Origin of the sequence: Pseudoalteromonas sp. SG44-17, assembly GCF_014164235.1 — a bacterium.
Lineage (GTDB): Bacteria > Pseudomonadota > Gammaproteobacteria > Enterobacterales > Alteromonadaceae > Pseudoalteromonas > Pseudoalteromonas rhizosphaerae.
Window position 1 is genome coordinate 1 of record NZ_JACJEV010000012.1, and the last position, 57671, is coordinate 57671.

General features: G+C 40.1%; 58 protein-coding genes, 2 rRNA genes and 1 riboswitch (1 of these 61 running past the window's edge). Of the genes, 38 read left to right on the plus strand and 22 right to left on the minus strand.

Going from position 1 to position 57671, the window contains the following annotated elements; genetic code table 11:
- Window positions 1-2 precede the first annotated feature (2 nt).
- The 13 genes from rrf (H5182_RS10435) to ung all read left to right on the plus strand — a co-directional run bounded on the left by rrf (H5182_RS10435) (window position 3) and on the right by ung (window position 9857).
- A 5S ribosomal RNA gene (gene rrf / locus H5182_RS10435) occupies window positions 3-117 on the plus strand.
- A gap of 69 nt (window positions 118-186) precedes the next feature.
- A 5S ribosomal RNA gene (rrf, locus tag H5182_RS10440) occupies window positions 187-301 on the plus strand.
- Window positions 302-704: 403 nt separating this feature from the next.
- Window positions 705-1133: an FKBP-type peptidyl-prolyl cis-trans isomerase gene (locus H5182_RS10445; protein ID WP_182759989.1), complete on the plus strand. Its 429-nt coding sequence runs from the start codon at window positions 705-707 to the stop codon at window positions 1131-1133.
- A gap of 48 nt (window positions 1134-1181) precedes the next feature.
- Window positions 1182-1796: a histidine phosphatase family protein gene (locus tag H5182_RS10450; protein ID WP_182759990.1), complete on the plus strand. Its 615-nt coding sequence runs from the start codon at window positions 1182-1184 to the stop codon at window positions 1794-1796.
- Window positions 1797-1836: 40 nt separating this feature from the next.
- A riboswitch (cobalamin riboswitch) is annotated at window positions 1837-1962 on the plus strand.
- 85 nt (window positions 1963-2047) lie between these two features.
- A complete protein-coding gene (locus tag H5182_RS10455) occupies window positions 2048-2884 on the plus strand; it encodes an ABC transporter ATP-binding protein (RefSeq protein WP_220493596.1) in 837 nt (278 codons plus the stop codon).
- Complete coding sequence (locus H5182_RS10460) at window positions 2871-3866, plus strand: iron ABC transporter permease (RefSeq protein ID WP_182735817.1); 996 nt, start codon at window positions 2871-2873, stop codon at window positions 3864-3866. Before H5182_RS10455 ends, H5182_RS10460 begins: the two co-directional genes overlap by 14 nt.
- 4 nt (window positions 3867-3870) lie before the next feature.
- Complete coding sequence (cobT, locus tag H5182_RS10465) at window positions 3871-4935, plus strand: nicotinate-nucleotide--dimethylbenzimidazole phosphoribosyltransferase (protein WP_182735816.1); 1065 nt, start codon at window positions 3871-3873, stop codon at window positions 4933-4935.
- On the plus strand, window positions 4935-5732 hold the full coding sequence (locus H5182_RS10470; protein ID WP_182759991.1) for an adenosylcobinamide-GDP ribazoletransferase: 798 nt from the start codon (window positions 4935-4937) through the stop codon (window positions 5730-5732). The genes cobT and H5182_RS10470 overlap by 1 nt, the downstream gene beginning before the upstream one ends.
- Window positions 5729-6256 (plus strand): bifunctional adenosylcobinamide kinase/adenosylcobinamide-phosphate guanylyltransferase, encoded by a 528-nt coding sequence (gene cobU / locus H5182_RS10475; RefSeq protein WP_182759992.1) that lies wholly within the window; start codon window positions 5729-5731, stop codon window positions 6254-6256. The genes H5182_RS10470 and cobU overlap by 4 nt, the downstream gene beginning before the upstream one ends.
- Window positions 6256-7758 (plus strand): cobyric acid synthase, encoded by a 1503-nt coding sequence (locus tag H5182_RS10480; RefSeq protein ID WP_182731883.1) that lies wholly within the window; start codon window positions 6256-6258, stop codon window positions 7756-7758. Before cobU ends, H5182_RS10480 begins: the two co-directional genes overlap by 1 nt.
- Window positions 7742-8341 (plus strand): cob(I)yrinic acid a,c-diamide adenosyltransferase, encoded by a 600-nt coding sequence (cobO, locus tag H5182_RS10485; RefSeq protein ID WP_145242905.1) that lies wholly within the window; start codon window positions 7742-7744, stop codon window positions 8339-8341. Before H5182_RS10480 ends, cobO begins: the two co-directional genes overlap by 17 nt.
- Window positions 8341-9198, plus strand: a complete 858-nt coding sequence (locus H5182_RS10490; RefSeq protein WP_145242907.1) for a cobalamin-binding protein — start codon at window positions 8341-8343, stop codon at window positions 9196-9198. Before cobO ends, H5182_RS10490 begins: the two co-directional genes overlap by 1 nt.
- Window positions 9195-9857 carry a uracil-DNA glycosylase gene (gene ung / locus H5182_RS10495; protein WP_145242908.1) on the plus strand — a complete coding sequence of 221 codons (663 nt, stop codon included), beginning with the start codon at window positions 9195-9197 and terminating at the stop codon, window positions 9855-9857. The genes H5182_RS10490 and ung overlap by 4 nt, the downstream gene beginning before the upstream one ends.
- A gap of 109 nt (window positions 9858-9966) precedes the next feature.
- On the opposite strand, the gene H5182_RS10500 is transcribed toward ung, so the two are convergent.
- Complete coding sequence (locus H5182_RS10500) at window positions 9967-10155, minus strand: DUF3545 family protein (RefSeq protein ID WP_145242910.1); 189 nt, start codon at window positions 10153-10155, stop codon at window positions 9967-9969.
- A 177-nt stretch (window positions 10156-10332) separates the two neighbouring features.
- The gene (gene tal / locus H5182_RS10505) at window positions 10333-11283 is read right to left on the minus strand and encodes a transaldolase (RefSeq protein ID WP_182759993.1); all 951 of its coding nucleotides are present in this window, start codon (window positions 11281-11283) and stop codon (window positions 10333-10335) included.
- Between the two features lie 250 nt (window positions 11284-11533).
- Here tal and yaaA point away from each other — a divergent pair, with 250 nt between their 5' ends.
- From yaaA to H5182_RS10540, 7 genes are all read left to right on the plus strand, one after another.
- Window positions 11534-12313 (plus strand): peroxide stress protein YaaA, encoded by a 780-nt coding sequence (yaaA, locus tag H5182_RS10510; protein ID WP_149983400.1) that lies wholly within the window; start codon window positions 11534-11536, stop codon window positions 12311-12313.
- Window positions 12314-12413: 100 nt separating this feature from the next.
- The gene (locus tag H5182_RS10515) at window positions 12414-13328 is read left to right on the plus strand and encodes a mechanosensitive ion channel family protein (protein ID WP_145242916.1); all 915 of its coding nucleotides are present in this window, start codon (window positions 12414-12416) and stop codon (window positions 13326-13328) included.
- Between the two features lie 189 nt (window positions 13329-13517).
- The gene (locus H5182_RS10520) at window positions 13518-13997 is read left to right on the plus strand and encodes a DUF2059 domain-containing protein (protein WP_182759994.1); all 480 of its coding nucleotides are present in this window, start codon (window positions 13518-13520) and stop codon (window positions 13995-13997) included.
- 109 nt (window positions 13998-14106) lie between these two features.
- A complete protein-coding gene (locus H5182_RS10525) occupies window positions 14107-14301 on the plus strand; it encodes a DUF1289 domain-containing protein (protein ID WP_145242920.1) in 195 nt (64 codons plus the stop codon).
- Window positions 14302-14599: 298 nt separating this feature from the next.
- Window positions 14600-16609 carry an alpha-amylase family protein gene (locus H5182_RS10530; protein ID WP_182759995.1) on the plus strand — a complete coding sequence of 670 codons (2010 nt, stop codon included), beginning with the start codon at window positions 14600-14602 and terminating at the stop codon, window positions 16607-16609.
- A gap of 423 nt (window positions 16610-17032) precedes the next feature.
- Window positions 17033-17425, plus strand: a complete 393-nt coding sequence (locus tag H5182_RS10535; protein ID WP_182731847.1) for a hypothetical protein — start codon at window positions 17033-17035, stop codon at window positions 17423-17425.
- Window positions 17426-17526: 101 nt separating this feature from the next.
- Complete coding sequence (locus H5182_RS10540; RefSeq protein ID WP_145237732.1) at window positions 17527-17718, plus strand: hypothetical protein; 192 nt, start codon at window positions 17527-17529, stop codon at window positions 17716-17718.
- A 241-nt stretch (window positions 17719-17959) separates the two neighbouring features.
- Here H5182_RS10540 and H5182_RS10545 read toward each other — a convergent pair whose 3' ends face one another.
- Complete coding sequence (locus H5182_RS10545) at window positions 17960-18283, minus strand: BON domain-containing protein (RefSeq protein WP_182759996.1); 324 nt, start codon at window positions 18281-18283, stop codon at window positions 17960-17962.
- Window positions 18284-18753: 470 nt separating this feature from the next.
- Here H5182_RS10545 and H5182_RS10550 point away from each other — a divergent pair, with 470 nt between their 5' ends.
- Window positions 18754-20832 carry a S8 family serine peptidase gene (locus H5182_RS10550; RefSeq protein ID WP_182759997.1) on the plus strand — a complete coding sequence of 693 codons (2079 nt, stop codon included), beginning with the start codon at window positions 18754-18756 and terminating at the stop codon, window positions 20830-20832.
- A gap of 89 nt (window positions 20833-20921) precedes the next feature.
- Here H5182_RS10550 and srmB read toward each other — a convergent pair whose 3' ends face one another.
- Entirely contained in the window at window positions 20922-22154 is a 1233-nt protein-coding gene (gene srmB / locus H5182_RS10555; RefSeq protein WP_145237725.1) for an ATP-dependent RNA helicase SrmB, read from the minus strand.
- Between the two features lie 76 nt (window positions 22155-22230).
- Between srmB and H5182_RS10560 the strand changes: the two genes are divergently transcribed.
- Both H5182_RS10560 and H5182_RS10565 read left to right on the plus strand, forming a co-directional pair.
- A complete protein-coding gene (locus H5182_RS10560; protein WP_182740690.1) occupies window positions 22231-22929 on the plus strand; it encodes a tRNA1(Val) (adenine(37)-N6)-methyltransferase in 699 nt (232 codons plus the stop codon).
- Between the two features lie 58 nt (window positions 22930-22987).
- A complete protein-coding gene (locus H5182_RS10565) occupies window positions 22988-24724 on the plus strand; it encodes a DUF4153 domain-containing protein (protein WP_182759998.1) in 1737 nt (578 codons plus the stop codon).
- A 192-nt stretch (window positions 24725-24916) separates the two neighbouring features.
- On the opposite strand, the gene H5182_RS10570 is transcribed toward H5182_RS10565, so the two are convergent.
- Window positions 24917-25528 carry an SDR family oxidoreductase gene (locus H5182_RS10570; protein ID WP_182719510.1) on the minus strand — a complete coding sequence of 204 codons (612 nt, stop codon included), beginning with the start codon at window positions 25526-25528 and terminating at the stop codon, window positions 24917-24919.
- Between the two features lie 190 nt (window positions 25529-25718).
- On the opposite strand from H5182_RS10570, the gene H5182_RS10575 reads away from it, so the two are divergent.
- The 3 genes from H5182_RS10575 (at window position 25719) to tyrS (ending at window position 28741) form a co-directional block, all read left to right on the plus strand.
- On the plus strand, window positions 25719-26192 hold the full coding sequence (locus tag H5182_RS10575) for a VOC family protein (RefSeq protein ID WP_145237712.1): 474 nt from the start codon (window positions 25719-25721) through the stop codon (window positions 26190-26192).
- A 407-nt stretch (window positions 26193-26599) separates the two neighbouring features.
- Complete coding sequence (locus H5182_RS10580; protein ID WP_182759999.1) at window positions 26600-27400, plus strand: LuxR C-terminal-related transcriptional regulator; 801 nt, start codon at window positions 26600-26602, stop codon at window positions 27398-27400.
- A gap of 90 nt (window positions 27401-27490) precedes the next feature.
- Window positions 27491-28741 carry a tyrosine--tRNA ligase gene (gene tyrS / locus H5182_RS10585; protein ID WP_182760000.1) on the plus strand — a complete coding sequence of 417 codons (1251 nt, stop codon included), beginning with the start codon at window positions 27491-27493 and terminating at the stop codon, window positions 28739-28741.
- Between the two features lie 285 nt (window positions 28742-29026).
- On the opposite strand, the gene H5182_RS10590 is transcribed toward tyrS, so the two are convergent.
- Window positions 29027-29872 (minus strand): alpha/beta fold hydrolase, encoded by an 846-nt coding sequence (locus H5182_RS10590; RefSeq protein WP_182760001.1) that lies wholly within the window; start codon window positions 29870-29872, stop codon window positions 29027-29029.
- A gap of 101 nt (window positions 29873-29973) precedes the next feature.
- Here H5182_RS10590 and H5182_RS10595 point away from each other — a divergent pair, with 101 nt between their 5' ends.
- Entirely contained in the window at window positions 29974-30876 is a 903-nt protein-coding gene (locus tag H5182_RS10595; RefSeq protein ID WP_220493597.1) for a LysR family transcriptional regulator, read from the plus strand.
- Between the two features lie 455 nt (window positions 30877-31331).
- On the opposite strand, the gene H5182_RS10600 is transcribed toward H5182_RS10595, so the two are convergent.
- The 7 genes from H5182_RS10600 to H5182_RS10630 all read right to left on the minus strand — a co-directional run bounded on the left by H5182_RS10600 (window position 31332) and on the right by H5182_RS10630 (window position 38179).
- Window positions 31332-33002 (minus strand): GGDEF domain-containing protein, encoded by a 1671-nt coding sequence (locus tag H5182_RS10600; RefSeq protein WP_182731858.1) that lies wholly within the window; start codon window positions 33000-33002, stop codon window positions 31332-31334.
- A gap of 622 nt (window positions 33003-33624) precedes the next feature.
- On the minus strand, window positions 33625-34191 hold the full coding sequence (locus H5182_RS10605; protein WP_145237681.1) for a DUF2799 domain-containing protein: 567 nt from the start codon (window positions 34189-34191) through the stop codon (window positions 33625-33627).
- A gap of 160 nt (window positions 34192-34351) precedes the next feature.
- Window positions 34352-35986, minus strand: coding sequence for a hypothetical protein (locus H5182_RS10610; RefSeq protein WP_182760003.1), 1635 nt, complete (start codon window positions 35984-35986; stop codon window positions 34352-34354).
- Window positions 35987-36122: 136 nt separating this feature from the next.
- Window positions 36123-36503, minus strand: coding sequence for a hypothetical protein (locus H5182_RS10615; RefSeq protein WP_182731860.1), 381 nt, complete (start codon window positions 36501-36503; stop codon window positions 36123-36125).
- Entirely contained in the window at window positions 36500-36868 is a 369-nt protein-coding gene (locus H5182_RS10620; RefSeq protein WP_179959150.1) for a hypothetical protein, read from the minus strand. The genes H5182_RS10615 and H5182_RS10620 overlap by 4 nt, the downstream gene beginning before the upstream one ends.
- Before the next feature lie 117 nt (window positions 36869-36985).
- Window positions 36986-37876, minus strand: coding sequence for a dienelactone hydrolase family protein (locus tag H5182_RS10625; protein ID WP_182760004.1), 891 nt, complete (start codon window positions 37874-37876; stop codon window positions 36986-36988).
- Window positions 37877-37960: 84 nt separating this feature from the next.
- A complete protein-coding gene (locus H5182_RS10630) occupies window positions 37961-38179 on the minus strand; it encodes a hypothetical protein (RefSeq protein WP_145237669.1) in 219 nt (72 codons plus the stop codon).
- Between the two features lie 211 nt (window positions 38180-38390).
- On the opposite strand from H5182_RS10630, the gene H5182_RS10635 reads away from it, so the two are divergent.
- The 4 genes from H5182_RS10635 to H5182_RS10650 all read left to right on the plus strand — a co-directional run bounded on the left by H5182_RS10635 (window position 38391) and on the right by H5182_RS10650 (window position 41542).
- Complete coding sequence (locus H5182_RS10635; RefSeq protein WP_145237666.1) at window positions 38391-39254, plus strand: PA4780 family RIO1-like protein kinase; 864 nt, start codon at window positions 38391-38393, stop codon at window positions 39252-39254.
- Between the two features lie 118 nt (window positions 39255-39372).
- Complete coding sequence (locus H5182_RS10640) at window positions 39373-39705, plus strand: PBPRA1643 family SWIM/SEC-C metal-binding motif protein (protein WP_145237663.1); 333 nt, start codon at window positions 39373-39375, stop codon at window positions 39703-39705.
- A gap of 159 nt (window positions 39706-39864) precedes the next feature.
- Window positions 39865-40758 (plus strand): GGDEF domain-containing protein, encoded by an 894-nt coding sequence (locus H5182_RS22350; protein ID WP_259398275.1) that lies wholly within the window; start codon window positions 39865-39867, stop codon window positions 40756-40758.
- 199 nt (window positions 40759-40957) lie between these two features.
- Complete coding sequence (locus H5182_RS10650; RefSeq protein WP_145237660.1) at window positions 40958-41542, plus strand: YqaA family protein; 585 nt, start codon at window positions 40958-40960, stop codon at window positions 41540-41542.
- A gap of 29 nt (window positions 41543-41571) precedes the next feature.
- Here the strand turns inward: H5182_RS10650 and H5182_RS10655 are convergent, their stop codons facing one another.
- The 6 genes from H5182_RS10655 to H5182_RS10680 all read right to left on the minus strand — a co-directional run bounded on the left by H5182_RS10655 (window position 41572) and on the right by H5182_RS10680 (window position 47819).
- Complete coding sequence (locus tag H5182_RS10655; protein ID WP_182760005.1) at window positions 41572-43548, minus strand: phytase; 1977 nt, start codon at window positions 43546-43548, stop codon at window positions 41572-41574.
- 240 nt (window positions 43549-43788) lie between these two features.
- Window positions 43789-44955: a hypothetical protein gene (locus H5182_RS10660; protein ID WP_145237652.1), complete on the minus strand. Its 1167-nt coding sequence runs from the start codon at window positions 44953-44955 to the stop codon at window positions 43789-43791.
- 16 nt (window positions 44956-44971) lie between these two features.
- Window positions 44972-45808, minus strand: a complete 837-nt coding sequence (locus tag H5182_RS10665) for a mechanosensitive ion channel family protein (protein ID WP_182734488.1) — start codon at window positions 45806-45808, stop codon at window positions 44972-44974.
- A 35-nt stretch (window positions 45809-45843) separates the two neighbouring features.
- The gene (locus tag H5182_RS10670; protein WP_145237644.1) at window positions 45844-46551 is read right to left on the minus strand and encodes an LrgB family protein; all 708 of its coding nucleotides are present in this window, start codon (window positions 46549-46551) and stop codon (window positions 45844-45846) included.
- Window positions 46544-46930, minus strand: coding sequence for a CidA/LrgA family protein (locus H5182_RS10675; RefSeq protein WP_145237642.1), 387 nt, complete (start codon window positions 46928-46930; stop codon window positions 46544-46546). Before H5182_RS10675 ends, H5182_RS10670 begins: the two co-directional genes overlap by 8 nt.
- Window positions 46931-47027: 97 nt before the next feature.
- The gene (locus H5182_RS10680; protein ID WP_182716997.1) at window positions 47028-47819 is read right to left on the minus strand and encodes a crotonase/enoyl-CoA hydratase family protein; all 792 of its coding nucleotides are present in this window, start codon (window positions 47817-47819) and stop codon (window positions 47028-47030) included.
- Window positions 47820-48117: 298 nt separating this feature from the next.
- On the opposite strand from H5182_RS10680, the gene H5182_RS10685 reads away from it, so the two are divergent.
- The 5 genes from H5182_RS10685 to H5182_RS10705 all read left to right on the plus strand — a co-directional run bounded on the left by H5182_RS10685 (window position 48118) and on the right by H5182_RS10705 (window position 54186).
- Window positions 48118-49284, plus strand: coding sequence for an efflux RND transporter periplasmic adaptor subunit (locus tag H5182_RS10685; protein WP_182731872.1), 1167 nt, complete (start codon window positions 48118-48120; stop codon window positions 49282-49284).
- Window positions 49285-49295: 11 nt separating this feature from the next.
- Complete coding sequence (locus H5182_RS10690) at window positions 49296-52406, plus strand: efflux RND transporter permease subunit (protein WP_182760006.1); 3111 nt, start codon at window positions 49296-49298, stop codon at window positions 52404-52406.
- Between the two features lie 113 nt (window positions 52407-52519).
- The gene (locus H5182_RS10695; RefSeq protein ID WP_145237630.1) at window positions 52520-52840 is read left to right on the plus strand and encodes an HI1450 family dsDNA-mimic protein; all 321 of its coding nucleotides are present in this window, start codon (window positions 52520-52522) and stop codon (window positions 52838-52840) included.
- A 61-nt stretch (window positions 52841-52901) separates the two neighbouring features.
- Complete coding sequence (locus H5182_RS10700) at window positions 52902-53717, plus strand: DUF481 domain-containing protein (protein WP_182731873.1); 816 nt, start codon at window positions 52902-52904, stop codon at window positions 53715-53717.
- Window positions 53718-53733: 16 nt separating this feature from the next.
- Window positions 53734-54186 carry a hypothetical protein gene (locus tag H5182_RS10705; RefSeq protein WP_145237622.1) on the plus strand — a complete coding sequence of 151 codons (453 nt, stop codon included), beginning with the start codon at window positions 53734-53736 and terminating at the stop codon, window positions 54184-54186.
- Window positions 54187-54247: 61 nt separating this feature from the next.
- On the opposite strand, the gene H5182_RS10710 is transcribed toward H5182_RS10705, so the two are convergent.
- Both H5182_RS10710 and ygfZ read right to left on the minus strand, forming a co-directional pair.
- Window positions 54248-54733, minus strand: a complete 486-nt coding sequence (locus H5182_RS10710) for a peptidylprolyl isomerase (protein WP_145237619.1) — start codon at window positions 54731-54733, stop codon at window positions 54248-54250.
- Between the two features lie 12 nt (window positions 54734-54745).
- Window positions 54746-55657 (minus strand): tRNA-modifying protein YgfZ, encoded by a 912-nt coding sequence (gene ygfZ / locus H5182_RS10715; protein WP_182760007.1) that lies wholly within the window; start codon window positions 55655-55657, stop codon window positions 54746-54748.
- Between the two features lie 130 nt (window positions 55658-55787).
- Here ygfZ and H5182_RS10720 point away from each other — a divergent pair, with 130 nt between their 5' ends.
- Window positions 55788-56039, plus strand: coding sequence for a succinate dehydrogenase assembly factor 2 (locus tag H5182_RS10720; RefSeq protein ID WP_054205400.1), 252 nt, complete (start codon window positions 55788-55790; stop codon window positions 56037-56039).
- A gap of 40 nt (window positions 56040-56079) precedes the next feature.
- Window positions 56080-56451, plus strand: coding sequence for a hypothetical protein (locus H5182_RS10725; protein WP_246175499.1), 372 nt, complete (start codon window positions 56080-56082; stop codon window positions 56449-56451).
- Here H5182_RS10725 and nadB read toward each other — a convergent pair.
- On the minus strand, window positions 56411-57671 hold the 3' portion of the coding sequence (nadB, locus tag H5182_RS10730; RefSeq protein WP_145237612.1) for an L-aspartate oxidase. Its footprint extends 365 nt past the window's final position; only the last 1261 of its 1626 coding nucleotides appear in the window; its start codon lies off the right edge, out of view; the stop codon is at window positions 56411-56413. The genes H5182_RS10725 and nadB overlap by 41 nt on opposite strands.

The following is a 57671-nucleotide window of genomic DNA, read 5'->3' on the forward strand; positions in this document are numbered from 1 at the left end:
TGCTTGGTAACAATAGCGTTTTGGACCCACCTGACCCCATGCCGAACTCAGTAGTGAAACGAAACAGCGCCGATGATAGTGTAGCATTTGCTATGTGAAAGTAGGACATTGCCAGGCTCCAAATTTAGTCGAAGGACTTAAAACTTAAAACTTAATAATTAAAATAAGAAAATTGAAAAGAATTTTCTTGGTAACAATAGCGTTTTGGACCCACCTGACCCCATGCCGAACTCAGTAGTGAAACGAAACAGCGCCGATGATAGTGTAGCATTTGCTATGTGAAAGTAGGACATTGCCAGGATCTAATTAAAGAAAGCCCGACTAGCAATAGTCGGGCTTTTTTACGTTTGCAGGAAAGTGATTTAGCAGTGAGTTAGCAAGGATTATGTTGGCGGGAAAAGGCAGCGGCAATCATTGACTCTTATACGTATAATACCAATCGACTTAAATATTTAACCATTCTAGCGAGCTAAATAAAGCGCTAACTGCGTTATAAATTTTTCATGTAGAACAACTACATGTCAAAATTTATGCCTTGTTATCACTGCATTTATCTGTCGCTATAAATGGTCAGTAACTTAACACGATTGGTATAAGATCATTTTATTGTTTTGAAAAACTCGCAAACTCACTATAAAACTTGCGTTTAGGCCTCTACCTATGCGATAAGATTATTATATTTATCATACAAATAGTGGGGCTTCATGGCACGTAAAAAAACAACTAAATCAAAAGGTTCATCAGGACTCAATCGTAAAAACAGTGAAAGCTTCATAGTTAAATTTAGTAATCATGCTGATACTCAACTGTGTGCTTCTGGTTTGATGTATAAAGTAATAGATGAGGTCTCTGGTGAGCTAGTAACTGACACTGATACCGTGGTCATAAATCAGCGTATTATGCTTGCTGATGGCAGCGTAATAGCTGATAGTTATAAAGCTGGAATGCCTGAAGTATTTACCTTAGATGAGGCAATCGAAGGATTACGAGAAGGTATTTTATTGATGTCGGTTGGTTCTCGCTATGAATTTGTAATTCCTGCAGAGCTGGCGTGGGGGCGCAAGGGGAATGGTGGGAAAATAGGAGCTAATGCCGTTCTACATTTTGATGTGCGCTTAATCCGTTTAGGATGACCATTATGCTATTGTTAAAAGTACTTTTCTTTAATGTAAGAGGGTTTTATGCCGCCATTTTCTAGTCGCGTTTATTTATTACGCCATGGCGAATTGATTGAGCAAGGAGTCTTGGCCGGACAGACAGATTTTTTACTCAGTGAACTTGGCCGTGCGCAATTACATCAAGCGTGCAATGAGCTAACTAATATTGAGCTTGTACAAAGTTCGACTTTGAAACGTTGTAGCGAATTTGCCAGATCTTTTAGCCATGCCCAGCAAATACCACTTTTTCTGACTGATCAGCTCCGAGAGTTTAATTTTGGTGATTGGGATGGCTGTAAATATGATGATTTGTGGCAACAGACGGATTCTCCTAGTCTTGGCGATTTTTGGCAAAGCCCTTGGCAAGTAACTCCCCCTCATGGCGAAAGTATGAGGGATTTTTATCAGCGAATAGCAACGTGGTGGCAAACGTTACTAATTGATATTGCAAGTAATCGTACTCAAGCACAATTAGTTTTAACGCATGCCGGAGTGATCAAGCAACTATTAGGTATTATTTGTCGGTTACCAAAAGAGTCGAATCAGCAAAACATATTTTCAATCGGTTATGGGAAGCTCATTTGTATTGATATTTACATAGATGATAGCGATAAAGCATGGCCAAGAATTGTGTTTTAAAAGACTATTTTTAGCCGTCTAGAAAGATATTAATTGAAATATTTACTCACCCGCCCATAATAGAGCCTTATGTATTTTGGAATGGGGTGTAACTCCTCAACTGTTCCCGCAACTGTAAGTCGCAAGCGCGATAAGTCAGATACAAAATACGTTAATTTATTACCTATTGAGCGGGCTAACTCTTCTATTATCACCATGATCATAATGGTTTGTAGTGTATTGGGTTTAGCTATTGCTAGAGAGATAACACATTGCAAATACCAGCAGTAATTGATCCCCCTTTACTTGAAGTAACTAATTTATCGTGGTCGGTGGCAAATACCGCTATTTTGCACGATATTAATTTTGCAATAAAACCAGGCCAGTTTATCGGTTTGTTAGGGCCTAATGGCGCAGGTAAATCAAGTTTATTGCGTTGTTTATACCGTTACACTAAACCAGTGTGCGGTGAGGTTATATTTGCAGGGAAAAATATTTGGCAGCTAAGTGCGGATGAATATGCCAAGCAGGTTGCTGTGGTGCTGCAAGAAACACCTTCGCAATTTAATCTATCGCTTTATGATGTAGTGAGTCTTGGCCTTACGCCGCATAAAAGCTTATTTAGTTCGACAACTAAAAATGATCAACAAATTATTTTTCAGGCGATTGAGCAAGTTGGCTTGAGCCATCATTTACAGCAATCGTTTGATTCCCTTTCCGGTGGCGAGAAGCAACGCGCATTGATAGCACGTTCAATTGTACAAAGCCCTCAATTATTAATTATGGACGAGCCTACCAGCCACTTAGATATTAAATATCAAATTCAATTAATGGAGTTGACTAAATCGCTAAATGTAACGGTATTAGCGTCGTTCCATGATCTTAATCTTGCAGCAAGTATGTGTGATGAACTACTGGTGATAAAGCAAGGTAAGTTAGTTGCAACGGGTAGCCCAGAATATGTCATCACGGAAGAAATGCTTAGCGAAGTATTTGGTGTCTGTGCCGAAGTCTCGGCGCATCCACAGAGTAAACAATTAAATAAGGTCATTCCGCGTATTACCTATTTTTACGGTTATCAAGGTGGTGGCGTTGATGCAAAAAAATAATTATTTTGCAGTCAGCGTGGCGTTATTCTTTGCCTTGTCGAGCATTTTTATAGCACTTAGCTTTGGTGCTGCGGCCAGTAAATTTATTGATGTATACCACAGTATTATAGGTCAGGGAGATGACTCCTTTATAGCGCGGATCATATGGCAACTGCGAATGCCACGAACATTGTTGGCGTTTTTAGCTGGCTCTGGTCTAGCTATTGCTGGTTTAATTTTACAAACCGTAACCCGTAACCCGTTAGCCGATCCTTACTTATTTGGTATTTCATCGGGAGCCTCATTTGGTGTGGTATGTTTTATGACACTAACAGGAGTCAGCGCGGGAATAACAATGTCGGCCGCGGCATTTGTTGGTAGTTTATTGACTATGTTATTACTGGTTTTTATTGCCGGACGAGCAGGTCGCGGACAAGTTGAAAGCATGCTCTTGGCTGGGGTCGCTTTATCCTTTTTATTCAGTGCCTTTACCAGCTTACTTTTGTATTTTAGTGATCCACAGGCGATCACGGCTATTTTATTTTGGACGCTAGGCAGCTTTGCTCGCGCACAATGGTCAACGTTATGGTTACCCGCTTTAGTTATTATTAGTTGCACAGTGCTGATGATGGGTTTTCGTCGGCAACTAAATGCAATGTTACTAGGTGATGAAAGTGCTGCAACTTTAGGAATACCGGTACAGCGGTTTCGGTTATTAATGTTGGTATTGAGCTCATTGATCACTGCAGTGTTAGTGGCGATGTGTGGTGGTATTGGTTTTGTTGGTTTGATGATCCCGCATATAGTACGGTTTTTTGTGTCGCAAGGCACTATTACTGGTTTGATCATGACGGCTTTAGTTGGCGGTATATTTATGGTGTGGGTTGATGTGCTATCGCGTGTTTTACTTGCAAATCAAGAATTGCCAATCGGTGTTATTACTTCTGCAATAGGCAGTATTTTCTTTTTATCGTTACTTTATTTTCGCAAGCGAGAGAGTTAGTCAGATGTTTAATATACCCACAGTAACTAATCAATTTGGTCACCTCATCATTGATAAGATTAACCAAAAAACTAAACCGCTTGGTGCACTTGGACAGTTAGAACAATGTGCAATACAACTGGTTACTTTGTTTAGCCAAAAAGTGGCAAGCGAAGATGCTTTTAAAACCTTTGCACCTGCAATCAATAAGCCTACTTTGCTGGTATTTGCAGGAGATCATGGTGTTGCTGCACAAGGGGTATCGATAGCGCCCAGTGATGTCACCTCACAAATGGTAGCTAATTTTGTCAGCGGTGGTGCCGCTATTAATGTCTTTTGCCAACAGTTAGGTTGGCAATTAGAAGTGATTGATTGTGGTATTTTGCATCCAGTCACAGCGCCAAGTGTCCATAATTGCCGTCTAGGAAGTATAACAAAGCCATTTAATACAGACATGGCAATGAATACCGCGCAGGTACAGCAAGGCTTTAATAATGCTAAACAGCTGGTGCAGCAGCTCAGTCATAGTGGTTGTAATACAATTGCCTTTGGCGAAATGGGCATAGGTAATACCACCAGTGCAGCAGCGATTATGGCAGCTATGCTGAATTTACCTGCACAGCAGTGTGTTGGCAAAGGCACGGGTGTTAGTGATGATATTGTTACGCGTAAAATAACAGTTGTAGAGCAAGCGCTGGTATTGCATCAGTTACATTTAGCAGATCCTATTTCACTACTTGCAGCGTTAGGTGGCTTTGAAATTGTGCATATTACGGGAGCTATGTTGGCTGCGGCTGAGCAAGGCATGGCTGTAGTAGTTGATGGCTTTATTTGTAGTGCTGCGGCAATGGCCGCAATTAATATTAACCCAGCAGTGAAAGATTATTTAATTTTTGCACATTGCTCAAATGAGCAAGGCCATCGACTGATGTTAAACGCACTCGATGTTAAGCCACTGCTGCAACTTGATTTACGCTTGGGTGAAGGCACTGGCGCTGCGTTAAGTTTACCATTATTGCAAGCCGCACTTGGTTTTTATAATCAGATGGCTAGTTTTGCTGATGCTGGTGTTAAGCAGGTTGTCAGTTAATGCCTAACCCAGAGGCAAATAAAGTAACGCAATGGCAGTTACTGTTATTAGCAATTAGCTTTTTAACCCGGCTACCGGTGCAGTTGCGCTTTAATGTAACCGGTGCTCATTTAAATCAAGCAAGTCGCTATTTTGCTTTAGTGGGTTTACTGCTTGGTGGATTATTAGCACTCAGCTACGGCGTTTTTCAATTACTGTTACCAGCATCAATAAGTGTATTACTAATGATGGCGGTCGGGTTGTTATTAACAGGCGCATTTCATGAAGATGGCTGGGCCGATGTATGGGATGGTTTTGGCGGTGGTTGGCAGGTGTCGCAAAAGCTTGCCATTATGAAAGATAGTCGTCTTGGTACTTATGGTGCAGCGGCATTATTTATTATGCTGCTGGTTAAATTTCAAAGCCTACTCTTTCTTAGTGAGTCATTGATTACTGTATTGAGTGCAATTGTTATCGGGCAATGTGTAAGCCGAGTAGTGGCAACCAGTTTAATTATGGGGATGGAGTATGTAAGTGAAGATGCGACTTCAAAAGTAAAGCCGCTTGCTATGCACCTATCGGTCACTAGTTTAGTTACGTTACTTGTAACCGCCGCTACTTTACTGGTTAGCTTGATTGCTGTTGGTGTATTGTTATGGCAAACCGTATTCATTCTTGTAGCAGTATTACTGATCCTAAGAGTCATTTTGATCCGCTGGTTTAAACAGCAGTTAGGTGGTTACACTGGCGATTGTTTAGGTGCGGCGCAGCAGCTAAGTGAAATTGCCATTTACTTAACTTTCGTGAGTATATTATGAACGCTAACCACACATTTATTTTAGGCGGCGCACGCAGTGGAAAAAGCCGCTTTGCTGAACAGCTTGCACAGCAAAGCAATAAAAGCGTTATTTACCTCGCAACGGCGCAAGCCCACGATACTGAAATGCAAGATCGTATAGTCCATCATCAAAAACAGCGCCCTGTCGATTGGCCGTTAGTTGAGGAGCCAATTGCATTGGCTGAAGCGTTACAAACACACAGCAGCAAAGATAACTGTATTTTAGTTGATTGCTTAACCTTATGGTTAAGTAACTGTTTATGTCACGCCACAAGTGATTGTTGGGATGAACAGAAATCAGCACTACTAAATACCCTTGAAAATTTACCGGGGCAAGTGATTTTTGTCAGTAACGAAGTTGGCCACGGTATTGTGCCTCTGGGCGAGCTAAGCCGCCGGTTTGTAGATGAATCAGGCTGGTTACATCAAGCCATTGCCGCAAAAGCTGCGCGAGTTGAATTTATAATGGCAGGTCTTGCCTTAACACTGAAAGGGCAGTCATGATGAAAACATTAATGGTACAAGGTACGACTTCTGATGCAGGGAAAAGTACTTTAGTTGCAGCATTGTGCCGGGTATTTGTTGAACGCGGGATCAAAGTTGCTCCATTCAAACCACAAAATATGGCCTTAAACAGCGCTGTAACAGAAGATGGCGGCGAAATAGGTCGTGCGCAAGCACTACAGGCGATTGCAGCTAAAGTGGCGCCACGGGTTGATTTTAACCCCATTTTACTCAAGCCCAATAGTGATACTGGCGCTCAAGTGATAATTCACGGTAAAGCCATTAGTAATATGGAAGCAGGTGCTTATCATGATTATAAAAAAGTCGCGATGGATGCGGTACTGGCTTCGCAACAGCGTTTAAGCGAAGAGTTTGAGCTACTGGTAGTTGAAGGGGCGGGCAGCCCGGCTGAAATTAATCTACGTGCGGGTGATATTGCTAATATGGGTTACGCCGAAGCGGTTGATTGCCCCGTGATCATTATTGCAGATATAGATAAAGGCGGTGTGTTTGCGCATTTGGTCGGTACTCTTGCGCTATTAAGCGAGTCAGAACAAGCACGAGTAAAAGGCTTTGTGATCAACCGTTTTCGTGGCGATATAGGCTTATTGCAAGGTGGCCTTGATTGGCTTGAAGAGTACACAGGTAAACCAGTGTTAGGGGTGTTGCCGTATTTACATGATCTCGCCCTCGATGCTGAAGACGCGGTAGCGATAGATAATCAAGTAAGCCAAGCAAAAATAAAAATCGCAGTATTGCTACTTCCTCATATTAGTAACCACACTGATTTTGATGCGCTGCGTTTAAACCCGCAAATTGACATTAATTACATTCGCCATACTCAAGCAATTCCACACGTTGATCTGATCATCATTCCTGGCAGTAAAAATGTTATTAATGATTTAGCCTTTTTAAACAATGAAGGCTGGGGCGAGCAGATTCAGCGTCACTTGCGTTATGGCGGTAAGTTATTAGGTATTTGCGGAGGTTTGCAAATGCTCGGCACAGATATTTATGACCCTGAGGGTGTGGAATCAAGTAAAACACACTGTAAAGCTTTAGGGCTTGCTGATTTTGCCACTCACTTAGGGCAGCATAAAGTACTAACTCAAGCTGCTGGTGTGATCCATCTTGGCGGTCAACAAGCAAAAGTCGCAGGCTATGAAATACACGCTGGTTGCAGCGCTGGCCCAGCATTTAAAAAGCCTTTTTTACAATTTACTCAGCATCCACAGCATGTTAGGCAAGATGGCTTTATATCAGATGATGATTGTATAGCAGGTACTTACTTACATGGCTTATTTGATAGCAGTGCAGCTACGCAACTAATACTGGATTGGGTATTGCCAAATAGTGGTATTACCCAATTAATAGATATAGACACACATCGCGAGCAGCAATTAACGCGCTTAGCCACGATGTGTAAAGAACATTTAGATTTAGACAAAATAACGCAAATTTACCAAAACTGGGAAGGAGTTAATCATGAGCGACACACATAACGACAAGCACCAACAACGCCAACAAAAAGTAAAAGATAAAGTTGATGAGCGTATAGCCGCAGCACAAACTGAGAAAGGTGTTTTTCAGGTGATCACCGGTAACGGTAAAGGTAAATCAACCTCAGGGTTTGGCACGGTAACACGTTGTGTAGGCCATGGCATGAAAGCTGCTGTGTGCCAGTTTATTAAAGGTACTTGGCCGTGTGGTGAGCGTAATGTATTGCAAGGCGCAGGGGTTGAATTTGCCATTATGAACACAGGTTTTACCTGGGAGACGCAAAATAAAGAATCAGATACCGCAGCGGCGCAAGCGACTTGGCAAGAAGCAAAACGTATGTTGGCTGACGAATCAATTAATTTAGTATTACTTGATGAAATTACTTATATGATCACCTACGGCTACATTGATTTAGACGAAGCACTCGAAGTGATCGCTAATCGTCCGCCAATGCAATCTTTAATTATTACTGGCCGTGGTGCGCACCGCAAGTTAACTGACTTAGCTGATACTGTTAGTGAAGTGCGCAATGTTAAGCATGCATTTGATGCTGGTGTTAAAGCGCAAATAGGATTTGATTATTAATGGCTACGCTTAGGCTTGTACTCGTTTTATCGCTGGCTCTGTGCTGCTTTAAGCTCGTGGCTGATCCTAACAAGCAGCAATTAAGAATTATCGCCTTGGCCCCGCATATTGTTGAAAACCTGTATACCATCGGCGCTGGTGAGCAAATCGTGGGAACCGTGGAATATGCTGATTTCCCTGCTGCGGCCAATGATATCCCACGTATCGGTGGTCACCAAGGTATTCAAATAGAAAAGCTACTGGCCCTCAAACCTGATTTAGTTTTAGCATGGAAAACGGGTAGCAAAGCTGAGGATTTAGCACGTATTAAAAGTTTTGGTATTGATATAATTTACAGTGACGCCAGTGAAGTAGATAAAGTACCCAATGAACTGCGCCGTTTAGGTGAGCTTACTGGACGTGAGCAATCAGCCGAGCAAGCCGCACTTGAATTTGAGCAAAAAATTGCTGTAATCAAAGCCAAGCAGCAAGGTAAAAGTAAGGTCGCGGTATTTTACCAGCTATGGGCAGAACCGATGATGACGGTGGGTAAAAATACCTGGATCAATCAGTTAATCGAAATTTGCCAAGGTCGTAATGTATTTGCTAGCAGCCGAACTGATTACCCTCTGATAAGTATTGAAAATGTGATCGTGGCAAAACCAGAGATCATTATATTGCCTAATGAAAAGTCACAAGCGCAGCAAACGGTGATTGATTGGACACAATGGCCCGAAGTACCCGCGGTAAAGCACCATCAGTTTATTAGCGTCAATGCTGATTTACTACACCGTTTTACCACGCGTATGTTGGATGGTCTTGCTGATATGTGTACTAAAATAGATGATTCACGCGTTGCAATTAAGGAGGCACAATGAGTGATTGGCAAGACTTTTTAAAAACCGAATGTGCAAAAACTTATATGCAGCAGACGTTGGATACAGTTGCTCAAAAGCGCAGCGAAGGTATTGCTGTATATCCGCCAGAGCAGTATGTATTTAGTGCATTTGATGCAACACCGTTAAGTAATATAAAAGTGGTTATTTTAGGACAAGATCCTTACCACGGCGAAGGACAAGCACATGGTTTGTGTTTTTCGGTATTACCAGAGGTAGGTAAACTTCCACCCTCATTAAAAAATATCTATAAAGAGCTGGCTACAGATATCGATGGTTTTCGCGTGCCTACGCACGGTTATTTACAACGCTGGGCAGAGCAAGGGGTGTTTTTACTTAATACCGTACTGACTGTTGAGCAAGGCCAAGCCCATTCCCATAAACACTTAGGTTGGGAGCAGTTTACCGATAAGGTTATTGCCCATATTAATCAACACTGTGAAGGTGTGGTATTTATTTTATGGGGTGCTCACGCACAAAAGAAAGGTAAAGGCATTGATAGTACGCGTCACCATATTTTAAATGGCCCGCACCCATCGCCGTTGTCTGCGCATCGTGGCTTCTTTGGTTGCCAGCATTTTTCCGCAACCAATCAGTTATTAACACAGCAAGGGCAAACAGCGATCGATTGGCAAGTTTAGGAATTGTAGATGCTAGGTTATCCTGCGCAGAATATACGTTAACTGATATAAACAAAGGCCCTTACTTTATCGGTAAGGGCCTTTTAGTTGGTTAGTAGCTATTGCGAAATTAAAAATCTAATTCATCAATCGCAATATTGTCTGTAAAAAAGTCTAGTTCCTGTAGTTCTTTACGTAAACGTTGCTTGTCTTTTAAAGCTTCGATTTCGCGCCATTTTCTCTTTTTATTTTTCTGAGAGGTCTTTCTTGTTGTATCAGGACCTTCTAATATCTCTAAAATATCGTCTAGGCTATCCATGAACTTCTCCTATTGAATTTTTTGAACCTCGAAAATACCTATACCACAGGCCACACTAAAATAGAATAAAAAAGTGACATTTATGTTACAGGTAAGTGATAAATTAATGAATAGAGATTATTTTCAGGCATAAAAAAACGCCGCAAATGCGACGTTTAATTTAAACGATAAAAGCGATTACATTGCTTTAAAACGCGCTTCTAGTTGCTCTTGTGCATCAGCAAAAGAACGAATACCTTCAGCTAGTTTTTCTGTCGCCATGGCATCTTGATTATGTAACCAACGGAACTGAGCTTCAGTTAGTGGTGCAGGTTTAGGCTCTTTAGTAATATCACTGTCAAGTAAATACTCTTGTGCACCTTCAAGGTTGCCTAGCTCTTCTAAAAGGTTAGGACTGATGGTTAGTTTATCGCAACCAGTTAGTGCGATGATTTCACCGGTGTTACGGAAACTTGCGCCCATAACAACCGTTTTATAATCATGACGCTTATAAAATTCAAAAATACTGCGTACTGATTGCACGCCTGGATCTTGTAATGGATCGGTTGGTTTTTCTAAGCCGTTAGCAACGTGCCAATCTAAAATACGGCCAACAAATGGTGAAATCAAAAATACGTTAGCATCTGCACAAGCACGGGCTTGAGCATCACTAAATAGCAGCGTTAAGTTACACTTAGTACCTTCTTTTTCAAGTTGCTCTGCGGCTTTAATACCTTCCCACGTTGAGGCAACTTTGATTAAGATTTTATCTTTGCTCACACCTTCTTTTTCATAAAGGCTTAGTAATGTGTGTGCTTTAGCAATTGTTGCTTTAGTATCAAATGATAAACGTGCATCAACTTCGGTTGAAATATAACCCGGCACAATGTCACTGATCTCTTTACCTAGTAATACAGCAAAGTAGTCACAGGCTAGTTCTAATTGTTTAGCAGCGTCTTGCTCGGTTTCTTTAGCATAACTCCACGCTTTATCTAAATACGGCTTATAGGCTTCAATTTCACTGGCTTTTAATAGCAATGAAGGGTTAGTTGTTGCATCTTCCGGTTGGTGTTTTTTAATCGCTTCAATATCACCAGTGTCGGCCACGATAGATGAATGTTGTTTGAGCCTTTGTAGAGCTGAAGTCATTTGCTTTCCTCATTCCAAGCAAGTTAAAAGAAAATCTACTGTAACTACCTTATACTGCAGCACTGTGACAGCGCTTAATAGGTCTTATGTCCGTATCAGTGAAGAACGAAGGTGCATAGCATAATTTGCTGTGCTAATAAGGTAGGTATCATACCAATCAATTCTAACTAATTGATATAAACAAAACGTGCTTTTCGTTTCATTTAATGTTGAAATTGACATTAAATAATTTCCAAGTCAATAGCTAACTATGATCACTGTTATTTCACCTGCAAAAAATTTAGATTTCGAGAGCCAAGCAAGCACTGATAAATTCACGCAACCTGAGTTACTTGAGCACAGCGAAGAGTTGATGACGGTGTGCCGCGAATTAACGCCGGCACAAATTGGCAGTTTAATGAAAATTAGCGATAAGCTTGCAGGCCTTAATGCTGCGCGCTTTAGTGAATGGTCGCAACCGTTTACTACCGACAACGCTAAACAAGCCGTGATGGCTTTTAATGGCGATGTATATGGTGGTTTAGATGCAAACAGCTTAACTGCCGGGCAACTTGATTACGCGCAAAGTCATCTACGTATTTTGTCAGGCCTTTACGGGTTATTAAAACCACTTGATTTAATGCAAGCGTATCGCTTAGAAATGGGCACTAAGCTTGATAACAGCCGTGGTAAAAACCTCTATGAATTTTGGGGCAGTATTATTGCTGATAAACTAAATAGCGTACTCGCTGAGCAAGATAGCCAATATCTAGTAAATTTAGCATCAAACGAGTATTTTAAAGCGGTTGATAAAAAAGCCTTAAACGCGCAAATCATTACTCCACACTTTAAAGACTGTAAAAACGGCCAATATAAAATTATCAGCTTTTATGCTAAAAAAGCTCGCGGCTTGATGGCTCGCTACATTATTGAGAATAAAGTTACCCAGTTAAGCGATTTAAAAAAGTTTACTGTTGATGGTTACTACTACAGTAGCGAAGCGACCCAAAAAGAGCTGGAGCCAGTATTTCTAAGAGATGAACAAAACTAGTTATTAATCTGTTTAAAAGCCATGCAATGCATGGCTTTTTAGTTTTGGCGCTTATTTTGCAATAACCTGACACTATTTATAAAATAATCAAGGTTAAGCAATGCTAAAAATACCTTCTATCAGCGATGCCGAAAAACTTATTGAAGAAAAACTCGGTGGCTGGTTTGATGTCGTAATAAGTCATATACCTAATTTTATAGTGGCGGTGATCATCGCCATTGTTTTCTCAATTCTCGCGCGTTTTTTAGGTTCGATGATGCGCAATGTTTTACGCCGCTCGTTAGACTCCCAACAAATTGCAGACTTAATGGCATCGATATTCAAGATGATAGTACTGTGTGTTGGGTTATTTGTTGCCCTCGATTTTATAGGGCTAAAAGGCACTGTAACGTCATTACTGGCTGGTGCTGGGATTGTTGGTCTAGCAATTGGTTTTGCCTTTCAAGATATGACAGAGAACCTAATCGCTGGTATTGCTATGGGTATTCGCAAACCGTTTAAAACAGGCGATGTTATAAAAACCGATGATGTGTTTGGCAATGTGCGCTCAATAAATTTGCGCAACACGCTCATCGAAAACTTTTATGGGCAATTGATTTTAGTGCCTAACAAAATACTTTTTCGTAATGTATTACGTAATTACAGTACCTTAGGTGTACGCCGCATTGAAGTGCCGGTGGGCATTTCATATGGTGATGACCCAGAGCTGGCAGCTGAGGTGATAGTTAAAAAAATCAATGAATTTGATTTTGTAATTAAACAAGACGAAACCGCTGTTTATGCTGAAGGGTTTGGCGACAGTAGTGTCAACTTACTGGTGTGGTTTTGGATAAAATACCCCGGCGAGGCAGACTTTATGACCGTACGCCATAAAGCAATTGTGGCAGTCAAACAAGCGCTAAGTGACGCTGATATTAGTATTCCATTCCCAATTCGCACCCTTGATTTTGGTATTAAAGGCGGTGAAAAACTCGATGCGATGATCACTGAAAAGCGCCAGCACTCAGAACAATAAATGGTTCTAGGCTTATTATATCAACAGGTAATATTTACCTGTTGATAGTGCTAATTTACACAAATTTACAGCTGGTAATACAGTTGTTGATTTGCGCATATTTACCAGTATTAAGTTTTCTACTGATAGACAGCAACAATAAGAGTAAGATAAGTGCATGTTTATTTATCCCTGTATAAGGAAATTACAATGAAAAAACTCCTATCAATATGTGCGTTTTCACTATTAATATTAACCAACCTCAGTTATGCAGAAGAGCAAGCAACCAGCCCAGTTGAAAGAATGTTCTCAGTAATGGACATGGATAAGCAGATGACCGGTGGTTTTGAAGCTATGTTGCCGGTTATTGAGCAAATGGCGGCACAGTTAAAATTGGATGCAGCGGCGAAAGAAGAGCTGAAAAATATTTACCGAGATTGGTTTAAATATGATTTTGATCAGCAAGTAATTTTAGCTGAATTGGTTGAAGTCTACTCAGAGAATTTCACTGACAAAGAAATCAATGAGTTAACCGCCTTTTATGAAACACCCACAGGGCAAAAGTTTCTAGCTAAATCACCAGAATTGATGCAAATAGGTGCGCAGTTAGGTATGCAAGAAGGGCAGTTAAAACAAGGCCTACTGCTTGAAAGACTGCAACCATTTATGGCGAAGCATCAAAACAAGTAAAAGGCAGTGGTCATAGTTTAGTTATCGCTAGCCGATTATCTACTGCACTTATTAGACACGAGCTAAAACTAAGGCTAGTGTCTAATAAGTAAAGTCGAAGGTAAAATTAATGAATAACATTAAAGTGAGCAATGAAGAACCAAGTAGCCCATGTATTCGGCATTGTTGTTTGGATAAAAACGATACCTGTATCGGTTGCTTTAGAACCCTTGATGAAATTCTCGCGTGGCACAGTGCAAGTCCTGCACAAAAGCTGCAGGTTCTTAATGAATGCCAAAATCGCAAAAACGCGCAACATAAATAATCACTTTGTAGAGCAAACTGCAGTCTGAAAAAGCTAACCCCAAATTTCAAGATTAGTATAAAAACCGTATACTAGTTTTTACTGCTCTGTACTGCCCGTTAATAAACACTCCAACACACACAAAGAATAAGTTAGCGATATACTCGTACCACTGCATTTGGCTAAGCATCCATAATCGATGGTGTTTTTGAATTTTTGATTGCATACGTATTCAATTTTCATTTTGTGAGAACCTCTCTATTGTTAATTATTTGTAAATATAGAATGCCTATTACTTGACAATACAACGGAACACACAATGAAAATTAAAAAAATAGTAACCACTATTGGGCTAAGCATTGCCCTAAGTGCTACGTCGATTGCAAATGCAACACCAACAACATTCGTCCATCTATTTGAATGGAACTGGCAAGATGTAGCCCTCGAATGTGAACAATACCTAGGACCTAAAGGCTATGCAGCGGTACAGATATCGCCACCTAATGAACATATACAAGGCAGCCAATGGTGGACGCGTTATCAACCTGTCAGTTACCTATTGCAAAGCCGAGGCGGTAACCGCGAGCAGTTTATTGATATGGTTAATCGCTGTAATGCCGCTGGCGTTGATATTTATGTAGATACTTTAATCAATCATATGGCTGCAGGCAGTGGTACAGGTACCGCTGGTAATACCTATGGTAATAAACAATACCCAATTTATAGCCCACAAGACTTTCACACCAGTTGCACCATTAATGGCTCTGACTACGGCAACGATCGTTACCGAGTACAAAACTGTGAGTTAGTTGGACTAGCAGATTTAGATACCGCTGCAACGTATGTCCAAAACACATTAGCGGCTTACATTAATGAATTACAAGCCATTGGTGTTAAGGGGTTTCGGTTTGATGCCTCTAAACATGTTGCAGCCAGTGATATTCAAAGTTTAATGGCGAAAGTGAATGGCTCGCCAGTGGTCTTTCAAGAAGTAATTGATCAAGGTGGCGAGGCTGTTGGTGCCTCTGAGTATTTAGCGTCAGGTTTAGTTACGGAGTTTAAATACAGCACTGAACTTGGCAATACCTTTAGAAATGGCTCGCTCGCATGGTTAAGTAATTTTGGTGAAGGGTGGGGGTTTATGCCAAGTGCATCAGCTGTAGTATTTGTAGATAATCATGATAATCAACGCGGTCATGGTGGTGCCGGTAATGTAATTACCTTTGAAGATGGCCGCTTGTACGACTTAGCAAACGTATTTATGTTGGCTTACCCGTATGGTTATCCAAAAGTAATGTCTAGTTACGACTATCATGGTGACACAGATGCTGGTGGTCCAAGCGTACCTGTGCATAACAACGGTAATTTAGAATGCTTTGCGAGTAATTGGCAATGTGAGCATCGTTGGGCATACATTGCAGGTGGCGTAGATTTTAGAAATAATACGGCTGATAACTGGGCAACAACCAATTGGTGGGATAATACTAACAATCAAATAGCCTTTGGTAGAGGAAGTTCAGGGCATGTTGCCATTAATAAAGAAGGCTCAACACTCAATACTACCGTGCAAACAGATATGGCTCCAGGGCAATACTGTAACGTGCTAAAAGGAGCGCTGACTAATGATGCAACAAGTTGTACTGGTGAAGTTATTACTGTTAATGCAAATGGCACTATAAACTTAAATGTAGCCGCGTGGGATGCAATGGCTATTCATAAAAATGCCAAGTTAACCACTAACTCAACCCCTGATCCTCAGAGTGATTGGCAGCGAACTGTGATATTTATTAACGCACAAACGCAAACTGGCCAAGATATGTTTATTCGCGGCGGGATTGACCATGTTTATGCAAACACAAACCTTGGGCGTAACTGCCAAACAAGCAACTTTGAATGTGCTATGCCAATTCGCCATAATAATTTGCAAAGTGCCACTACCAGTCCTTGGAAAGCAAACGATAATTACCTAGATTGGTATGGTATTGAAACGGGCCAAAGTATTGAGGCGCAAGGGACCGCAACCGATTGGACAACTAATATTTGGCCAGCAACTTGGGGAGCAGAAAAAACCGTTGCTAATGATGGATTTGGTGTTACACCACTGAATATTTGGGGTGAACATTATTGGCTGCTTGATGTTGATATGGATTGCAGCAAAGCGGTTAATGGATGGTTTGAGGTAAAAGCGTTTATTAAAAATGGTCAGGGCTGGGAGGGCAATATCGCGCAAGCAAACCCCCCTTATGCTAGTACTAATCATGTTGCTCAATGCGGCAAAATTAATAAATTTGAGTTTAATAATTCAACGGTAGAAATACGCAATTTCTAATTTTATTACAGATAAATCCCAGCTAAACCATAAGTATGCGTTTAGCTGGGATTTGTAAGTCGCTATTATTGCCAAAATGAATTTTGAGCTTTATGGTCATTAGTAACTTTGCGTATCTGCAAATTAGATAAACAGTTATCTAATTACGATTTACTATTAATGCTTGATTAAGTGATTGAATGTAAATAAAGTTAGTTCTTTTTTGATGTTTGAATAGAAAGAGTAATTCTAAATACTCGTTAGCTTTTAAATAATGTATAAGTGCTATAAGTTGAGTGGTTTAATATAACTTACTTAGGCATTATTAAATTGTATACAATGAGTTAGTTAGCTATGTCATTTGGGCTAGACAATCACTCCTCTGCGTAGATTTGTTCGCTGTTGCGCGCGGCAATATATTTTAAAGGGAATTAAGGTATCTGGATGAAAGAAATCATGGTTTATGGAACAGTTATCCTTTGTTTCTTTTGTTATGGTCTTTGGCCTTTTATCGCATCAGCTTTACTGGTGTTTATTTCTGATGACCCAACTTTAGGTATTATCAGTTTAGTTATTTGGTCAATTGCTGTTACGATCCAAATAATTGCTATGTGGCAAATATTTAAAAGAAATTCAAAAGGATTACATTTGTTTTTCTCTGTAGTTTTTCTTTACGTATTTTTATATGCGGGTGATTCACTTATCGTTTCATTAGAAAGTAACGCTGTTTTTTCATTTTCAAATATTATAAATAAAGCTATATATCCATTGTTCGCTGCATGGGCTTTGTATTTTAGCGATGCCAAAGATTTCTTTATTAAACCAACTGAGAGTTAGTAATGAGTAAGTGTAATAATTGTAGTGCCAGTATTTCTTTTATGGCAGTTTTAAACACCATGAATCCCTTGAAAGTAAAGTGCTCAAATTGTAAGGAGCCAGTGCGAATTGATAAGGTTAGTGGCGGTATTGCAGCCCTAATTATTTCATCTATTGCAGTGACTATACTGGCGATGTTTTACGGTTCACCAAACTATTGGTTAAAAATAGTTCTGCCTGTAGTGGTAGCTGCCGAGATCGGATATTTTGGCCTCATTAAGTTTGGTATCGTTAAAATTAAAGCAGTTGAGTAAATCATAAAAATTCATCTGGAGATTAGTGTTTCTCACATTAGTGTTAAACGCATAAAATTGCCAATTAAACTCAGCAGTGAGTTTAATTGCACTAGCGATAACACAACAAAGCAGTTCTATTTCTATTAAATACCTTATTGTGCATTGCGGTGTGTTGGTGATGTTTTTATATGTTGAGCAAGCACAGTAATGCTTATCTTGTCTTTAAATAGTAGAGCCTTGCAAATCAATTTTTAATCTTCTATCTAGCTACTTTAACCTGCATTTTATTTTCAATAATTGCCACACCTTGGGTATTTTCTAAAAACTTTTGTGCCAGTGCGCGTTCAAAGCCGGTTTCGGTTATACCGTACAGGGCTACTTTGTTGCCATTAACGTGCACTTGTAGTTGCGAGAGGTGTAGGTTTGGATTGCTGCGCAGTTTATGAATTATAGTCTGTTGTAATGTCGGTTGAGGAGAAACGCTGCTGATCATAATTGTGCTGGTGGCCGCACTGACTTGTATTGTGCAGGCGAGTGAAAATATACAGCATACTAATGACATAGTTAATTTGAAGCGATTCATGATTCCTCCCATAACGTCTATTATATTTATTTAGTGACTAGTAACCCTAGTGTTACAATATTCATTCCAAGATTAAGTCATTGAAATATATTGATAATTTAAAATTTTTGTAAACTATTTAGGAGTTTTTTACATTCAACTGAGTAAAAAATACGGTAATTTTTAATTACTTTAGATTTATTTGTTCCTTTTTTTGTTTTTTTAGAACAATATGATATAAAAATTACCTGTAACATTTATTTTACAAAAATCATTGAGCTCAAGTAAATCAAAGGCATGTGGTTTAGTTACTGTATAGCCATCTAATTAAAAATATTTTCTTTAATTACAATAGATTAATTGCTCTACTTTCTATGGATAAACAACTGTACTCGGTTTATTGACAGCGTTGTCTTTAGGTGTTTTTATTAAATTGATGTGAATTATTTGTTAATTCAATTCTCTTTAAACTAACATCCAAGGATTTTTAAATGAAAGCGTCGAAAACCCCAACATTCAAAATAACGGCATTAGCGAGTGCTATTTTGTTATCAACAGCTGGTTCTGCAATCGCTGAGCAAGTAGAGTCAGAGCGTTTTATTGTGCATTTATCTGAGCAAACGACTGCTCTACATACTGCGTTTGCTCAAAGTAAAGCGCAGATTAATAATATTAAAGTAAGCTTGATGAGCGATGTTGCTACTCAAGCTAATGTTGAAGTACTACAAAGCTTGCCTGATATTAACGCAATGGCGGTGGTTTTAACGGCGGATCAAAAAGCTCGTTTATTACAAAGTAGCGATGTAGCCAGTATAGAAGTGGATCCAAAGCGTTATTTAATGGCCGAAAGCACCCCATATGGTATTACTATGGTTCAAGCTCAACAACTTTCAGATAACCTAACTGGCAGTCAAAAAGTATGTATTATGGATACTGGCTACACACTAAATCATCCTGACTTACCAAATACAGGCGTCACTGGCAGTGATGGTTATGGCGCTAATGATACAGGTAATTGGTATAACGATGGTAACGGCCATGGTACACATGTTGCGGGTACTATTGCAGCGTTAGGTGGAAATGGTCAGGGTGTTGTTGGGGTTAATTCTTCGGGCCAATTGGGTTTACACATTGTTAAGGTATTTAACGACCAAGGAAGATGGGCATATGGTTCTGACCTTGTTGCAGCTATCAGTCAATGTCAAGCCGCTGGGGCAACAGTGACCAGTATGAGTTTGGGGGGGCCTCAATCATCTAATGCTGAGCGCCAAGCTTTTGCTAATAGCTATTCGCAAGGTATGTTGCATATTGCAGCTGCAGGTAATGATGCGAATAGCTCGTTAAGTTACCCTGCATCTTATGATGCGGTTATATCTGTGGCGGCAGTTGATAGAAATGGTAATAAGGCATCGTTCTCACAATATAATTCACAGGTTGAAATTGCAGCGCCAGGCGTTGGTACTAACTCAACATGGAATAATGGCGGGTATAAGAGTATAAGTGGTACTTCCATGGCAACACCGCATGTATCTGGTGTAGCTGCATTAGTCTGGAGTCACTTTCCAAACTGTAGTAATCAACAAATTCGTGATGCTTTAAATACCACTGCGCAAGATCGTGGCGCACAAGGGCGGGATACCTCATACGGTTTTGGTATTGTTAAAGCAAAAGATGCCTATGATTATTTAGCACAATCTGACTGCGGTGGTGGTAGTGGCATGGATAATGTGCCAGTTGCAAGTTTTAGTGCAAACGTAAATGATAAACAGGTTACTTTCAATAACACCTCTACGGATGATAAAGGGATCAGCAGTTATAGCTGGAGTTTTGGCGATGGCAATTCATCGAATACTAAAAACCCTATTCATACTTATACTGCAGAAGGTAATTATACAGTCCTTTTAGAAGTAACTGACACCATAGGACAAACAAATCAGCGTAGTCAAACTGTGACTATCTCATCGAATCCTCCTGGCGGTTGTGATGGTTTAGCTAGTTGGGATGCAGCAAAGTCATACCGTGTTGGTGATTTGGTTGAGTTTAACCAAGTTAAATATAAAGCAACTTGGTGGTCAACGGGGGCAAGTCCAGCGATTTATTCTAATGTTTGGTCGCGTCAAGGTAATTGTCAAAATGACGGTGATGTTAATCAAGCACCTAAAGCGAACTTTGATTTTAGTGTCAATGGGTTGGCTGTCAGTTTCACTAATGCATCGACTGATGATGTGGCTGTTACAGCCTATAATTGGACTTTTGGTGATGGCAGTGTCGCTAATACCGTAACACCCAATCATACTTATCAAGCCGCAGGTTCCTATGATGTAGCACTTACGGTAAGTGACGCCCAAGGACTTAATCATACCTTAACTAAAACAGTAACTGTTACAGATGGCACACAAACTGGCTGTACAGACTTATCGAACTGGAGTGCAAGTGCTGTATACACGGCTGGCGAAGAGGTGGCCTATAATGGTAAGCGCTACAGTGCGAAATGGTGGACACGCGGTGCAAACCCTGCTGATAATTCCAGCGCATGGGCCGTTTGGAAAGACCTAGGAGTTTGTCAGTAGCTGCTGGTAATTAAACTAAAAAGCCGAGACTATGAATATGAAGTAACCCCATAAGTCTCGGCTTTTTATGTAGCGTCAAAGCAGATGAATTATTTCTTTTTCTTAGCTTTTGCTTTGGCCTTTTTACGGGCTTTGATTTTTACCGGATCTTTATGTTTTTTGATTGGCGCTTTAGCTTCTTTATGACGCGGCTCAAATCCTTTAACAACACGGCGTTTAAGGCGCAGCTCAATGTAGCGTTCAATTTTTGCTAATACTGCAATGTCATGGGCTTCTACTAACGAAATTGCAATGCCTTTCTTACCTGCGCGAGCAGTGCGGCCAATACGGTGAACATACACGTCTGCTGTGCGTGGCATATCAAAGTTGATCACATGACTAATATCAGCCACATCAATACCGCGGGCGGCAACATCAGTCGCAACTAATATTCTTGTACGGCCACTGTGGAAATTTTCCATTGCCTTCATGCGTTTGTCTTGTGGCATCTCGCCACGTAACCAGGCTGCGCGAACCCCAGCATTGGTCAGCTCGCCGACTAATGTTTCTAGGCGATCACGGGTTTTAACAAACACAATAGCTTTGCTTAAGTCTTCACTGTTTAGTATTTCAACCAACATTGCTAATTTATGGTTGTAATCATCAGCAATGTGTACCCATTGGTGGATTTTAGCTTTTTCTTTACGTGAAGATTCAGCTTCTAATAGGGCTGGATCTTTTAAAATTTGCTCTGCAAATCGTTCAACGCTATCGCCTTCAAGAGTGGCTGAGAATAAAAAGCACTGACGACGATTTTTTGCTTCTTCACAAATACGCATCATTTCTTTACGAAAGCCCATGTCTAACATGCGGTCTGCTTCGTCTAAAATAAGCATCTCGACGTTTTCGGCATGAAAGTTTTCGGTTTCTAAATATTCCATTAATCGCCCTGGTGTGGCGATTAATATATCGTTATTTTTTTCAAAAATTTCTTTATGCGTACCGTAGTTAATACCGCCAGTAACAACACCAATTTTAAGGTTAGTGCCTTTAGCAAGTAGTTCACACTGTTCATGAATTTGATAAGCTAACTCGCGCGTTGGAGTCATGATCAAAACACGGGCAAAACCAGGCTCGCGACGCGGGAAATCAAGTAAGTATTGAATCGCCGGGATCAAAAATGCCGCTGTTTTACCAGTACCGGTTGGTGCGGAGGCTAAAATATCACGGCCTTGCAGCGCTTCAGGGATCGCTTGTTGTTGAATGCTAGTTGGGGTTTCGTAACCCATTTTAGCAACGGCTTGTAGTATCTTGTTATCAATATCAAAATCAGAAAATTGCATAGAGTGTCAAAAATAGAGGACAATTGCTGGTAATTATACGCGCTATCCGCCAGTTGGTGAATGAAAAGGTGAAAAAATGTCAGGCTTTGTGTTTAAACAATTTAAAGTAGCGCAAACGCGCAGTGCGATGAAGGTCTCGACGGATGGAATTTTACTCGGTGCATGGGCTGACTTAACTACTTCACAGCGGTTACTTGATATTGGCACAGGTACTGGGTTGTTGGCATTAATGTGCAAGCAACGCAAACCAACTATGCAGGTTAATGCTGTTGAAATTGATGCCAATGCATGTGCTGATGCGCAGCAAAATTTTACAAATAGCCCATGGCCCGATATTAAATTGATGCAAAAAGCTATTCAGCAAGTAACCACCACAACTGAGTTTGATGTTGTGATCAGTAACCCTCCGTATTTTAATGCCAGTTTAAAAGGGCAGGACTTAGCTCGTAATACCGCACGTCATACAGATAGCTTAAGTTTTAGTGAGTTAATCACGGCATTCAAACACCTTTGTCACCAAAATGCTTTTTTAAATGTGATCCTACCTTGTCCAGAAGCGCAGTTGTTTATTGCACAAGCGCAATTACAAGGTTTGTATTTAGTGCGCCATTGTTTAGTACAAACTACTGCCACTAAAGCGCCGAGCAGGAGCTTAATGTGCTTTGCTTATCAGATGCAAGAATGCGAGCTGACCAGTTTAACGATTCATGGCCAAGGGGCTCAATATAGCGATGAGTATATAGCTTTATGTAAAGACTTTTACTTGAAAATGTAATCATCATTGAATAAAAGGTACATTTATCGCACACTGATGAAAAACCTGAGTGATAGATATGGATAATCAACTACCTAAACCTTTTATTTTTGTACTTTCCTTAGTGCAAGGCATTGTTCTTACTTTGTTATATCGTAGTGTTGAAAATCAGCTATGGCCTGCGACAGAGCCAGTTTGGTTGTTTTCTTTAGTTACTTTTACCATTAGTTTTGTGCTACTGACTTTACTTGCTGTAGAGCAAGCTAATATTAAAAAACTGCTTAGTTACTTGTTACCATTTAGTCTGTTGTTATCACTCCTTGGTGCTTATATTGGTGCTCAGCAATACCCTATTGCGCTGGTTAATAACGATGCTTTAACGGCCATTTTTATATTCACAGCCTTAATTGCCAGCTTTAAAGCACTTATGTATATCCAACAACTGATTGGTAATGAAGCAATTAGTTATAGCCAATTATTCAAGCTCTCATGGCGTAACTTTATTTTATTTGCAGAGTGTTGGTTATTCGTTTTATTTTTCTGGGGAATTTTGCAGTTAGGAGCGGCGCTATTTAATGCGTTAGAGATTACATTTTTCTCTGAGCTACTCAAAAAAGACTGGTTTTGGATCCCAACTTTAACCTTAGCGTTCGGTTTTGCCACGGTGATCTTTAGAGGGGTCATGCATATAGAAGATAACATCTCATTTTTATTGCAAACCTTGATTAAGTTTTTACTGCCAGTACTTACGGTTATTTCTTTAGGCTTTTTAGCGACGCTACCGTTTACGGGGCTAGATAAATTATGGCAAACAGGCAGTGGTAGCTCGTTAGTTTTATGGTTACAGGTACTCACTTTATTTTTTGTGAATACGGTTTATCAATACGCTGCTGATCAGCGACCTTATAAAATTGTAATACACAGGTTAGTATTTTTTGGTATTGCTTTATTACCAATTTACAGTGTGATTGCCGCTTATGGCATTTGGCTTAGAGTTGAACAATACGGGATCACGGTGGGTCGTTGCTGGGCTATTTTAGTGTGTCTTTTACTTGCGTGTTTTTCATTCGGGTATTTAGTCGGGATCGTTAAAAAGCGCGATGCATGGCAACAAGTGCAAAGCAAAGTTAATATTGTGATGGGGGTAGTGATTTTAATATGCATGCTACTAGTGAACTCGCCAGTTTTGAATTTTCAGCGTTTATCTACCGAGAGTCAAATCGCGCGCTTAAATGAAGGTGACGTGAGTATTGAAGAATTTGATTATTATTACTTCTCAAGTAATTTAGGACGCCAAGGCTATCTTGCAATGCAAAAGTTACAAGCGCAAATTCAAAGTACTCATCCAGAGCAAGCAATGATCATTGAGCGAATGTATGTCAACCCAGATAATCCAGAGTTTGAGGCTTTAGCCGAGCAAACATCAATAACAGAGTTTGTTACGCACTCGACGTTTTGGCCTAGGCAGCAGGTGTTTTCGGATGAGTTAATTCAGGCTGTATTCGAGAGCTTACATTTCAACCGCTGGACACCGCTTAAAAGTCATTCATTTTATTTTATCGCCATAGATTTAAACCAAGATGAACAACTCGATTATGTATTTATAGATGAATCGAATCACTCTACTGAAGCTAATCTGTGGTTGCATGATGGCACTCAATGGCAATCAAAATACATGACTATCGATAATCCCGAGCAAATTAAATTACTAAAAACACTGATTGATGCAGATAACATTGAGGTTGCACAACCCAAATATAATGATTTGAAAATTGGCGATGTGCTGTTTAAAGTCAGGAGTAATATTGATTACTAAACAGGGTTTAAGGTCAGAGTGTTCAAAATATTAGTTGGTAATTCAATATAAAGTTCAACGCTATAACGTTTAGCGTAATACATTGAATCACCAAACTAATAAATATTGTTAGGATAAGTAACAGCAGGAGCATACAGAAAATTATTCTGCTATAGCTCCTGGTATTTCTGTAATTACAGCCAGATACTGGCTTTAATTGGCATCAAATAACTCAAATATTCGGTTGTCACCAGGAGCCGTTTTTACCACTTGCAACAAGGCATTTGCCACGTTTTCACGGCTGACTTTTGCATCTTTACGTTCACTTGGCCGTTGTGTGGTGATTTGCAATGAAGCACTGTCGTTGGTAAGTGAACCTGGGCGTACAATGGTATAATTTAGGCCGCTATTGATTAGATGTTCGTCAGCCATATGTTTAGCAACTAAGTAAGGTTTTAAATCGCTTTCTGTTGCATCAGGATCATCTGCGCCAATCGAACTGACCATAATAAAGTTTTTTACATCATATTGCTTTGCATAATTTACGGCTTTAACCGCAGCCCATAAATCAATTAATAATGTTTTATCATCGTCGGTATTTCCGCCAGAACCGGCAACAAAAATCACCTGTTCGCAGCCTGCAAATGCTTGGCTAAAGTCACCCTCGAGATCTTGCTCGGTCACGCTGAGGTAGGGACTGCTTAAATCGCTTAACTTATTTTTATCACGTACGAGAGCAACAACCTGATGCTGATCATTAAGTAGTAACTGTGTCGTTATTTTACCAATCTGGCCACTTGCGCCTATGATTAATGTTTTGCTCATCATTAACTCCTTCAAAAAATAGCTAAATTGCTCACTGTGTTTATAGACCTTGGGGGAGATATTTATTTTTAAAGGGCTAGAACCACTTTATTACTTAAACCAGAGTATTTAGTTTTCATTTTTGTAAAGCTGACTTTCAGCTGATATCGACTAACCTTTATTTAATAAGGTCACACATTTGGAGCGTAAAATGACGGTTTCAGCAATACCAAAGGGGTATCATGCAATTACTCCTTACTTGATAATTAACGGTGCAGCAAAAGCAATCGAGTATTATGAGAAGGTATTTAATGCCCAGCTCATTATGCAAATGCCGCTGCCAGATGGCGGGATTGCTCACGCAGAAATTAAAATTGGTGATTCGCATATTATGCTTTCAGATATGTGCCCTGAAGCGCATTTTAAAAGCCCTGATGAGCTTGGCGGAACGCCTGTGAGCTTAATGCTTTACGTTGCAGATGTAGATGCCGTATTTGCTAATGCGGTTGCCTTAGGTGGTAAAGAAATACGCCCAGTTCATGACCAATTTTACGGTGATAGGGCCGGTACATTGCAAGACCCATTTGGCCATGTATGGACAATAGGCACTCATAAAGAAGACCTCAGCGATGACGAGATTAGTCAACGCATGGTTGATCTGATCAGTAAAGAAGAAGACGCATAAATTACAGTGGCTGATCTCATAGTTTTGAAAAATCGGTTTATATTTCATCTGAAAGTCAGCTATGAGCGAAGAGCAGACGCACAGACAAACTCGTTTTTGGACAAAAACGTGTCAGTCACTTTTCTAAATTAGCTAGTTACGGATTACATCTAGTAAGGCAAATCATATTTACGACGTGTTTAAAGTAAAATGCTACCCTCGACTGCTGCTTATTAGCATGGTCATAATTTACATAAATATTTACTAATAAATTCACTGGGAGATTGATACTGGCTATATGGGAAGCGGCTTTTCGGATACCACATCTTTTATCACGATAGTTGACGTGCAAAATTAAAATGGGTTAGCTTTGAGCAACTTAGGTAATTACGTTATGCTTACGGTCTTTATAATTCGGCCAATACGATATGTCTGAATCACAATTTAATAATCTACTCGCTGAGGCTATTTCCTCTATGAAATCACCGAGTTTTACATCTAAATTAATGGCCCTAATCGATTCGATACTGACGTATGATTGTGCAGTGATCCTCGGTATGCGTAAAGGCAAACACCCTATTTATCTTTACGATTCCATTGAAAATAACCGAGAATTACTTTTCGACCGTTACCTCACTTCTGCATTTCAAGATGATCCATTCTACAAAATGCTCACCATTGATGAGCAGCAAGGTGTTTTTTTATTAAAAGACGTAGTCCAATGGGGTATGGATTATCAAACATACTGTAATCAATTTTACCTGCAAACAGGCTGGAAAGATGAGTTAAGTATTCTCATTAAAGTTGAAGCAACCCGCTGGGTCGTTATCTATTTAGGGTGCACTCAGGCAGGAAATTCATTTTCGTCATTAAATGTTGAAACATTAAAATCATATTTCGCAATCATTCAATCATTATGTCGGCAACACTGGCAACAAACTGAATTCCTTCTTGCAGAACCAGTTTTTTCTCCAGAGTCTTACTCAGTAAAAAGACGTGAGTTCATCGAGAATGCTCTGCATACTTTTGGCAATGATTTGCTTTCAACCAGAGAGAAACAAATCGCCTGTTTAATAGTACAAGGCCTTGATACTAAAGAGATAGCAAAACAGTTAGACATTACAGAGGGTACAGTAAAAAATCACCGAAAACGTATCTATGCTCAATTGCAAGTGGCATCCCTCAGTGAACTTTTCCAAGTTTTCCTCAATCATATTATTACCCACTAAATTAACCTATTATCCCTTTAGGGATATATCGCGCATTAGTTTCTATTTGTAATCTGTACATCACATTTTTCATAAGATAAGGCTTTATAGATGACATTTATTCAGGAACTACAGACGCGCGGATTAATTGCTCAAGCCAGTGATTTAGGCCAGATACAGCAACAACTTAGCCAGCCACAAACAGTTTACTGCGGTTTCGATCCCACCGCAGGTAGCCTTCATATTGGACATTTAGTCCCGCTCATTATGCTCAAACGTTTTCAAGATGCTGGACATCAAACATTAGCGCTTATTGGTGGTGCGACGGGAATGATTGGCGACCCATCTTTCAAAGCTGTAGAGCGCAGTTTGAATACTGAAGAAACTGTAGCTGGTTGGGTCAAAGATCTTACTAATCAAATTGAGCAGTTGTTAGCTCCTCATTTAAGCAAGCCCATGACCATCGTCAATAACTCAGACTGGATGAGAGATATTAATGTCATCGATTTTTTTCGTGATATTGGTAAGCATTTTTCAGTCAACAATATGATCAGCCGTGAGTCTGTAAAGCAACGGTTGCAAAGGCCTGATCAAGGCATTTCATTTACAGAATTTAGTTACAGTTTACTCCAGTCCTATGACTTTGCTGTGCTTAATCGAAACTATGGTTGCAGTTTACAAATTGGTGGTAATGACCAATGGGGAAACATTGTCAGTGGTATTGATCTAACTCGTCGTCAAAATGGGAAGCAAGTATTTGGTTTAACCCTACCTTTGATAACTAAATCTGACGGTACTAAATTTGGTAAAACAGAAGGTGAAGCCGTTTGGCTTGCTCCGGAAAAAACATCACCATATATGTTTTACCAGTTCTGGTTATCCACTGAGGACACCGATGTTTATAACCTTCTGCGATACTACACATTCTTGTCTTGTGATGAGATCGAGAAGATAGAATTGCAGGATAAAACCCGAAACGGCAAACCCGAAGCACAAAAGATTCTAGCGCAGAATATGACGCGTTTTGTTCATGGTGAATCAGGGCTACTCAGCGCAGAGCGTATTACGCAAGCATTGTTCACAGGTAGTGTCGTGAAGCTGAGTTATAATGAACTCAAACAGCTTGAGTTAGATGGTATTCCAAGCATCGAAAGCTCTCAGCAAGGCATTGAAGAATTGTTGGTCGAATCAGGGGTAGCTAAATCAAAACGCACCGCCAGAGAGCTAGTCGAAAACAATGCTATTAGTGTAAACGGTGAAAAAATAACATCTGACAACTCCCAACTTGGATTTCCACTATTTGATGAATACTGGTTAATTCAGCGCGGTAAGAAGCATTTTTGCTTAGTCAAACGCAAATAAATTTGAAAACACAGGTAATGCGGTTCAGATCTATTGCATGAGGGTTGAACGCATTACTTTAAGTATCACAATGTTTGACTGCGTAGAAATCAATTAGAAGAAATAGGGCAGAAACGAGTTATACCGGAATAGCTTCTTTTAGCACTCAGGCGTACTTCGGCAAAGAGCGATAACCGGACTGTCGGGTCAACTCGTTTTTGGACAAAAGCTTGTTAGAGTCTGAACTACTCAAACTTCCGCTCCTTATTATTTGAACTATCAACTACACATAACTATGAATTTTATCTAATGGTTAAATATACTCAGGATCGTTTCAATAAATTTTTCTGGTTCTTCTAGCATTGGCGTATGCGATACATCTTCTAACTTAATTAGCTGTAATGATTTAAATGCGCCTTCAATGCTTTCCCACACCTCAATCGGAGCAATGCTAAAATCTAGTTCCCCATTAATGACGGTGGCATCCAAGTTTGAAGAAAACTGCGTAAGTTCGATATCTCTGAATATTTCTCCCCAAAGCGTATCTAGTAGCGGTGTATTCATTTCAACATCATCCCACAAAGGTAACTCATCAAATGATGCATCTTTCCATCTCATTGGGCCTAATCTACGACAGATATGCGCAAACTTACGTTCTGGCTGTTTGGCAATATCACTTTCTAGTCTAGCCATACTTGTATTTAGCAACTTTTTTCGTTGTTCAGAAGCGTTTTCAGACCAATGAGTAAACTGTTTCTCTTGCATATCACCTGACAGACTTGGCGCAGCACCAACTACAATCAACTTTTCGATCTTTATTTTCGCATGACTTGCAAAGTGCATTGCCATATACGCATGACCTGAATGGCCTAAAACACTAGTTTTAGTTAGATTTAGGCTGTCGCATATTGCTTGGATATCACGAGTGATAGTATCTAAGCTGACAAATTCAACTGGATTTACAGCATCACATTTTGAGAATCCGCGATGATCCACATACACACAAGTAAAGTAATTGTGCATAGATTCGGGAATGACTTTTTTGTAGTAGTTCACACTACCAATAATTAACAAATGTGGGCCTGTTCCATGCTGCTCGACTTGTAAATGATAATTATCACGATGGACAAATAAAGGATTTATATCGTTCATTCATATACTCACTCTGGTTGCTACGGAACCATTCTAAGACATGGTTTAGACCGATTAAATGAGCTAATATGGGTTTCTATAGCTCAAATTTTGGGATAATCATGTTAGATAGAATTGATAATGTTTGGCTACAATCATTTTTTTCCGTTTATGAAAACCATAGTTTTGTTAAAGCCTCCGAACACCTAGCAATTCCAAGTTCCAACGTCAGCAGACACATCCAACAACTAGAGTCGGTATTGGGTGAAAAGCTATTCTATAGAACAACTCGTAAAGTAACCCCAACACTGATGGGTGAGCGTTTTTTCCAAGAAATTAGAGAACCATTGTACAACCTCAATCAGTCACTACAGCGACTAAGTGAAGCACAGACCTCCCTTAAAGGAAGCATTCGACTTAGTTCTCCAGATATACCTATTATTGGAGAGGTTTTAGCGGATTTTTTAGCCACATATACAGACATCACACTGTACTGTGAGCATAGTACTGCGATTGAAAATGCTATCTCAAACGACCCCGATATTATTATTAGCTTTGAACGAGGAGAGCTCGATGACAGAGATTGGGTATCGAAGCCACTTTGCCAATGGGACACTATTATCTTGGCTTCTAAAGAATGTATTAACCGCTATGGCTTGCCAAAAACCCTAACTGAACTGGAGTCAATGCCTTGTATATCAAGCTATAAATCTTTTGGAGGTGATCCTTGGATTTTCGCTATTCCAGAGTCAAATGAGTATAGGTCACTATCGCCAAAATCGAGAATAAAAGTAGATGGTGGATTTACGGCAAAAGCTCTTGCACAACGTGGGCTTGGGTTTGTCGCTCTGCCTAGTAGCTTCTGCTTAGATGAAATAAAACAGAATGAATTACAACAAGTTTCTGTAGATTATGATTTATCTCCACTGACAATATTCATTCATTATCGTGCAATAAATTTTCATTCACACATATCAAAGTTACTTGTAGATTTCATCGCCGAAAAATTATCTTCTAACTCATAATGGGGCAGAAACGAGTTGATCATGAATGACTGCAAATGGCACTTTGCCGATACTACGGCTATGAGCGATAACCATCAAGATTTCAAAAATGCTGTTTATATTTCATAGTGCCCTTAACTGGGAAGCAGTGAATTATATTGAGAGTGAGTCTACGTAAAAAATTTAGTTATTAAAATATTTTCAAGTGAACTTTTTTGGAATAAGTACAAGGCGGTTTTCACAATAGATGTGTTCAATAACGTGACCCAAAGCGCTGTGACTTTTATTACCTTGCTAGGGTTATTGATTGTAGCCAATCCATAAAGTCAGTTAGGCGTTTAGTAGGTTGTCTACGTGATGAATAGAGTAAAGACACCGGCATTGGCTTGGCTTCAAATTGAGGTAGGACAGAAATTAGTAGGCCTTTCTAATGGGTCACCCATTGGCTGTTTGGAACTTGTATACAAACAACTCTATTAGTCGCTTACTACAACTCTATTTCGGCCTTGCTCTTTAGCTTTGTATAGAGCCGCATCGGCACGTTTAAGCACTTGTTCATAATGACAATCGCCTATTTCATACATGGCAACACCAAAACTCGCCGTAACATAAAGACCATCGATCATCTCTTCTTTTTCAAGTTCTTCACGTAACGTATCGGCAACGCTTTGCGCTTCCAGAGCACTTGTATTTGGTAACAACACGGTAAACTCTTCGCCACCAAAACGAGCAACCATGCCTTTGACACCAACTTGTACAGCAAGTAATTTGGCCATTTTTTGAAGCACGATATCTCCAACAGTGTGGCCATAATTGTCATTCACTCTTTTAAAATGATCCGCATCTACCATAATAACGGCTAACGGATGGTTCGACTCTTGCGCTAAACGATATTCATCAAGCAGGGCTTCGTCTAATGCCAATCGGTTATAGCTATGGGTTAACGGATCTTGTCGAGCGATAGCTTCTAGGGATCGATTACTTGCTTCTAACTCAGCCGTACGAGTACGCACCTTGGTTTCTAACGTAACGTTCATTTGCATTAAAGACTGCTCTCTCTCCAATAAGGAAGACATCATTTCCTGTAGTGAACGACTTAAGCTAAGCACCTCACTCAATTGACTGTCATCTTGGAAGGTGGCCTTTCGATTTCCTTGCTGAATACTTTTTGCTGTGAGCGCTAACCGTTCCAATGGGCGACTTAATGTACTAGCAAATTTATAGGCCAGTAACATACAAAGTAAGGTCGCAAACACACCAAAAAAAAGTAGTAATTTATGAACTTCTTTTACTGCTGACATAGCAATAGACAATGGCTGACGTACGACGATTTGCCAACCAAGATTCGTTGATTCTGGAGAGCGTACAGAGACTAAACTGGTCAGGTATTTTTCGTCATCTTGCCAAAGCAAAGATTTAAATTGCCCATCTTTAGGCAGTACTTTTGGTACTTCAATATTGTTAGGAAAATGATTATCTGGATATAAAACACTGTGCTCATTATCGATAATAAAGATATCGATCCCTTTTCTTTTCGAAACGTCAGTCAAGGAAGATAATAAAACCTCTCTAACCCAAGCCCAATCAGCATGAGTGGCAACCACACCTTTCAACTCACCATTTTGACCTATGACAGGAGCAGCAAAATCAACAAAGCGAATTGGCGCACCGTCTTTCGGCTTAGGTAGCAAGCTTTCAAGTAATAACGCCTTATGCACATCACCTACAAAAGGTCCCGATCGACCATGAATAAACCAAGGTCGCTGACTGACATCAGCCCCTTTCAATACGCCATTACTTGATGCTAATACCGCACCTTCAACATTAGCGAAACCAATCCAAGCGTAGTCTTTATAGGAGCTTTTAATTTGATCAATAGCATACTGCAAAGCGCTCAAATCTTGACTTTCATACAAAGAGTAGCGCGTACTAAGCAAAAGAACTTCTCGCTCACGCTCCATGAGATTAGCCGACAGCATATTTGAAATAGATTGACTTAGATTTACTAGCGATTCACCGCTAGCATTTGAAAGACGAGTAGAAGTAAGTTGGTAAAAAGAGGTAATTAGCACAAAACTTAGAGAAAGCAGCAGTCCTCCAGATAATAAAGTAATGCGCTTTCGAAAAGTATCAAAGCCTCCGAACATTATATGCTTAGCCTATTTATCCGTGTAAAAAGTAAGTATTAGGCTAAGTATAGTAACAGCCTGCGTATTATCATGACTTTGATCACCGATTCTCATCAGCTTTGATCACTTTATTTATCATTTTATAGAGCTGTTTTTAAATTAGCTTAACTGATCATCATCAGTCAATTTATTTAACTGCTTTCGTATCGATTCTCCTATCATTTCATGCCAGTTTTCCTGTGCTAGCTGGCTTATAATTATGGAAATTAAAGGGTGACCCCGTTTGGTTTTTACGCGTAGTTTGCAATGTTGCTTAGTGAAGACAGCGGCTGGATTACGGGACAGCGAATTGAAGCGTCTGGCGGTATGTTTCTTTAATTTTCAGCTAATATTAGTGCTCTGCCGCATTATTTTTTATAAGGATTCAAAGCCCTCTGCGTGAGGGCTTCATCGCTACTATAAAGCTCTTAATATATTGTCAGAATTAGTTAAACTCGAGCAGTGTTTACTGGCTCAGACTTGCTTTGACAGTTCAAGTTAAGACTTATTCACATAAATTACAGTTGCTTTTTTTATCTGAATTTTGCTTTCGCTTTTTGCATTAACCCAGCCCTATTATTACAGGCTGGGCAGAAGGTAATTAAGGAAAGGTAATTTCAACTGTTGAGGCTTTATTCAATAGTGGTAATAAGGATTTTTCGCGTCTTAAGTCCTTTAACTCACGTTCTAATTGGCGTTGCTGTGTATTTAGCTCTTTACGCTGCGTTTGCGTGATGTTATTGCTGTTTAATTGCTGATTAAGTTCAGAGAGTTGTTGTTTTAGCTCGGTTATACGGTTATCAATTTCTATACGACGTTGTTGAATTTGATAACGGTCGTTACCTTCTTCCCACGCTTTTCGAAATGCACGACTGTTACATACACCGTTATACGAGACTCCGCGCATAGCAAGAGTAAAGCCGTTTTCAGGTTGACAATACACCGCTAAACCACTTTCGTAGCTACTTTTAAATTGTGCTATGTTTGGGGTAATATTGTAATCGTTACACGTCGCGATCTTTGTTATGCCATCGGCATAATCACCACCGTTTACGCCGTGTTCATAACCTAAACTTTGCCAATTAGCGACTTTACACTCATCTTGACTTAACGTTGTGCAGCCATTTAGTAGTGCTATACAACTTAATATAAATAAACGATTTGGCATAAACTTCCTGTTCTGTATCGGATTTACTGACATTTTAAATGATCTTTAGCATCGACATTTTTGTTTTGCCGATGCCTTATCTTACTTGCGATCGCTATAAAAAATACACATTTAAATATGTTATAGACTAATTTTATGTAACAAATCTAGTCGATACAAATTAAAACGTTGTACCCACCGATAATCCAAGTTGCCATGAGTCGACCGCTTGGTAATTACCAAGGGGTTTACTTAAATCAATATGTACGACGTTGTCATTACTAGAGCGCGATGAGAACAGACGAATACCTAAACCAACACTACTAAGCGTACTATCAGTGATATTAGGTGTTTGCACTTTGCCAGAGGCACGGCCAACATCGACAAAGCCCACAAAACCTACATCGGCAATTTGATATAAATTTATGTTTGGATATATACGTATCTCTGCGCTAGCTTGTATACTTTGTGTGCCATGTTGGTAGCTTTGTGGAAAGCCGCGCATACCTTCTTCACCACCTACAGCAAGTGGTTGTTCAGCGAATTCGGTATTTTGCCACTGTGCATTTATATGACCATATAAGGCAAATAAAGGGGAGAGACGCAGGTTAACTTGCCCTTTAGAAAATAAAGCGACACGATCTTCAAGTTCAGTACCAATTTTGGCATTTAAGCCGCCGCTAAATCTAAACAGGGTGGATGAATCGCTCGCCCAGGCTTTGTCGATCCCCGTTTCAACAATAAAGCCTTCACCGGGATTAATCATATCAGCACCAAATTTGGCGTTTAATTCCCAGCCAAGGTTAATATCTTCGCTGTGATTGATAAGGTCGATGTCTTGAAGTACGGTAAAATCATCTTGTATCCAGTGAACGCCAAGCCAAGGTGTTGCAATGGTAAAGTTATTTAAGTTAGCGGGAAGCGGTGTGTTGGCAACTTGATCATAGCGGGTGTCTTGATAATCAATCCCCGTAAGCCAATGCGTTGTTGCGCTGCTGTCTTGTGACCATACGCCACCTACTGCAAGCTGCCCTTGTGTATCATCAGAAAAAAACTCAGAGCGAGTTTCGCCATTTTGATATATAGAGGTTTTTTGTTGTTGTGTTTTAGCATAATAACGTCTTAGAGCATCACTACTTCGTTGATAAAAAGGTTGTTGATAGTCAAACATAAAAACTTGTCCATCGTCATAGTCATCGGCTTGTAAGCTCAATGTCGCATGCGGTTGCCACGGCACAGGCATTTGCAGCATGGTATGATAACCGCTGCGTTCGTGATCTGTTTTATATTTTACTGATGCGCGTATGCCATAGCCTAAAAAGTTTTCTTCTTTAAAACCAATGCTGAACTTGTTATTGCCGCTGCTGCGACCAAAGTCAATGGTTGGTAATAAACTCCAGGTGTCCCATGTTTCAACAATTACGGCTTGGTCATTGTTGTCATTACAGTTTGGCGTTGTGCTGATCTTTGCGTCGCGGATATATTTTTTCTTACGCAGGATACGCTCAGCTTCTCTTAATTGCGTGTCATCGACTTGTTCGCCCAACTGAAATGGTAACTGCTCATGAATAACTGCTTTACGAGTATCAATATGTAACCAATTAATAAAGCGATGTAAGGCTGTGGTTTCAGGTGAATGCGGATCAAAAATTGGATTGTTTTTGATAATTATTTCACCAAGCGGTGCATTTGGTTCAATGGTCGCAGGCTGGGGCTTAATAGCATTACAACTCGATATGGACTCGAGTGAGTTAGCAGTCTCTGCATTGCTACAGCAGCAGTAAAATAAACAACTAGTTAAGATGATGCGTTTCATAAGTGCCTGAGTTTAATGACTGCGTTGAACATAAGCATATTCAGCGTAGTGTGGTAGTAATTTAAACTCAGCATAGAAGGCAATACTTAAGGAAAGCTTAACTTAAACTGAAAGTTTGACTAATTAAACATCGAAACTAAAGCGGTTTTTTACTGCGAGGAGCGCCTAGTACAATCGCTATTTGGCAGACACATATCGACAAAAATCCACTTATGCCCAAAGCTCCGCCAAAGCTACTAAGGTAAGGCACTAAATTATCAAACAAAATCGAAAAAATAACACTGGCAGAAAACAGCGTGTAAATACCAAAGCGCTTTGGTGCGCTCATGCCTATAAATGTGCCACCAAAAAAAATGCTGCTATATAGCTCTGCGTTGAACTCGGTGGCAAGTAAAATAAGGTAAGCGATAATAGCTAAAATTGCTGACGCTCTAATCGCATCTAGACGGTTATGCTTAGCTAAATAAAAGGTCAAAAACGCGCCAAGTAAAGCAAGTGTTACCGATGATAAACTCATGCCGCAAGCCCTTTAGCTAATACAAACAAAGCAACACTAATAAAGGCGATACTTCCTAATTTACCACCAAAGCCAGTAAACACTTTAGTCGTCAGTACGTATAAAATAGCCCCAATCAATGAAATAATTGCTAATTCCCAATAGGTATTAATCAACCCCTGAGAGCACATTCCAGCAAAACTACCAGCATAAACAGCTGCGTAAGGATGATTTGCATACTGTTTTGGAAAAGGAATAAAGCTGCCAATAAGTCCGGTTAGGCAAGATGCAATAACCGCAGGCACTGCAAATTGTGTATGAAGGGTAAAACAAGCAACACATCCACTAAAAAAAGCGATGTATTTTAGGAGAAAAAATTTAGTCATAGAGTCGGTGACTTTTCTTAACTGAAGTACTTAATACTGAGTGAAGTTAGTGCTAGCTTATTATGCTTGGCACTAACCATTATGCAATTAATCAAGGTGCAATTAAACTAGATATAATTAAACAAGGTGTTGCTCAAAAAATGCTAAGGTTCGTTGCCATGCAAGTTCTGCATTCGGTTTATCGTAACGGCCCGTTGAGTCATTATGAAAACCGTGATTGGCATCTTTATACATATACATTTTATAATCTACATTGAGACTTTTTAAATCGCGCTCATAGTCAGGCCATGTTGCATTTACGCGCTCATCAAGCTCGGCTAATTGGATCATTAACGGGGCTTTAATATTTTTGCGCAGAGCTTCGTTGGCGGGCGTGCCGTAAAATGGTACTACGGCGCTTAATAATGATGAATCAACCGCAGCGAGGTAATTGACAATATAACCGCCAAAACAAAATCCAACGGCACCAAGTTTACCATTACTGAGTGGGTGTGATTTTAAATAGTGGGCTGCTGCAACAAAATCATTTTGAATTTTCTCTTTATCCATTGAGCTTTGCATGGCTCGCCCTTCGTCATCATTACCCGGATAACCACCTAGCGGAAATAGCGCATCGGGTGCAAAAGCGACAAAACCCGCTTTGGCTAAACGACGGGCCACATCTTTTACATAGGGGTTTAAGCCTCGGTTTTCATGCACCACTAAGACTACCGGGCGCTTGCCCTTTAATAGCGTTGGCACTACTAAATAACCTTGTCCTTTGTTATGACCATTGGGAGAATCAAAACTTTGGTAAGTTGCTTTAATTGATTCATCATTAAACGAAACTTGTTCGGCTAAGGCATAATTTGGTAATAACGCTGAAGTGAGCACTGTCATTGAATAACCAAGGGCGACTAAGCCACCAAGTTTTTTCATAAACGTGCGTCTATCCATTTTGCCATGAGCGTATTCATCGTACCAATCAAAGGCTTCTTGAGGAATGTGATCTGAATGTGGGTTATTCATTGCAGTGCCTATATGTTATTGATTTAAGATTTAATAACATAGCTGAGAGAACTCAAAATGTATATTGCTGTATGCTTAATATACCTAGCTAACTTCTTCACCGGCATGTTTTGCGGCTAATTCATCAAGTTCTGCGCAAGTGTAATCAAACCCCGCGCCATCGAATTGATAATTTACTTTAACGTCAAAACCACCATTAAGAAGTTTTGTTTTTACCCGAGCGACAGGCCAATGCTTTAATTCGTTTAAAAAACGATTAGCGATTTGACCAGATTGGAAGCGATAGCGTATTTCTGAATTCATATAAAGTAAGTATAATTTGGGCTGTTAACTTCGCAGTTTGTGGATTTAGCCGATTTAGTCAAGTTTTTTGTTCTTTAACATGCTTGATAAGTTCAATTGTGCGCTTATTAGCATTGGTTTTCGTCTGCTTTTGCTTTAACGTAAGGGTCTGTCAGATAAAATAGTTTGCGAGAAGATTACAAGGTATGCCTAAGTACGGTATAAGAGTGTCATGAAAACGCCAAAACAGATTTTACCGTTAATAGAAGACGGTATCGTTGATGAAGTCATCAGCCAATTAATGAGTGGAAAAGAAGCCTCGGTTTATGTGGTTCGCTGTGGCGAGCATATTCGCTGTGCGAAAGTGTACAAAGATGTACAACACCGAAGTTTTAAACAAGCAGTAAAATACCAAGAAGGACGTAAAGTACGCAATAGTCGCCGCGGTCGTGCGATGGAAAAAGGCTCTAAGTTTGGTCGTAAAGAACAAGAAAACGTGTGGCAAAATGCAGAAGTAGATGCGCTTTTCACGCTTTCTCGGGTTGGCGTAAAAGTACCACAACCTCATGGTTGTTACGATGGTGTACTGATCATGGATTTAGTCACCGATAATGATGGTGATGTTGCGCCGCGTTTAAATGATGTGAGTTTAACTGCTGAGCAGGCAATTGAAGATCACGCTACTATGGTTCATTACATTCGCTTAATGCTATGTGCGGGTATTGTGCATGGTGATTTGTCTGAATTTAATGTGTTAGTAGATAGCTACGGTCCGGTGGTGATTGATTTACCGCAGGCAGTAAATGCGGCGGCGAATAACAATGCGCAAGAAATGTTTTTACGTGATGTACGCAACATGCGCTTGTATTACGGGCAGTACGCACCAGAAATACTCGATACGCGTTTTGGTGAAGAAATGTGGGCTTTGTATCAAGCGGGTGAATTAACAGCAGAAACTGTTCTTTACGGTGAGGTTGCAGATAACCATGCTGAGGCTGATGTTGATTCAGTGCTTGATGAAATCAAAGCTGCATTTGAGCAAATGCAAGAAAACCAAGAGCGAATAAAAGCAGCACAAGCACCTGAAGACGACTAAAGTTTATTAGCTTCATTATCGATTTTAAAGATGCGCGCTAACAGCATTAAATTCTGTTAGACTGCGCAGCCTTTAGCTACTCGCGGTGAGTTGCTTTAAATGACAGTTAGGAACGCAGGTGTCAAAATTTTTCTATCGTGGTAAGCCCGATATTATGGGTAAAAATAATCAAGGTACTTATCAGCCTAAACCGAAAGTAAAACCTGGTAGCGAAGAAAATCCGCTCGTTTTACAGGTGCAAAGCGCTGCACGTGAGCTTGAAATAAACGCTATTTTGATAGCTAATGATTTATTTGCAGATATTCGTGTTGATAGTACGCTTGCTGAAGATATTACTCCTTTAGATATTGTGCTTAATAAACCTGTTACTCAAGTTTTTGAAAAAACACCACAACGTAATGATCCATGTTCGTGTGGCAGTAATAAAAAATACAAAAAATGCTGTGGTTAAAATACCTTGTTTAGGTGTGTAAACTCAGGTTGGTGCTGGTGTTAGGAACTTAATAAATCAGCTCCAGTGATATAAAACGGCAGTTGTATTTAAAAGCTATATTCATTAGCTTGTGATAGCGTTATTTAATATAGCGCTCACTTAATCAGCGAAACGTGTATGAAATACAGTGATAATAAACTTCAACAACAAACGGCAAAAAACACCTTACAACACGTGTTTTCAGCTGTATTTGTAGTTACTCTGTTTTTAATAGTTACCTCGTATATTTATTTCTATCCTGAATTAGATAACAGTATTTTTTTTAATGGTGTCCTTACCGACGCAATTAACCTATTAATTGTGGTGGCTATTTTTATCATTGTCCAAAGGGCCAACTTATCAGTTTTTGCTTATGTTAATTTAAGCATCGGTTTATTATTGTGGTCGGCGGGTTTAACCTTTGATCTACTTGATGAAGTGCTGATCCAGCCTTTGTTTATTGGTATTTATGTTGAGGATGTTTTACGTACTGCAGGCATGTTGTTTACTTGTTATGGTTTAAAGCTAACTATAGGCGATTTAACAAGTGTGCAGCAGCAGTTATCAAAAGAGCTGATCACTGATTACTTAACCCAAATAGCGAACCGCCAATTCTTTTATCAATATATGCAAAAAAATCAATCAGCCCCGTATACAATTTTGCTTATTGATATCGATTTTTTTAAAGTGATTAATGATCAGTTTGGTCACGATAGGGGGGATCAAGTACTGATCGAATTATCATCTTTATATGCCAAAGCTTTACCGAATAATAGTGTCTTTGCACGTTTAGGTGGTGAAGAGTTTGCAATATACCTGCCCGGTGATAACCGACCAAAAGCCTGCGATTTAAGTGAGCAATTACTATCACTTGCACATACCATTGAACTTGCTGCTAATCGAACGGTAAGTGTAAGTATTGGTGTGTCATTTAAGGCCCCAGAAGAAGCGTTTAATGAGGTAGTTAAACGTGCTGATCAAGCCTTGTACAAAGCGAAAAATAGCGGCCGTAGCCAATATTACATTGCTTAATCCCTAAGCGATTGATTACAGTAAAATTTACAATTTTAATTGGGGGTTTTTACACTATCAGTTAAATTTATTTGCCTGTTCCTGTTAAATTTTATTAAAAAATGCTTATAAAACAATGTACTTATTAATTATGCAAGGCTGGTATTGAGCTTGCAATATGCTTATAAATATAACTTATAAGCACTACCAAGGTGATACTATGGCTGTTATGCAGCGCTTAAAGCAAAAAACACGACAATTTATTGATTCAAAGCATATGTTAACCAGCATAACGGCGGCTTCATTTTTAGAGTCAACAATAGTTCCTATTCCTCTTGAAGCAGTATTGGTGCCGTTGATGCAAGCGCGGCGTGAAAAGCTTTGGCTGATAGCCTTAATGGCGACTTTAGGCTGTATTATTGGGGCTTTGTTTGGTTACGCGCTTGGCTATTACTTGTTTGATGCGGTTGGCGATTGGGTGATCAATACCTTTTCAAATCCAGAGCAGTTTGAACACGTAGAACAGCAAATGCAGCAGCAAGGTTTTTGGTTTGTAATAATGTTGGGGATAGTGCCAATCCCTTTTCAAATAGCTATGCTCGCAGCGGGTGCGACCAAATATTCATTAATAATGTTTTTAATTGCAACGACTATTGCTCGTTCAATTCGGTATTTTGGTCTGGCGCTGGTGGTGTATTATGCAGGCAATCAAGCGGAGCGAATTATTACAAAACATAAAACCAAAGCAATGCTTGGTTTGACTGTGTTGGTGTTAGTTATTTGGTGGTTAACAACGGTAATATAGCCGCCAAGTGACGGCTATATTTGTTTCGTTTACTTAACATCGCCATGGATAAGTGAATGTACTTGGCGCCAATCCACCAGTTTAAAATTTTGTGGTTGCTGTGGCATACGATTGTAGCCATCTTGCACTATTAATACGCCAAGAGGGTAGCCAGGCAGCGGTTTGGCTGTAACGGTTAAGCCATCGGTTTCTGACACGCCATCAATACCGTTATTTAAGTTTGCAAGAATATTAAACTTACTGACAAACTCAAGGGTAGGGTGTTTTTCACCTTTATTTATGCGATACACGACATAACTATCGTCACCTTGGCTAGATACCACTAATAAGCGCTCGTCTTTACCATGATAAATCTCCATACCTTCTACATCATCAACTAGCATTTCATTCACGGATTGCAATAAAATAGGCGCTTGCTGTGAATCAGGCTCTGCTTGGATAAACCAAATACCAGCGTCTTCCTCACCGGCAAAAAGTTCCCCATTTTTATCGTCACTACTACAGCCTTCTGGTTGGCTAGGTAGATTAAATTCGCGCACCAGTTTGCCCGAGACTTGTTGCTGTTGGCTGGTTATTTTATATTGCTGATATAACCCTGATTTATCATTCACAAATACATAGTCACCTGATTTCGATGAATACATGCATAAGCCATAAATCTCACTCAAATTGGTAGCCACGCTACCTAAGTGGTGTACGCTGTTTTGTATGTCGACAGTGAACAAACTAATGCTATTTTCACTACGGTTACTGGCTGCAATTAGAGTGTGAGTTGGGTTGTTGATATTACTACTTTGACGAACGTCAACATTGTTAACTCTACCTACGTCAAGGCTTTGAATTTGCTCTCCAGCTAAGTTATAGATCATCAGTCCGCGACGTTTATCGGTGCCAATGATCAAGCTTTTAGCGGCGTCGGTTGGATGCACCCAGATGGCTGGATCGTCTGCGGCATCACCAAATGCTGCAACTGGTGTCGTTTGCACGTTTGCATACACATGTGCTGTTTTTGCAGTGGTGGTGTTGGTTTTTGTCGTACTGGTGATTGGGTCTAAAATTAACTGGCTGCTGCGGTACGCGCCACTTTCATCGTCATACATAATGGCTTGAGCAGTAGTGGCGTTATTATCAATTACCACAGAACCAATACTGAGATCTCCAGAGACACGCCACTTTTGTTGTATACCTTGCTCTGGATTATATCGGTATAGGGTGTTATTGCTGCTGCTAGTAAACCAGAGGCTGCCATCAGTGCTGGTGGTTAATGCGCCAATACCGCTGGCCAGTTCACCAAAGGGAGCAACCATGGTAAGAGGTTGTTTACTCGCTGAAGATTCTGCATTGGCGTTCATTTGCCAAATGCCAAGTTCTTCTTCACTGATAAATAATTGTTGGCTTACATCATTAACCGCACAACCCGCAGCTTCATTTACACCGGCAAATTCTCGGACCGCAATGTTAGTGGTTTGCTCTGTGGCAAAGTTATAAATTAAGGTTTCGCGCATTAAGCCGCGAACATCAGCAACAAAAGCAGAAATACTCCCCGTATTGTGATTGTTAAATAGGCAGACCGCTTCAGGTTTTGCTTGCGGTGCAACAATCGGTGTGTGCTCCGTTAGCTGCCAGTTGCCGTTACTTTTAGTTAGGGTGAAAACGGCAACCAGATCACGTTCATTATCAATACTGGTCACTAAAAAGCGATTATCGCCAATAGTACGCACTGACAGAGTTTCAAAGTTACCCGCGTTAAGTACTTCGCTATGTTGTTTATTTTGCTCTACTACAATTAAGCCTTGGCTTTCACTGGCTAGTAACCATGCATCATCAAAAAGCCAAGCAGCTTGCGATCCTTGAGCATTATTTTGTTGCCAAAATGGTGTGCTGTTAAGCTTTAGTGTAGTTTGGCTTGGTTGAGTGGAATTAACATCTTGGCTGCTGCAAGCGCCTAATGTTGCTGTGAGTGTTAATATGCTCAGTGCATAAGCAAGTGGTTTAAGTGTTGGCACGAGTAAAGTCCTAAGTTAGCCATGTATGCGATGCAAGCTAAATAACTTTTATGACAAAACCGTGACAAAAGAAAGACTTCTGCAGTGAGAGTAAAGCTATTTAGGTTTCCTTTCATTCAATGCTTTTTATTTTATCTATCTGTTTTTATTGGTTTTAATTTTTAATTGTTAGTTTTAAAATGACCCATTAGGGCATCGCTTTCATGCTGAGCTGATGTGACCCTAAGCATGATATAGCGGTTATTTTTCTGTGATGGTGGTGTGTATTTCTGTTTTCATTTGCGCTAATGCTTGCAGCACGGAACGTTGCCAAATAGCTTTAAATGCCTTACTAAATAAATATAAGAAGAGCAAAGGCATGATAAATAATTTGATGATTAGTAACGACACTAAGTTTAAAAATTCAATAAATAAGCCCTCTAAAGAATTAGCCATATCTGTAATGCCAGTGGTAACGGTATCAACGACTTTGCTAATTAAATTGCCAGAATTACCTGCTAGTTGGTCGTTATAATCATGCAGCTGTTGTTGCAGTTGAGCTTTCTGTTGATATAACGCGGCGAACTGATTGTTGATAGATGCTTGTTGTTGCTTTAACTCGCGTTGTTTTTGCAGTAATTGTTTAGCCTCGGGAAGCTCTGTTAAGGTGAGTTTTTCGGCTAAACTGCGGGTCGTTTGAATGGCGTCAATTTGCTTATTTAATTGCTCAAGCTGCTGTTGGTTATCTGTAATAATTGCTTTTAATTGTTGTTGCTGAACGGCAATAAGTTCGAGTTCATCGAGAGTTGTTTGCTTGTCACTGTTAATTTTTGCGCTCAGTTGTGCTGATAGTGTGGAGGTTGCATTAGCCTGTACGCTAAGTGTGTCAACGGTCTTTTCAACATATTGATTTTGATAATTAATTTCTTCATCTAGAAAGGCTTGGCTGGCAAGCCCAGTTGCAAGTACTACAAATGGAATTAAAAACCGCACTAAAATCAGGCTAGCGAGTAACTTACCTTTAAGCTGTTTTAAATACCCAAAATAATCACAGACTAAATAACTAATGACGCTGGCGGTAAACAAGGTGCTAAAAAATACCCCTGATGAAATAGTAAATAAAATCCGCTGGATAAACAGTGAGCCTAATGATATGCGCATCGCATCGGCAATGTATTCGGCTAAATCGTTCACCGGATCAAGCAATTGTGCAGGCGCTATGCTGGCTATACCAATACCGACTTCAGCCGACTGCAATAAAGAAATAATGCCGTTAACACTGCGCGCAGAAGCATAAACTAATGATGACTGCACTAAGGTTTGGTCAAGAAAATCCATGACATAGCTGTTAAATTGCTCTGACCAGCAAAGTATAATAAGAATAATTAAAGCAATGTATTTAGCTGTACATACTGAACGGCTCCGCATTTTTATCCTTTAAAAATTAGCTATTTAGTTCATTTTTATTAATGGTAACAATTCGTTGTGGGAATGGAATTTCAATATCCGCACCTTGAATCGCACTATATACACCACCGTTTACGGCCAGCTTGGTTTCAATTATTTTCGTCGTCGGCACCCAGTAGCGGTAACTAATAGTTACTCCACTTTCAGCAAACCGTTCAATGCCAACTTGTGATAGCGGTTCATTTGCGACTAACTCATGGTCTTTCAATACGTTTTCTATAAGCTCTATAGCATGCTCAGCACTGGCATTATAGGCAATATCAATTTCACCTTTGACCAATGAATAATTAAATGAGTTATGCAGTATTTCGCCAACGATGTGTTTGTTAGGAATAGTAATTTCGACTTTTTCTTCATTGATCAAAATGGTGTAACCTAGCTCAATGGTTTTTACTTGGCCGCTGACATTTTTAACTTCAATCGTGTCACCAACGATAAAGGGGCGGGTGGCAATAATAGCCAAGCCTGCGCCATAATTTGATAACATCCCTTGCAATGCTAAACCAGCACCAAGAGAAGCTGCACCAATTGCAGCGACAAAAGGTGTGACACTTATGCCAATTTTACCTAGCGCAATAATAATGAACATAACGATAAACAATACTTTCACTACATTACTGACAAAATTAGTGAGAGTAATATCAATATTATTACGCGCCATTAAAGCGGCAATCATCTTAGATATTTTTTGTGCCACCCACAAACCAAAAATCAAGATCAACAATGCGCCAACTAATTGCATGCTGTACTTAACGAGGTACTCACTGATCATGGTGTAGTATTTTTCAACTTGTTGGATTTCTGTACTGATCATCTATTATCCATAAATAAAGTGGTTAAACTATTTCATCATAGCAGAGCTTGACTCAAAAAAGGATAAAGTAATGGTACGATTAAAGCGGTAAGTAATGCGCTCAGTGCCATTGCCACTGAAGCAAATGCACCAATACGCGGATGCTCAACAAGTGCGGCGGCGGTGCCTATTGCATGAAATGCAGTACCAATCGCAACGCCTTGTGCCTGATGGTTATAAATGCCCACCTGACGAAGAATAAGTAGCGCGAACAAAGCACCTAATAAGCCGATAAAAATCACCATCGCAGCTGCCAACGAAGCAATGCCTCCGAGTGAATCAGTCACTAATAGAGTAATGGGAGTAGTGACCGATAAAGCGGCAACAGATGCTGCTAATTGTGCAGGCACATTAAATGCGGCACTGAGTAAGGTTGCAACCACAGTGGCATTGATTATGCCCAAACTACAGCAGCCAACAATCAGCAGGAGATTTCTTCGTATATGCACAAATTGTTGATATAGCGGTAATGCAAGCGCAACAATGGCAGGCTCCAGTAAATAGCTTAATAACCGGCTATGGCTGGCAAATTGCGAGTAGGGCAGTGAAAAACTCACTAGTAATATGGCTATAAGCGTAATAGTGATAAAAACGGGATTAGTCAGCGCTTTTAATAAAGGATTGTTAATGGTTGTATTGAGCTTCCTTAATCCTAAAAACAGCGTGATAATTACAGGAATACTTAACCACCATAGATCAATCATGTTCAATCCTGCCTTTAAATACACTGATCACCGTTGCGATAAGCAGTAAGCTGGTCAATGGCACCAAAATGAAAACTGCACTGAGAAATTGCCATTGCAGGGCGATGATCTCAAGGTGTTCGATAAAACCAACTCCAGCAGGGATGAAAAAAAGCGGCATGACATTTAATAATGGCTTAGCACAGGGAGTTAAGTGATGCTCTTTAACTACGTTTGTTAAAAGTAACGTAAGTAGCATTAGCATCGCTAAGAGGGGGGCTGGAAAGCTGCCTTGCAGCCAGTGCATGATTATTTTTGCTATCGCCAAACAACCCAAAATCAAACAGCTGCTGAGTAAATAAGGGAAGATTTTTTTAAGCACTTGGGGTCGGGGATCCATTGATTATTTACTCACTACAGGTCGTATTATACTTCATCATATTTGCTTGTTGAAAACTATGCGACTTATTGCTTAGCGTTGATATTAAGTGAATTTGTTACCAACGTTTACTATTTTGATACTCAATGTTATCGGCGCCTTTGGCTTTTGCAATGGCCTTTTTTGTATTGCTGTTAATAAGCAGACGAATTTGGCTAATGGTTTCTTTTGCTAAAATTTGTCTTCTTGGAGTGTTAAAACTTTGTTGAGTAACGCGTTTTATTGCCGCTAAAGTATCCGGTGAGCGAGCTAATAAGGTATTGATCATTGCTAAACAGCGTTGTTTTGGATCCGCATTTACTTCGGTTATTAACCCTAATTGCAGCGCTTTATCAGCACTAATAGGATCTGCATGACTGGCAAGCCACATGGCATCGTCACGTTTTAGTAAGCTAGGTAGTACAACATTTGCACCCATATCAGGGCATAGTCCCCAGCGCGCTTCCATAATGGCTAATTTAGCATCTGGGTGCACAATCCGATAATCAGCCCCAAGAGCTATTTGCAGGCCACCACCAAAGCAATTACCTTGGACGACTGCGAATACCGGCACACTTAGTGATTGCCAACCCAGCACAACTTGCTGCGCTAAATTACAGTTACCCGGCAACCATTTAAATAGCAACTTGGCAATATTTATGGGACTTTTCATAACGGCAGCAACATCCAGTCCAGCACAAAAATGCTCACCATCACCTTGAATAACGACAGCGCGGATAGTCGGGTCTTTTTTAATTTTTTTAATAATACTTGTCAGCTGTTTGAACATGACAAAATTCAACGCATTTTGTTTATCTTTTCGGGATAATGTAACGAAGGCGATTGCCTGTTGTGTTTCAAAGTTAATCATGTCAACTCCTCTGACCTGTTTCAGTTTAGCTTACGAGTTAATTGAATTGATGTAAAGCGTGGCTTTTTTTGAAAAACAAGCTGTTTTAGAGTCAGTTATTATTAACTTGAGATACAAATGATTACAAATTGGTCTATATTTTTAATCGAGTGGCTTGTTATATAATCAGCCAATAATAGCCTCTGAACGTAACTTGACGTTTAAGGATAATTTAAATACATACATAAAGGTAGTTGCGCAGCTACCAAGGAGATAAACCATGCTAAAAAGGTTCACGCCTAGCATTTTAGGAACTTACATGTCATTAGCGATCAAAGGGGTAGTTGGTACAACATTAATCGCTTTTTTAGCTGGTTGTTCAGATGATAACGCTACCAAACAAGTCGCTCCACCTCCCGCGGTTTCAGTATTTAATGTTGTTACCCAAGAGGTGGGGAATTATCGAGAGTTTGTTGCTCGCACGGAAGCTCATCAGGAAGTAAAAATTCGCGCTCGTGTTGAGGGGGAATTAATTGAACGTCATTTTGATGAAGGCTCATTTGTTGAAAAAGGACAGTTATTACTAAGAATTGACCCAAGTGAATACCAATCCTCTGTTGCTGAAATTGAAGCAGACTTAAAAAGTAAACTTGCTGGCGAAGATGGTGCGTCTCGTGATTTAAAACGCGGTAAAGAAGTTGCTGCACAAGGGTTTATTTCACAATCTGATTTAGATAAATTAACCACTAAATATGAGCAAGCCGCTGCTGCTGTTATTTCTGCAAAGGCCAGCCTTGAAAAAGCAAAATTAAATCTAAGTTACACCGAGATAAAAGCGCCGTTTGCAGGGCGTATCGGTAAGGTTAATTATGACGTAGGCAACATTGTTAGCCCTTCCTCAAATGAATTGGCGGAATTGACTGATGTGGATCCAATTTATGTTAACTTCCAGGTCGAAGAAGGCGATTACATTAGTTATCGTCAAAAACATCAAGATAGTGCTAATAACCCTCAAAATGTACCAATAGATTTATCCCTGCGTTTGCCAAATAACTCGGACTTGGGATCAAAAGGGCAGTTAGATTTTGCCGATACGAAAATTGATCGCAGTACTGGCACTGTTGAATTAAGAGCTACATTCGCTAATCCACAGAACATTATAATGCCAGGCTTATTTGTCACCTTAATTGTTGAAAGTAAAGATAAGCAACTGCAAGCACTTATTCCTCAAGCTGCAGTACAAGAAAATCAACAAGGTAAATTTGTATTAGTAGTGGGTGAAGATAATAAAGTTGCAACGCGTATTGTGCAATTAGGACGGCGTATAAATGCGATGTGGGTCGTTAAATCGGGTCTTGAAGAAGGTGAGCAAGTGATTGTTGAAGGTTTACAAAAAGTACGTCAAGGGGTCGAAGTTAAACCAGTCGAAAAAAAGGTCGATCACACCACAGGTACAATTTCTAGCCAACCAGACGCTGCAAACTAAAGGAAACGCACATGATAAGTAAAACGTTTATCGCGCGGCCTAAATTTGCCCTAGTCATTTCGATAGTGATTACGCTAGCGGGTTTGATTTCCATGGGTTTGCTGCCAGTTAATATGTATCCCGAGATTACTCCACCGCAAATACAGATCACCGCAGTTTACCCAGGTGCCAGTGCGCAAATAGTGGAAGAGTCAGTGGTCAGGCCCATTGAAGAGCAAGTCAATGGTGTCAAAGATATGATGTATATCGAGTCCAGCTCCAGTAATAATGGCACGGCTACGATTACGGTATACTTTAAGGTGGGCACGGATACTGATATTGCTCAAGTAAATGTGCAAAACCGTGTTGCCTTAGCTGAACCGGGGTTACCCAGCGAAGTAACCCGCCAAGGTGTATCGGTTAAGAAAAAATCCAGTTCAATGTTATTGGGTATTAACTTGTATTCTAGCCAAGCAAACATTGATGCCATTTTTTTAAGTAACTATGCAACAAACTACTTAACTGAACCGCTGGGCCGAATTAAAGGCGTGGCATCGGCTGAAGTTATGGGTGAGAAAACCTACTCAATGCGATTGTGGTTACGCCCAGATAAAATGGCGGCGTTAGGGCTGACAGTAGGCGAAGTTAGGGCGGCATTACAAGAGCAGAACACTATAGTTGCAGCTGGTAAGTTAGGTGCGGCACCGAGCTCACCAAGTCAGCAGTTTGAATATTCAATTCAGGCTAAAGGGCGTTTAAAAACTCCAGATGAATTTGGCCAAACAATTATTCGTGCTAATCAAGATGGTAACTTTGTACGTTTGACTGATATTGCTCGCATTGAACTTGGCTCAGCAGATTACAGCACTACAGCTAAGTTAAACCAGCAAGATACTGCTTTTATAGTTATTTACCAATTAACAGATGCCAATGCAACGCAAGTGGCAAGTGATGTTAAAGCCACCATGGCAGAGCTTGCTAAGCAATTACCAGATGGTGTTGAATACTCAATACCATACGATACGACAGAGTTTATCAATCGCTCAATCGAAGAAGTGATTGTTACATTATTTCAAGCTGTTGGCCTGGTTGTTTTAGTGGTGTTTTTGTTTTTACAAAATTGGCGCGCGACACTTATTCCAACTATTGCCATTCCAGTATCGTTGGTGGGCACGTTTGCTTTTATGATGGCTATGGGTTACTCAATTAACTTAATCACCTTATTTGGTTTAGTGCTAGCGATCGGTATTGTGGTAGATGATGCAATTATTGTAATTGAGAATGTTGAGCGGATCCTCAAAGAAGAAAAGCTGCCGATTAAAGAGGCTGTCACTAAAGCGATGGAGCAAGTAACCGGGCCTATAATTGCGACCACCCTAGTTTTATTAGCTGTATTTGTGCCAGTAGGCTTCATGCCAGGTATTACTGGGGAGCTTTATAAGCAGTTTTCTGTAACGATTTCGTTTGCGGTATTAATTTCGTCCGTTAACGCATTAACCCTAAGCCCAGCTTTATGTGCCTTATTGTTAACTGAAAAGTCAATGAAACCGATAAAATGGCTGGCGCCAGTTGAAAAAGGCATTGTTAAATCAACCTCCATCTATTCTAAAATTATCCACTTTATTCTAAAACGCTCAGCGAGAATGGCTATTTTTGCCTTAGTTATTTTTGTAGCGGCAGGTTGGCTTGCTAAAAGCGTTCCAACAGGCTTTGTCCCAACCGAAGACCAAGGCTTTGTATTTGTAGATGTGCAATTACCAGATGCGGCGGCTTCGGGACGCACTGTTGATGTGATGCATAAAATAGGTGACATTATTAAACAAGAACCAGCTGCAACCGATTTTATTGCTGTATCCGGTTTTTCTTTGATTGGCGGGGCGGGTTCAAATAATGCTTTAGGTATTGTTATTTTAAAAGACTGGGAAGAGCGCACCAGTACTGAACTTGGCTTAAAGTCAGTGATTGGTCGTTTGATGGGAAAAATGTGGGCTATGCCTGATGCGCAGATAATGGTATTTAACCCGCCGCCAATTCCTGGTTTGGGTAATAGCGCTGGTTTTGAGTTTCGTCTGCAAGACAGTGAAGGCCGAGATCCTATTGAGTTGGCACAAGTACTTAATGGGCTGGTATATGAAGCGAACCAACATCCAAGCTTGAGTAATGTGTACAGTACTTTTAGAGCAAATGTACCGCAGTACTTTTTAGAGATAGATCGCAATAAAGCTAAAGCTCAAGGGGTTGCATTAAGTGACATATTCTTAACGCTGCAAGCCCAGCTCGGTTCATTATATATTAACGATTTCAATCAGTTTAGCCGTACTTACAAAGTAATCATGCAAGCTGAGAGTGAGTTCCGTAAAAATCCCTCAGACTTGCAGCATTATTTTGTGCGTAACAATGAAGGTGACATGGTGCCATTAACGACACTTGCTAAACTTGAACCAATTCTTGGGCCAACAACCCTCAAGCACTTCAATTTATATCGTAGTGCGAGTATTAGTGGTCAAGCAGCTGCGGGGTTCTCAAGTGGTGATGCAATAGCTGCCATGGAAGAGCTAGCTAAGCAGTTACCTAATGGCTATGTATTTGAATGGGCAGGGCAATCTAAACAAGAAATTGAAGCTGGCAATATGGCACCGTTGCTATTTGCTTTGGCCGTTCTATTTGTTTACTTGTTCTTGGTTGCACAATATGAAAGTTGGACGATCCCTTTTTCAGTTATAGCAGCGATTCCACTGGCAATGTTTGGTGCAATGTTAGCGTTATACGTTTTGGGTATAGAAAATAATATTTATGCGCAAGTAGGCTTAGTACTGCTTATAGGTATGTCGACCAAAACTGCAATCTTGATTGTAGAATTTGCGATGGAAGAGCGGCTTGCAGGTAAGAGTATTTTTGATGCGGCTCTTAGTGCAGCTAAAATGAGGTTTCGTGCGGTATTAATGACGGCTCTTTCATTTGTATTAGGTGTATTACCGTTAGTATTTGCAACTGGCGCTGGAGCGGGAAGCCGTGTATCGCTGGGTGTCACTGTGCTAGCCGGCATGTTAGCAGCGACTATATTGGGTACTTTGTTGGTGCCGTTATTTTATAGTTTGGTGCAGTCAATGCGCGAAAAAATAAAGGGTACAGCGACTTCATAAGCGTAAAATAAGCTTTGTATAAAAAAAGTCAGGGAAACCTGGCTTTTTTTTGTCAAAAATTTGCTGAGGTTTGATACTATATCTGGCATTAGCATCATGAAAGGTTTATGGCAATGACAGGACCCCGTTTATACAGTGAAGAAGAAGTAACGCATCAAGCTTACGATATCTTTTTAGAGTTAGCCCCAGATAACCTTAGTGAGCAAGATGTTGATGATTTTAACCAGCATCGAGAAGAGCTTGGCTTTATTGAAGAAGGCGAGCCTGATGATCAATGGCAAGATTTTGTTGCATTAGAAATAGAGCCAGAATTATTTATTCAGGTGTTAGTGGGACTTGAATTCGATAATCAAGATATTCTATTTGCTAAAATTTTGATTAGCCGTGATAAAGATGCGCCGTTTTGTCATATATTATGGAAAGATAGCGAATAATCTAGATGCAGTATCTTAGTGAAAACAGCCTTGTTTTAAATATCAACACAGTGAGCGAACAGTGATTAGGTTACTGCTGTTGTTGGGCTGCCTGCTTAGCTTTAAAGTCTGGGCAGTTGATCCTTTTGAAGACTTTCATGAGTATGGTCAACTCTCAGATGAAGAGATCCATAAAATCCATCAAGGCGAACTATTATACGGCGATACTGAATTTGGACTTATTGTTAGTCGCGGTAATACTAACTCGACCAGTTTTAAGTTCAAAGGTAACTTATATCAAGACCTTGATAAATGGCGTAATCAATTCAAAATAGATAGTTTATATAAACGTGATCGTAACGATGCTACTGGTAATGATGAAGTCTCGGCAAACCGTATATTTTTCTCTGCGCAGGGCAACTATAAAGTTGGGGTAAAAAACGCCTCATTCTTTATGTATGGTGATTATGAAGAAGATGAATTCAGTGGTCTTGAGTTTAAAAGTACGCTTGCGGCAGGTTATGGTAACCGTTTGTATCAAGGGGTAAAAAACCAAGTTGATTTTGATATAGGGCCTGGTTTATACCGCTCGGTGGCGCAAGATGATGCTGAGCTTGAAGATGAGCAAGACAAAACCAAAACCGGCTATTTATTACGTTTAGCACTGCAGTGGGAGCGAACTGTCTCGACTCGAACACGTTTCAATCAAGATTTAAGTATTGAGCAATCATTGTCAGGATTAAACTCACGATTAAAGTCAGAAACATCATTGATCAGCCAAGTGATGGGTGCTATATCATTAAAGTTTACTTATTTATATCGTTATAATTCTAAGCCGGAAGACGACAAGTTAAAGTTTGATTCAGAACTAAGTGCGACATTAGTTTATAGTTTTTAATATTTTAGAGAGTGTTATGTATCAGCATAAGCAATTTGCACTGTTCATTTTTGTTATTCTAAGCTGGATTGCCAGCTTTGTTGGTTTAGCTTGGTATTTAATTGGTGCCGATATGCCGTTAATGGTATTTGCAGCGATTTTAGTGCTGGTGGGTTTTTTGTTCCATGGTTTAACCATTAAAGTTGATGACAGCCAAATTAGCTGGGGTTTTGGTCCTGGTGTGTTTGGTGATAAGTTGCAGCTAGTGGATATTATTGAAGCTAAAGCAGTAGAAAATTCTTTTCGTCATGGTATTGGCTTACGTATTACCCATGATGGTTGGGTATACACAGTGTCAGGATTTAGCGCAGTACAGCTAACTTTAAAAGATGGTAGCCAATATCGCTTGGGAACTAACGACCAAGATGGTTTACTGGCAGCGTTGGCGGGTAAGATAAGCGAGCCAATAGCAGAGCCTACACTCGTTTGACTAAATTATAGATATAAAAAAAGCGCAGTAGCGCTTTTTTTATTGTCGGTTTAAGTCGATATTAGTGATCGTGACCACAGCCGCCATCACCATGAACATGGCCATGCTCTAGTTCGTCTGCTGTTGCATCACGCACTTCAAGTATTTCTACATCAAAGTTTAAAGTGATGCCAGCGAGTGGGTTATTACCATCAACAATTACATCTTCTTCTTGAATATCAATGATCATTACAGATTGATCGCCGTCATCTGTTGAGGCACGAAATTGCATACCAACTTCAATTTCCATACCTTCAAACATCGACTTTGGTACTGCTTGCATCAGATCATCATGGCGTTCGCCATAACCTTGCTCTGGTGGCACAGTAACACTGAGTGTGTCGCCCGCTTTTTTACCTTGTAGGGCATCTTCTAGGCCTTGAATTAAGTAACCGGTACCAACGATAAAGATTAGTGGCTCACCATCAAATGAGTTATCGATAGAGTTTTTGTCATTATCCATGACTGAATAATGCATTTTTACCACTTTATTTGTTGCAACGATCATAGTCACTCCTATTTATTCGTCTTCGAGAGAGTAGGGTAGAGGAAGGATTGATAGCTCTACCGTTGGGGCATGTTTTGCACGCAGTAACTGACTAGGTTCACTGTCGTTTGGCAACACAACAAGGCCAAATAAGGTTTTACTTTGTTGATTGTAGGCTTGGCTTATTAATTTGCCAGCACGACGCCAGTTTTCACCCATTTGGGTTTCAAGCTCTGGCTCTGCTAATTCTCCATCGCTGTGCCCTGATACGATATACATAGCGCGTTTATTTTTACCAAGGTATTTCATGCGGGCAACGGTTTCTTGGCCTGTGTAACAGCCTTTACGAAAGCTTACTCCACCGATTGCTTGCAGGTTAACCATTTGTGGTACGTATTCACCGAGTGCCGCTTCATTGAGCTCAGGCTCACCCGCTAAAATACTATGTTGGTGCCACAGCGCGTCGTTTTCAAGGGCGATAACATCATCAGGCAGTGAAAATTCATCATTAACCATCAGTAAAATGCGGTTTTTTGCTAATTTTAGTGCTTTACCATGACTAAAATCGCAAGCGCTATCTTGCTCATTAAAATGAATGTTCAACGCATTTAAGGTTGCAGCTAGATCATCACCGATTAAACCAATTAACTTGCTGGTAGCAGCTTGTATTTCAACTTTTGAAAACACCGCATACTTTTTTAATTCCGTTAAAGATTGAGTGGTTTCAACCGCTGATGCTGCTAAATAGTAACTATCCTGATAAGCAAATAACTTTGCTACACTCCATAATTTACCTTTGGCATTACAGTGCCCAGCCCATAAGAAGTTGGTTTGGTTGAGCTTATTAATATCTTGGGTAATTTGGCCATGAAGGTAGGCGAGTTTATCAACACCGCTAATGCGGATCAGCTGATGTGATAAAGGGCATGCGTGTACTGTTGACATAAAAACCTGCTTTACAATAAATGTAGGCGCGTATAATACCGTAGTTAGCGCTGCTGGTATAGATGCATAAATAGCTGTTTATTCAGGTGCAATTTGTTAAACTGCTAAGCAACTTAGTACGAGGTAAAAAATGACTGAAATTCACAATAAAGCGCGTATCCGCTGGGCTTGTCGCCGCGGCATGTTAGAACTAGATGTGTTATTTATGCCATTTGTAGATGAGGCATTTGATTCGTTATCTGTACAGCAGCAAGCTGTTCTTCAACGTTTGCTAGAAGCGGATGATCCCGATCTATTTGCGTGGTTTATGGGCCATCAAGAATGTAAAGATCCTGAGCTTAAACAGATGGTACAACTGATTTTAGACCGAGTTCGTGTATAGGTTTAGGGTTACTAATAATGTTCCAGACCACAGGCCTTTTGTGGTCTACTTTAGCTTGTTCGCAGTATGTTATAGCTTATTTTTAACTAGCATATTAGCGCAATTTATTTGTGTCGCCAGTAGTACTGTTTTTGGCTATGTGAGTTGGCACTGGTATAAAAAATCCCATCCTCAGCAAGGCGTTTTTATATTAGATTCTACGCAATGTCGTTTTGAAAATAATACGCTAAAAATAAATGGCCATATCAGTAACAAAAGCCGTGTTTATCAAAGCAGTGTTTGGTTATATATTAATGGCTTTGCAAGCTCCCACTGGCTGATTATTAATGCCAGCGGGGTTGATGAACTGAGTTTTGTGCGCTTGAAACGTCTTACTTTGGCTGCTCGTCATGAGCAAGCGGAGTTAAAATAGTGGGCGTTGGATTATCATTTAACTGTGGGTAGTCAATCGTATAATGCAAGCCTCTGCTTTCTTTTCGCTCCATTGCACTGCGAATTATAAGCTCTGCTACTTGCACTAAATTACGCAGTTCAAGCAAGTTATTCGAAACGCGGAAGTTTGCATAATAATCACGAATTTCTTGTTGTAGTAATTCAACTCGGTGTAACGCACGTTCTAGGCGTTTAGTTGAACGCACAATGCCAACATAGTCCCACATAAATAGTCTTAGTTCATGCCAATTATGGGTGATCACCACTTCTTCATCTGAGTTAGTTACGCGGCTTTCATCCCACATCGGCAGCACTTTTAATGCTGGACTATGTTGTATTTTTGCTAAAATATCTTTTGCTGCGGCGTGCGCGAACACAATGCACTCTAGTAATGAATTACTGGCCATGCGATTAGCGCCATGTAGCCCCGTATAAGCGACTTCGCCTACCGCATATAAGTTATCTAGATCGGTCTTGCCGTTAAAGTCAGTCATTACTCCACCACAGGTATAATGTGCCGCAGGAACCACTGGAATTGGATCTTTAGTGATATCGAGCCCGACACTTAAGCATTTTGCATAAATGGTCGGGAAATGCTCAATAATAAAGTCTTTATCTTTATGACTGATATCTAAATACACACAGTTAGCACCTAGGCGCTTCATCTCAAAATCGATAGCGCGGGCAACAATATCGCGTGGTGCGAGCTCTTCACGCTCGTCAAAGTCTTTCATGAATCGTGTGCCGTCAGGGCGCTTTAAATAAGCACCTTCACCGCGCATCGCTTCGGTGATCAGAAAGTTTTGTAGCTCTGGGTGATATAAACTGGTCGGGTGGAATTGGTTAAATTCCATATTAGCTACTCTACAACCTGCCCGCCAAGCCATGGCGATACCATCACCACTGGATACATCAGGGTTGGATGTGTAAAGGTATACTTTACTGGCACCACCGGTTGCTAAGGCTACAAACTTAGCTGAAATTGTTTCGACTTTCTTTGCCGCTCGGTTCCACATATATACGCCATGGATATGTTTACCGTTTTGGCCTAATTTTTTATCACCAATTAAATCTATTGCGTTGTATTGTTCTAATAAGGTGATTTCTGGGTGCGCTTGTACTTGGCTTATTAGCGTTGTTTGCACTGCTCGGCCGGTAGCATCTGCAGCGTGCAAAATTCGACGATGGCTATGGCCGCCT

Excerpts from the sequence above, each read along its gene's own strand:
- H5182_RS10675 (WP_145237642.1), bottom strand. The coding sequence starts at position 46,930 with ATGGATCCCCGACCCCAAGTGCTTAAAAAAATCTTCCCTTATTTACTC.
- H5182_RS10535 (WP_182731847.1), top strand. The coding sequence starts at position 17,033 with ATGAAAGAAATCATGGTTTATGGAACAGTTATCCTTTGTTTCTTTTGT.
- H5182_RS10545 (WP_182759996.1), bottom strand. The coding sequence starts at position 18,283 with ATGAATCGCTTCAAATTAACTATGTCATTAGTATGCTGTATATTTTCA.
- H5182_RS10695 (WP_145237630.1), top strand. The coding sequence starts at position 52,520 with ATGACAGGACCCCGTTTATACAGTGAAGAAGAAGTAACGCATCAAGCT.
- H5182_RS10595 (WP_220493597.1), top strand. The coding sequence starts at position 29,974 with ATGTTAGATAGAATTGATAATGTTTGGCTACAATCATTTTTTTCCGTT.
- H5182_RS10600 (WP_182731858.1), bottom strand. The coding sequence starts at position 33,002 with ATGTTCGGAGGCTTTGATACTTTTCGAAAGCGCATTACTTTATTATCT.
- H5182_RS10490 (WP_145242907.1), top strand. The coding sequence starts at position 8,341 with ATGGCTACGCTTAGGCTTGTACTCGTTTTATCGCTGGCTCTGTGCTGC.
- H5182_RS10525 (WP_145242920.1), top strand. The coding sequence starts at position 14,107 with ATGAATAACATTAAAGTGAGCAATGAAGAACCAAGTAGCCCATGTATT.
- H5182_RS10560 (WP_182740690.1), top strand. The coding sequence starts at position 22,231 with ATGTCAGGCTTTGTGTTTAAACAATTTAAAGTAGCGCAAACGCGCAGT.
- H5182_RS10515 (WP_145242916.1), top strand. The coding sequence starts at position 12,414 with ATGCTAAAAATACCTTCTATCAGCGATGCCGAAAAACTTATTGAAGAA.
- H5182_RS10605 (WP_145237681.1), bottom strand. The coding sequence starts at position 34,191 with ATGCCAAATCGTTTATTTATATTAAGTTGTATAGCACTACTAAATGGC.
- H5182_RS10530 (WP_182759995.1), top strand. The coding sequence starts at position 14,600 with ATGAAAATTAAAAAAATAGTAACCACTATTGGGCTAAGCATTGCCCTA.
- H5182_RS10445 (WP_182759989.1), top strand. The coding sequence starts at position 705 with ATGGCACGTAAAAAAACAACTAAATCAAAAGGTTCATCAGGACTCAAT.
- H5182_RS10470 (WP_182759991.1), top strand. The coding sequence starts at position 4,935 with ATGCCTAACCCAGAGGCAAATAAAGTAACGCAATGGCAGTTACTGTTA.
- cobO (WP_145242905.1), top strand. The coding sequence starts at position 7,742 with ATGAGCGACACACATAACGACAAGCACCAACAACGCCAACAAAAAGTA.
- H5182_RS10550 (WP_182759997.1), top strand. The coding sequence starts at position 18,754 with ATGAAAGCGTCGAAAACCCCAACATTCAAAATAACGGCATTAGCGAGT.
- H5182_RS10565 (WP_182759998.1), top strand. The coding sequence starts at position 22,988 with ATGGATAATCAACTACCTAAACCTTTTATTTTTGTACTTTCCTTAGTG.
- H5182_RS10710 (WP_145237619.1), bottom strand. The coding sequence starts at position 54,733 with ATGATCGTTGCAACAAATAAAGTGGTAAAAATGCATTATTCAGTCATG.
- ung (WP_145242908.1), top strand. The coding sequence starts at position 9,195 with ATGAGTGATTGGCAAGACTTTTTAAAAACCGAATGTGCAAAAACTTAT.
- H5182_RS10660 (WP_145237652.1), bottom strand. The coding sequence starts at position 44,955 with ATGCGGAGCCGTTCAGTATGTACAGCTAAATACATTGCTTTAATTATT.
- H5182_RS10615 (WP_182731860.1), bottom strand. The coding sequence starts at position 36,503 with ATGAGTTTATCATCGGTAACACTTGCTTTACTTGGCGCGTTTTTGACC.
- H5182_RS10670 (WP_145237644.1), bottom strand. The coding sequence starts at position 46,551 with ATGATTGATCTATGGTGGTTAAGTATTCCTGTAATTATCACGCTGTTT.
- H5182_RS10610 (WP_182760003.1), bottom strand. The coding sequence starts at position 35,986 with ATGAAACGCATCATCTTAACTAGTTGTTTATTTTACTGCTGCTGTAGC.
- H5182_RS10690 (WP_182760006.1), top strand. The coding sequence starts at position 49,296 with ATGATAAGTAAAACGTTTATCGCGCGGCCTAAATTTGCCCTAGTCATT.
- H5182_RS22350 (WP_259398275.1), top strand. The coding sequence starts at position 39,865 with ATGAAATACAGTGATAATAAACTTCAACAACAAACGGCAAAAAACACC.
- H5182_RS10590 (WP_182760001.1), bottom strand. The coding sequence starts at position 29,872 with ATGAACGATATAAATCCTTTATTTGTCCATCGTGATAATTATCATTTA.
- H5182_RS10520 (WP_182759994.1), top strand. The coding sequence starts at position 13,518 with ATGAAAAAACTCCTATCAATATGTGCGTTTTCACTATTAATATTAACC.
- H5182_RS10630 (WP_145237669.1), bottom strand. The coding sequence starts at position 38,179 with ATGAATTCAGAAATACGCTATCGCTTCCAATCTGGTCAAATCGCTAAT.
- H5182_RS10575 (WP_145237712.1), top strand. The coding sequence starts at position 25,719 with ATGACGGTTTCAGCAATACCAAAGGGGTATCATGCAATTACTCCTTAC.
- srmB (WP_145237725.1), bottom strand. The coding sequence starts at position 22,154 with ATGCAATTTTCTGATTTTGATATTGATAACAAGATACTACAAGCCGTT.
- H5182_RS10580 (WP_182759999.1), top strand. The coding sequence starts at position 26,600 with ATGTCTGAATCACAATTTAATAATCTACTCGCTGAGGCTATTTCCTCT.
- ygfZ (WP_182760007.1), bottom strand. The coding sequence starts at position 55,657 with ATGTCAACAGTACACGCATGCCCTTTATCACATCAGCTGATCCGCATT.
- H5182_RS10460 (WP_182735817.1), top strand. The coding sequence starts at position 2,871 with ATGCAAAAAAATAATTATTTTGCAGTCAGCGTGGCGTTATTCTTTGCC.
- H5182_RS10570 (WP_182719510.1), bottom strand. The coding sequence starts at position 25,528 with ATGAGCAAAACATTAATCATAGGCGCAAGTGGCCAGATTGGTAAAATA.
- H5182_RS10480 (WP_182731883.1), top strand. The coding sequence starts at position 6,256 with ATGAAAACATTAATGGTACAAGGTACGACTTCTGATGCAGGGAAAAGT.
- H5182_RS10680 (WP_182716997.1), bottom strand. The coding sequence starts at position 47,819 with ATGATTAACTTTGAAACACAACAGGCAATCGCCTTCGTTACATTATCC.
- tyrS (WP_182760000.1), top strand. The coding sequence starts at position 27,491 with ATGACATTTATTCAGGAACTACAGACGCGCGGATTAATTGCTCAAGCC.
- H5182_RS10625 (WP_182760004.1), bottom strand. The coding sequence starts at position 37,876 with ATGAATAACCCACATTCAGATCACATTCCTCAAGAAGCCTTTGATTGG.
- H5182_RS10620 (WP_179959150.1), bottom strand. The coding sequence starts at position 36,868 with ATGACTAAATTTTTTCTCCTAAAATACATCGCTTTTTTTAGTGGATGT.
- tal (WP_182759993.1), bottom strand. The coding sequence starts at position 11,283 with ATGACTTCAGCTCTACAAAGGCTCAAACAACATTCATCTATCGTGGCC.
- H5182_RS10650 (WP_145237660.1), top strand. The coding sequence starts at position 40,958 with ATGGCTGTTATGCAGCGCTTAAAGCAAAAAACACGACAATTTATTGAT.
- H5182_RS10705 (WP_145237622.1), top strand. The coding sequence starts at position 53,734 with ATGTATCAGCATAAGCAATTTGCACTGTTCATTTTTGTTATTCTAAGC.
- H5182_RS10635 (WP_145237666.1), top strand. The coding sequence starts at position 38,391 with ATGAAAACGCCAAAACAGATTTTACCGTTAATAGAAGACGGTATCGTT.
- H5182_RS10500 (WP_145242910.1), bottom strand. The coding sequence starts at position 10,155 with ATGGATAGCCTAGACGATATTTTAGAGATATTAGAAGGTCCTGATACA.
- H5182_RS10450 (WP_182759990.1), top strand. The coding sequence starts at position 1,182 with ATGCCGCCATTTTCTAGTCGCGTTTATTTATTACGCCATGGCGAATTG.
- cobT (WP_182735816.1), top strand. The coding sequence starts at position 3,871 with ATGTTTAATATACCCACAGTAACTAATCAATTTGGTCACCTCATCATT.
- H5182_RS10720 (WP_054205400.1), top strand. The coding sequence starts at position 55,788 with ATGACTGAAATTCACAATAAAGCGCGTATCCGCTGGGCTTGTCGCCGC.
- yaaA (WP_149983400.1), top strand. The coding sequence starts at position 11,534 with ATGATCACTGTTATTTCACCTGCAAAAAATTTAGATTTCGAGAGCCAA.
- H5182_RS10685 (WP_182731872.1), top strand. The coding sequence starts at position 48,118 with ATGTCATTAGCGATCAAAGGGGTAGTTGGTACAACATTAATCGCTTTT.
- cobU (WP_182759992.1), top strand. The coding sequence starts at position 5,729 with ATGAACGCTAACCACACATTTATTTTAGGCGGCGCACGCAGTGGAAAA.
- H5182_RS10665 (WP_182734488.1), bottom strand. The coding sequence starts at position 45,808 with ATGATCAGTACAGAAATCCAACAAGTTGAAAAATACTACACCATGATC.